The sequence below is a fragment of the Mesorhizobium sp. M8A.F.Ca.ET.218.01.1.1 genome, from assembly GCF_004791165.1.
Classification (GTDB): domain Bacteria; phylum Pseudomonadota; class Alphaproteobacteria; order Rhizobiales; family Rhizobiaceae; genus Mesorhizobium.
Genome location: NZ_SRUZ01000001.1, coordinates 499,976 through 556,807, shown reverse-complemented (window position 1 = coordinate 556,807; position 56,832 = coordinate 499,976). Strand labels below are relative to the sequence as shown.

General features: G+C 64.2%; 52 protein-coding genes, 1 tRNA gene and 1 pseudogene (2 of these 54 only partly in view). 19 read left to right on the top strand and 35 right to left on the bottom strand.

The window, feature by feature from the left end; all coding sequences use genetic code 11:
• Together pgi and EN861_RS02685 are read left to right on the top strand one after the other, a co-directional pair.
• A protein-coding gene (gene pgi, locus EN861_RS02690; protein ID WP_135862194.1) for a glucose-6-phosphate isomerase crosses the window boundary here: on the top strand, positions 1-1,634 show its 3' portion. The gene continues 10 nt to the left of window position 1, outside the view; only the last 1,634 of its 1,644 coding nucleotides appear in the window; the start codon falls outside the window, past its left edge; the stop codon is at positions 1,632-1,634.
• A gap of 5 nt (positions 1,635-1,639) precedes the next feature.
• Positions 1,640-2,362: an HAD family hydrolase gene (locus EN861_RS02685; protein WP_135862192.1), complete on the top strand. Its 723-nt coding sequence runs from the start codon at positions 1,640-1,642 to the stop codon at positions 2,360-2,362.
• A gap of 146 nt (positions 2,363-2,508) precedes the next feature.
• Here the strand turns inward: EN861_RS02685 and EN861_RS02680 are convergent, their stop codons facing one another.
• The 4 genes from EN861_RS02680 to EN861_RS02670 all read right to left on the bottom strand — a co-directional run bounded on the left by EN861_RS02680 (position 2,509) and on the right by EN861_RS02670 (position 5,643).
• Positions 2,509-3,678, bottom strand: coding sequence for an epoxide hydrolase family protein (locus EN861_RS02680; protein WP_135862190.1), 1,170 nt, complete (start codon positions 3,676-3,678; stop codon positions 2,509-2,511).
• Between the two features lie 127 nt (positions 3,679-3,805).
• Positions 3,806-4,621, bottom strand: a complete 816-nt coding sequence (locus EN861_RS02675) for an MFS transporter (RefSeq protein WP_245511982.1) — start codon at positions 4,619-4,621, stop codon at positions 3,806-3,808.
• Positions 4,621-4,842: a hypothetical protein gene (locus EN861_RS36035; RefSeq protein ID WP_245511981.1), complete on the bottom strand. Its 222-nt coding sequence runs from the start codon at positions 4,840-4,842 to the stop codon at positions 4,621-4,623. Before EN861_RS36035 ends, EN861_RS02675 begins: the two co-directional genes overlap by 1 nt.
• Positions 4,843-4,854: 12 nt before the next feature.
• Positions 4,855-5,643, bottom strand: coding sequence for an NAD(P)H-dependent oxidoreductase (locus EN861_RS02670; protein WP_135862187.1), 789 nt, complete (start codon positions 5,641-5,643; stop codon positions 4,855-4,857).
• Between the two features lie 630 nt (positions 5,644-6,273).
• On the opposite strand from EN861_RS02670, the gene EN861_RS02665 reads away from it, so the two are divergent.
• A complete protein-coding gene (locus EN861_RS02665; protein WP_135862185.1) occupies positions 6,274-7,239 on the top strand; it encodes a LysR family transcriptional regulator in 966 nt (321 codons plus the stop codon).
• Positions 7,240-7,462: 223 nt separating this feature from the next.
• Here EN861_RS02665 and EN861_RS02660 read toward each other — a convergent pair whose 3' ends face one another.
• Together EN861_RS02660 and EN861_RS02655 are read right to left on the bottom strand one after the other, a co-directional pair.
• Entirely contained in the window at positions 7,463-8,167 is a 705-nt protein-coding gene (locus EN861_RS02660) for a 50S ribosomal protein L11 methyltransferase (RefSeq protein WP_135862183.1), read from the bottom strand.
• The gene (locus EN861_RS02655) at positions 8,164-10,194 is read right to left on the bottom strand and encodes a long-chain fatty acid--CoA ligase (RefSeq protein ID WP_135862181.1); all 2,031 of its coding nucleotides are present in this window, start codon (positions 10,192-10,194) and stop codon (positions 8,164-8,166) included. The genes EN861_RS02660 and EN861_RS02655 overlap by 4 nt, the downstream gene beginning before the upstream one ends.
• 468 nt (positions 10,195-10,662) lie before the next feature.
• Between EN861_RS02655 and EN861_RS02650 the strand changes: the two genes are divergently transcribed.
• The 5 genes from EN861_RS02650 to EN861_RS02630 all read left to right on the top strand — a co-directional run bounded on the left by EN861_RS02650 (position 10,663) and on the right by EN861_RS02630 (position 15,925).
• Positions 10,663-12,255 carry an ABC transporter substrate-binding protein gene (locus EN861_RS02650; RefSeq protein ID WP_127870692.1) on the top strand — a complete coding sequence of 531 codons (1,593 nt, stop codon included), beginning with the start codon at positions 10,663-10,665 and terminating at the stop codon, positions 12,253-12,255.
• A 50-nt stretch (positions 12,256-12,305) separates the two neighbouring features.
• Positions 12,306-13,313, top strand: a complete 1,008-nt coding sequence (locus EN861_RS02645; RefSeq protein ID WP_127278115.1) for an ABC transporter permease subunit — start codon at positions 12,306-12,308, stop codon at positions 13,311-13,313.
• A gap of 70 nt (positions 13,314-13,383) precedes the next feature.
• Positions 13,384-14,238 carry an ABC transporter permease subunit gene (locus EN861_RS02640; protein WP_174361976.1) on the top strand — a complete coding sequence of 285 codons (855 nt, stop codon included), beginning with the start codon at positions 13,384-13,386 and terminating at the stop codon, positions 14,236-14,238.
• A 2-nt stretch (positions 14,239-14,240) separates the two neighbouring features.
• On the top strand, positions 14,241-15,098 hold the full coding sequence (locus EN861_RS02635; RefSeq protein WP_127278114.1) for an ABC transporter ATP-binding protein: 858 nt from the start codon (positions 14,241-14,243) through the stop codon (positions 15,096-15,098).
• A complete protein-coding gene (locus EN861_RS02630) occupies positions 15,095-15,925 on the top strand; it encodes a dipeptide ABC transporter ATP-binding protein (RefSeq protein WP_127278113.1) in 831 nt (276 codons plus the stop codon). The genes EN861_RS02635 and EN861_RS02630 overlap by 4 nt, the downstream gene beginning before the upstream one ends.
• A 26-nt stretch (positions 15,926-15,951) precedes the next feature.
• On the opposite strand, the gene EN861_RS02625 is transcribed toward EN861_RS02630, so the two are convergent.
• The 5 genes from EN861_RS02625 to EN861_RS02605 form a co-directional block, all read right to left on the bottom strand.
• Positions 15,952-17,214, bottom strand: coding sequence for a cysteine desulfurase-like protein (locus EN861_RS02625; protein WP_189343538.1), 1,263 nt, complete (start codon positions 17,212-17,214; stop codon positions 15,952-15,954).
• A gap of 38 nt (positions 17,215-17,252) precedes the next feature.
• The gene (locus EN861_RS02620) at positions 17,253-17,927 is read right to left on the bottom strand and encodes an amino acid ABC transporter permease (RefSeq protein ID WP_127870695.1); all 675 of its coding nucleotides are present in this window, start codon (positions 17,925-17,927) and stop codon (positions 17,253-17,255) included.
• Between the two features lie 165 nt (positions 17,928-18,092).
• Entirely contained in the window at positions 18,093-18,890 is a 798-nt protein-coding gene (locus EN861_RS02615; RefSeq protein ID WP_127870696.1) for an ABC transporter substrate-binding protein, read from the bottom strand.
• Positions 18,891-18,983: 93 nt separating this feature from the next.
• On the bottom strand, positions 18,984-19,148 hold the full coding sequence (locus EN861_RS02610; RefSeq protein ID WP_167531461.1) for a hypothetical protein: 165 nt from the start codon (positions 19,146-19,148) through the stop codon (positions 18,984-18,986).
• 163 nt (positions 19,149-19,311) lie between these two features.
• Positions 19,312-20,088 (bottom strand): HpcH/HpaI aldolase/citrate lyase family protein, encoded by a 777-nt coding sequence (locus EN861_RS02605; RefSeq protein WP_135862177.1) that lies wholly within the window; start codon positions 20,086-20,088, stop codon positions 19,312-19,314.
• 123 nt (positions 20,089-20,211) lie between these two features.
• Here EN861_RS02605 and EN861_RS02600 point away from each other — a divergent pair, with 123 nt between their 5' ends.
• Positions 20,212-21,303, top strand: coding sequence for an LLM class flavin-dependent oxidoreductase (locus EN861_RS02600; protein ID WP_135862174.1), 1,092 nt, complete (start codon positions 20,212-20,214; stop codon positions 21,301-21,303).
• A gap of 23 nt (positions 21,304-21,326) precedes the next feature.
• Here EN861_RS02600 and EN861_RS02595 read toward each other — a convergent pair whose 3' ends face one another.
• From EN861_RS02595 to EN861_RS02530, 13 genes are all read right to left on the bottom strand, one after another.
• A complete protein-coding gene (locus tag EN861_RS02595; protein ID WP_127275967.1) occupies positions 21,327-21,722 on the bottom strand; it encodes a RidA family protein in 396 nt (131 codons plus the stop codon).
• A gap of 75 nt (positions 21,723-21,797) precedes the next feature.
• Positions 21,798-22,946, bottom strand: coding sequence for an acyl-CoA dehydrogenase family protein (locus tag EN861_RS02590; RefSeq protein WP_135862960.1), 1,149 nt, complete (start codon positions 22,944-22,946; stop codon positions 21,798-21,800).
• A 231-nt stretch (positions 22,947-23,177) separates the two neighbouring features.
• Entirely contained in the window at positions 23,178-23,990 is an 813-nt protein-coding gene (locus EN861_RS02580; RefSeq protein ID WP_135862172.1) for an enoyl-CoA hydratase family protein, read from the bottom strand.
• Positions 23,987-24,457 (bottom strand): MarR family transcriptional regulator, encoded by a 471-nt coding sequence (locus tag EN861_RS02575; protein ID WP_127275964.1) that lies wholly within the window; start codon positions 24,455-24,457, stop codon positions 23,987-23,989. The genes EN861_RS02580 and EN861_RS02575 overlap by 4 nt, the downstream gene beginning before the upstream one ends.
• Positions 24,451-25,224, bottom strand: a complete 774-nt coding sequence (locus EN861_RS02570) for an SDR family NAD(P)-dependent oxidoreductase (RefSeq protein ID WP_135862170.1) — start codon at positions 25,222-25,224, stop codon at positions 24,451-24,453. The genes EN861_RS02575 and EN861_RS02570 overlap by 7 nt, the downstream gene beginning before the upstream one ends.
• The gene (locus EN861_RS02565) at positions 25,221-27,515 is read right to left on the bottom strand and encodes a bifunctional salicylyl-CoA 5-hydroxylase/oxidoreductase (RefSeq protein WP_135862168.1); all 2,295 of its coding nucleotides are present in this window, start codon (positions 27,513-27,515) and stop codon (positions 25,221-25,223) included. The genes EN861_RS02570 and EN861_RS02565 overlap by 4 nt, the downstream gene beginning before the upstream one ends.
• Before the next feature lie 143 nt (positions 27,516-27,658).
• Positions 27,659-28,258, bottom strand: coding sequence for a VOC family protein (locus EN861_RS02560; protein ID WP_135862166.1), 600 nt, complete (start codon positions 28,256-28,258; stop codon positions 27,659-27,661).
• Between the two features lie 77 nt (positions 28,259-28,335).
• Entirely contained in the window at positions 28,336-29,166 is an 831-nt protein-coding gene (locus EN861_RS02555) for an ATP-binding cassette domain-containing protein (protein WP_135862163.1), read from the bottom strand.
• A complete protein-coding gene (locus EN861_RS02550) occupies positions 29,159-30,037 on the bottom strand; it encodes an ABC transporter ATP-binding protein (protein ID WP_127275959.1) in 879 nt (292 codons plus the stop codon). Before EN861_RS02550 ends, EN861_RS02555 begins: the two co-directional genes overlap by 8 nt.
• Positions 30,034-30,882, bottom strand: a complete 849-nt coding sequence (locus EN861_RS02545) for an ABC transporter permease (protein WP_135862161.1) — start codon at positions 30,880-30,882, stop codon at positions 30,034-30,036. Before EN861_RS02545 ends, EN861_RS02550 begins: the two co-directional genes overlap by 4 nt.
• The gene (locus EN861_RS02540; protein ID WP_135862159.1) at positions 30,875-31,882 is read right to left on the bottom strand and encodes an ABC transporter permease; all 1,008 of its coding nucleotides are present in this window, start codon (positions 31,880-31,882) and stop codon (positions 30,875-30,877) included. Before EN861_RS02540 ends, EN861_RS02545 begins: the two co-directional genes overlap by 8 nt.
• 90 nt (positions 31,883-31,972) lie before the next feature.
• Positions 31,973-33,499 (bottom strand): ABC transporter substrate-binding protein, encoded by a 1,527-nt coding sequence (locus tag EN861_RS02535; protein ID WP_135862157.1) that lies wholly within the window; start codon positions 33,497-33,499, stop codon positions 31,973-31,975.
• 112 nt (positions 33,500-33,611) lie between these two features.
• Complete coding sequence (locus EN861_RS02530; RefSeq protein ID WP_135862155.1) at positions 33,612-35,186, bottom strand: NAD(P)/FAD-dependent oxidoreductase; 1,575 nt, start codon at positions 35,184-35,186, stop codon at positions 33,612-33,614.
• A 118-nt stretch (positions 35,187-35,304) separates the two neighbouring features.
• Here EN861_RS02530 and EN861_RS02525 point away from each other — a divergent pair, with 118 nt between their 5' ends.
• From EN861_RS02525 to EN861_RS02495, 6 genes are all read left to right on the top strand, one after another.
• The gene (locus EN861_RS02525; protein ID WP_127275955.1) at positions 35,305-36,096 is read left to right on the top strand and encodes a cyclase family protein; all 792 of its coding nucleotides are present in this window, start codon (positions 35,305-35,307) and stop codon (positions 36,094-36,096) included.
• 290 nt (positions 36,097-36,386) lie between these two features.
• Positions 36,387-37,958, top strand: a complete 1,572-nt coding sequence (locus EN861_RS02515; RefSeq protein WP_127870703.1) for an NAD(P)/FAD-dependent oxidoreductase — start codon at positions 36,387-36,389, stop codon at positions 37,956-37,958.
• The gene (locus tag EN861_RS02510) at positions 37,958-38,440 is read left to right on the top strand and encodes a MarR family transcriptional regulator (protein WP_135862152.1); all 483 of its coding nucleotides are present in this window, start codon (positions 37,958-37,960) and stop codon (positions 38,438-38,440) included. The genes EN861_RS02515 and EN861_RS02510 overlap by 1 nt, the downstream gene beginning before the upstream one ends.
• Positions 38,441-38,485: 45 nt before the next feature.
• Entirely contained in the window at positions 38,486-40,639 is a 2,154-nt protein-coding gene (locus EN861_RS02505; protein WP_127275952.1) for an indolepyruvate ferredoxin oxidoreductase subunit alpha, read from the top strand.
• Complete coding sequence (locus tag EN861_RS02500) at positions 40,632-42,212, top strand: indolepyruvate oxidoreductase subunit beta family protein (RefSeq protein ID WP_135862150.1); 1,581 nt, start codon at positions 40,632-40,634, stop codon at positions 42,210-42,212. Before EN861_RS02505 ends, EN861_RS02500 begins: the two co-directional genes overlap by 8 nt.
• Positions 42,213-42,598: 386 nt before the next feature.
• The gene (locus EN861_RS02495) at positions 42,599-46,009 is read left to right on the top strand and encodes an acyl-[ACP]--phospholipid O-acyltransferase (RefSeq protein WP_127280444.1); all 3,411 of its coding nucleotides are present in this window, start codon (positions 42,599-42,601) and stop codon (positions 46,007-46,009) included.
• 252 nt (positions 46,010-46,261) lie between these two features.
• On the opposite strand, the gene EN861_RS02490 is transcribed toward EN861_RS02495, so the two are convergent.
• From EN861_RS02490 to EN861_RS02455, 8 genes are all read right to left on the bottom strand, one after another.
• Positions 46,262-46,543, bottom strand: coding sequence for a hypothetical protein (locus tag EN861_RS02490; RefSeq protein WP_127275152.1), 282 nt, complete (start codon positions 46,541-46,543; stop codon positions 46,262-46,264).
• A 109-nt stretch (positions 46,544-46,652) separates the two neighbouring features.
• The gene (locus EN861_RS02485) at positions 46,653-47,108 is read right to left on the bottom strand and encodes a periplasmic heavy metal sensor (RefSeq protein WP_127275153.1); all 456 of its coding nucleotides are present in this window, start codon (positions 47,106-47,108) and stop codon (positions 46,653-46,655) included.
• Complete coding sequence (locus tag EN861_RS02480) at positions 47,105-47,557, bottom strand: hypothetical protein (RefSeq protein ID WP_127275154.1); 453 nt, start codon at positions 47,555-47,557, stop codon at positions 47,105-47,107. The genes EN861_RS02485 and EN861_RS02480 overlap by 4 nt, the downstream gene beginning before the upstream one ends.
• 113 nt (positions 47,558-47,670) lie before the next feature.
• Positions 47,671-48,207: an RNA polymerase sigma factor gene (locus tag EN861_RS02475; protein ID WP_127275155.1), complete on the bottom strand. Its 537-nt coding sequence runs from the start codon at positions 48,205-48,207 to the stop codon at positions 47,671-47,673.
• Positions 48,208-48,252: 45 nt separating this feature from the next.
• Positions 48,253-48,705 carry an acid-shock protein gene (locus tag EN861_RS02470; RefSeq protein ID WP_127275156.1) on the bottom strand — a complete coding sequence of 151 codons (453 nt, stop codon included), beginning with the start codon at positions 48,703-48,705 and terminating at the stop codon, positions 48,253-48,255.
• A gap of 176 nt (positions 48,706-48,881) precedes the next feature.
• The gene (locus EN861_RS02465; RefSeq protein WP_127275157.1) at positions 48,882-49,070 is read right to left on the bottom strand and encodes a DUF2158 domain-containing protein; all 189 of its coding nucleotides are present in this window, start codon (positions 49,068-49,070) and stop codon (positions 48,882-48,884) included.
• Between the two features lie 148 nt (positions 49,071-49,218).
• Positions 49,219-49,428: a hypothetical protein gene (locus EN861_RS02460; RefSeq protein WP_127275158.1), complete on the bottom strand. Its 210-nt coding sequence runs from the start codon at positions 49,426-49,428 to the stop codon at positions 49,219-49,221.
• A 249-nt stretch (positions 49,429-49,677) separates the two neighbouring features.
• Positions 49,678-49,753 (bottom strand) — tRNA-Thr (locus EN861_RS02455).
• A 288-nt stretch (positions 49,754-50,041) separates the two neighbouring features.
• Here EN861_RS02455 and EN861_RS02450 point away from each other — a divergent pair.
• Positions 50,042-51,196 (top strand): hypothetical protein, encoded by a 1,155-nt coding sequence (locus EN861_RS02450; RefSeq protein ID WP_127275788.1) that lies wholly within the window; start codon positions 50,042-50,044, stop codon positions 51,194-51,196.
• Positions 51,197-51,232: 36 nt separating this feature from the next.
• Here the strand turns inward: EN861_RS02450 and EN861_RS02445 are convergent, their stop codons facing one another.
• Positions 51,233-52,831, bottom strand: a complete 1,599-nt coding sequence (locus EN861_RS02445; protein WP_135862148.1) for a cisplatin damage response ATP-dependent DNA ligase — start codon at positions 52,829-52,831, stop codon at positions 51,233-51,235.
• Between the two features lie 241 nt (positions 52,832-53,072).
• Positions 53,073-54,083: a ligase-associated DNA damage response exonuclease gene (locus EN861_RS02435; protein ID WP_127281133.1), complete on the bottom strand. Its 1,011-nt coding sequence runs from the start codon at positions 54,081-54,083 to the stop codon at positions 53,073-53,075.
• A 152-nt stretch (positions 54,084-54,235) separates the two neighbouring features.
• On the opposite strand from EN861_RS02435, the gene EN861_RS02430 reads away from it, so the two are divergent.
• From EN861_RS02430 to EN861_RS02420, 3 genes and pseudogenes are all read left to right on the top strand, one after another.
• Positions 54,236-55,153 (top strand): methyltransferase domain-containing protein, encoded by a 918-nt coding sequence (locus EN861_RS02430; protein ID WP_127870711.1) that lies wholly within the window; start codon positions 54,236-54,238, stop codon positions 55,151-55,153.
• A gap of 100 nt (positions 55,154-55,253) precedes the next feature.
• The gene (locus tag EN861_RS02425; protein ID WP_127278432.1) at positions 55,254-55,613 is read left to right on the top strand and encodes a hypothetical protein; all 360 of its coding nucleotides are present in this window, start codon (positions 55,254-55,256) and stop codon (positions 55,611-55,613) included.
• 33 nt (positions 55,614-55,646) lie between these two features.
• Positions 55,647-56,180: pseudogene (locus EN861_RS02420) on the top strand (AAA family ATPase).
• 7 nt (positions 56,181-56,187) lie between these two features.
• Here the strand turns inward: EN861_RS02420 and EN861_RS02415 are convergent.
• Positions 56,188-56,832, bottom strand: partial view of a glyoxylate/hydroxypyruvate reductase A gene (locus tag EN861_RS02415; RefSeq protein WP_127278434.1) — the 3' portion only. Its footprint extends 297 nt past the window's final position; 645 of the gene's 942 nt are visible here — the last part of the coding sequence; the start codon falls outside the window, past its right edge; it ends in the stop codon at positions 56,188-56,190.

The following is a 56,832-nucleotide window of genomic DNA, read 5'->3' as shown; positions in this document are numbered from 1 at the left end:
CAGCCTTCCAGAAACAGCTTGCCGCCCTGCGCGATCATCGCGCCGCGGCGCCTGGCGACATGCGCCAGGTCTTCGCCGCCGATCCGCAGCGCTTCAACACATTTTCCGCCACCGATGATGACCTGTTGCTCGACTGGTCGAAATGCGCCGTCGACGCGCCGACCATGGATTTGCTGGAAAAACTGGCCGCCGCCGCCGATCTCGAAGGACGCCGCGCCGCCATGTTCGCCGGCAAGAAGATCAACGTCACCGAAGACCGCGCCGTGCTGCATACGGCGCTGCGCAACCTCAGCGGCAAGGGGGCCACGGTCGACGGCCAGGACGTCAAGGCGGATGTCATTGCCGTGCTCGACGCGATGGGCGCCTTCGCCGATGCGATCCGCTCGGGCAAGGCAACAGGCGCCACCGGCAAGAAGATCACCGACATCGTCAACATCGGCATCGGCGGCTCTGACCTTGGTCCGGCCATGGCGACGCTGGCGCTCGCTCCCTATCATGACGGTCCGCGCGCGCATTATGTCTCCAACATTGACGGCGCCCATATCCACGACACGCTGAAGGGGCTGTCCGCCGAAACCACGCTGTTCATCATTGCCTCCAAGACCTTCACCACGGTCGAGACGATGACCAATGGGCAGACGGCGCGCGACTGGGTGCAGAAAGCGCTCGGCAAGGAAGCCGTAGGCAAGCATTTCGCCGCCGTCTCGACCGCGCTCGACCTGGTGGCCAAGTTCGGCATCGCGCCGGATCGCGTCTTCGGCTTCTGGGACTGGGTCGGCGGCCGCTATTCGTTGTGGGGCGCGATCGGCCTGCCGGTCATGATCGCCATCGGCCCGAGGAATTTCCGCGCCTTCCTCGACGGCGCGCACGAGATGGACGAGCATTTCCGCACCGCGCCGCTCCAGAAGAACCTGCCGGCGCTCCTGGGGCTGGTCGGCTGGTGGCACCGCGTGATCTGCGGCTATCCGGCCCGCGCGGTCATCCCCTACGACCAGCGGTTGTCACGGCTGCCGGCCTATCTGCAGCAGCTCGACATGGAATCGAACGGCAAGAGCGTCACCCTTGACGGCACGCCGGTGACGACGCCGACCGGGCCGCTGGTCTGGGGCGAGCCCGGCACCAACGGCCAGCACGCCTTCTTCCAGCTGCTGCATCAGGGCACCGATCTGATCCCGGTCGAGTTCCTCGCCGCCGCGGTCGGCCACGAGCCCGATCTCAAGCACCAGCACGACCTGCTGCTCGCCAACTGCCTGGCGCAGTCGGAAGCCTTGATGAAGGGCCGCACGCTGGAGGAGGCGCGCTCGCAGATGCTGGCCAAGGGCATGAAGCCGGCCGATGTCGACCGCATCGCGCCGCATCGTGTCTTCTCCGGCAACCGGCCCTCGGTGACCATCCTCTACCGCAAGCTCGACCCGCGCACCTTCGGCCGGCTGATCGCGCTCTACGAGCACCGCGTCTTCGTCGAGGGAACGCTGTTCAACATCAACTCCTTCGACCAGTGGGGCGTAGAGCTCGGCAAGGAACTGGCGACCGGCCTCCTGCCTGTCGTGGAAGGCAAGGAAAGTGCCGCCAAGCGCGACGCGTCGACCGCTGGCCTTGTGGGATACATCCGCCAATTGCGTGGTTCGGAGTGAAAAGTTTGGCAGACATCAAGGGAATATTGTTCGACAAGGACGGGACACTTGTCGATTTCAACGCGACCTGGCTCGGCGTTGCCGATTTCATGGCCATGGATGCAGCCGACGGCGATCGCTGGAAGGCCGACAGGCTGCTCGCGGCCGCCGGTTTCGATTTCGCCAACCGGCGCTTCAAGCCCGACTCCATCTTTGCCTCCGGCACCAATCTCGACGTCGTCGAACTGTGGTTTCCGCGCCTGTCCAACGAGGATCAGATGCTGGCCGTCGCCCGCTTCAACGAGATTACCTCGGTGCAGGGCTCGGCGATGGCGGTGGCGCTGCCTGATGTCGTCGACACGCTGGCCCTGCTGCACAAGCGATCCTACCGGCTTGGCGTCGCCACCAACGATTCGACCAGCGGCGCCGAAAAAACGCTGGTCACGCTCGGCGTCGCACAACTGTTCGATGCCGCTTACGGATATGACGCCGTCGCCAATCCCAAGCCGGCCCCGGACACCATCCAGGCCTTTTGCGACCTCACCGGCCTGAAGCCAAGCGAGATCGCCATGGTCGGCGACAACAGGCACGATCTCGAAATGGCGCGCGCCGGCGGCTGCGGCCTTGCGATCGGCGTGCTCTCCGGCACCGGCACCCGCGAATCGCTGGCCGAGATCGCCGACGTCATCCTGGATTCGGTTGCCGACCTGCCGGATTTTCTGGCCGCACGGGTCAAGGAGACGGCGTGATCCGGAGAAGGGGTGGGAAGGTGGTTTGACTTCGATGGCCGAGATGGGGCCGTGAGCGGACAGTCAGCTTTCGGGTCTTGGCGATTGGATAACTGCCGTGCGCGGCGGGCACTTCCGAATGGCAGGAAGCTTCCAATTGGAGACGTTTAGGCAGTCAATCCATGGTCCCGAAAGCAGCCAAAGCGCGCTCCCGACACCGTCGCGATAAAGGCGCGCAGGTCGGCCAGCATCAGTTCCGGCTCTTCCAGCGCGGCGAAATGCCCGCCCCGCGGCATGTCGGTCCAATGCACGATGTTGTAGGTCTTCTCCGCGAACGAGCGCGGCGGCGGCAAGAACACTGGATCGGGGAAGGCCGCAACGCCGGTCGGCACCTGGATGCGGGTGCCGGCCGGAAGCATCCGCGACTCCTCAAGCCGGCTGCCGTAGTAGATCCAGGTTGCCGTCACGAACGATGCCGGCGCGATGTAGAGCATGATGTTGGTGAGGAGTTCCTCCTCGGAAAATTTGCTCCAGATGTCGGGGTCGCCATCGGCGGTTGTCGGAAGATCGGCCCACTTGCCGAACTTCTCGAGTATCCAGCCCGCCGCTCCGACCGGGCTGTCGGCCATCGCGACGCCGAGCGTCTGCGGACGGGTTTCCTGCTCGTGAAAGTAGGCGCTCTCCCGATCGGCAATCGCGGCACGCTTGGCGGCGAAGGACTTCTCCTCGTCGGTCGTCGGAGCGGCATCCTCCGCACGCACGGTCATCATGTTGATATGAATGCCGAGCAGAGCGTCCGGTCGATCATGCGCTGCCCAGGCCGCGATGCCGTGGCCCCAATCGCCCCCTTGAACGAAATACCGCGCGTCGCCGAAAAGTTGTATCATCAGCCCATGCACGAGTGCAGCAGCCCGCCGCGGGCCGATCGGGCGCGTGATCGGGTTGGAGAACGCGAAGCCAGGAAGCGAGGGGACGACAACGTCGTGCCCGTCCGCTGCGAGCGGCTGCAACAGCCGCTCGAACTCGAGATACGAGCCCGGCCAGCCGTGGAGAAGCAGTACGGGCGGCTTGGAGCCGTCGCCCTTCACATGAACGAAGTGGAGGTGCTCGCCTTCCACGTCGGCCGTGAAGTTGGGCAGCGCGTTGAGGCGCCGTTCGACCGCACGCCAGTCGTAGCTGTACCGCCAATACGCGGCGAGTCGCTTGAGGTCATCAACCCCGACCCCCGCTGACCAGCCCCCCGCATTCGGCAGCTGGCTCCAGTCATAAGCCTCGACCTTGGCTCTGATCGTGGCGAGCCGTTCGTCAGGAATGTTTATTATGTAGGGTGAAATCATGATGTTCTCCGCTTAAACGGCTGACGACGTTGACCGCCGAAGGGTAATACCGACTGAACTGAAAGCTGCGCACAACGTTTCCTGAAACGCCATCCTTTTTGCGAACGGCGCCACGGCAAAACGTCTGCTATGCAGGTCGGCGTTGCCGTAGGCGCAATGTCCGCTTTCCACCCGAAGCAGTCGCGACCGCGTCGGGCGCGACCTCTTCCGCGGCCGCGACCACGCCAGACTGAACGATCGGGCCAAGACAGAAGCAGCAGGCAGACCAGAGGAGCAGGTTGGCGAACATTGTCAGGACGTGCGGGGCCGAAAAGGGCAGCGTCGCAAGGGCCAGGACCAGACCGACCAGCGCTGCCATCAGGCTGCGCCGCGTGCCGAGTGCATCGCTAAGCCGGCCCCCACCAAAATTCCCGACCACCGCAGCTGCGCCGAATGCCATGAACGCCAAGCTGACTGCGGCAGGAGACACGTGGGTTACCTCCGTCAGCAGCGGTGCGAGAAAGGTGAAAACCACGAATGATCCGCCGAACCCGTTCATGGCGATGAAATAGAGCGCCAGGAGGCGGGGCTTCGCCAATACGGCGAACTGCGACCTTAAACCGGCGGTCGGAGCGTGGGGAATTTCCCGCGGCAACAAAAGTCGCAATAGCGCTGCCGTGAGGGAGCCGAGCACAGCCACCGCCAGCAGCGGTGCACGCCACCCAAGGCTCTGTCCGACGATTGTGCCGAACGGGACACCGATGACCATTGCAAGGGTGAGCCCTGCGAACATCGTCGCCACCGCCCGCGCGCCGCGCTCACGATCCGCCAGGCTCATCGCAATCGGCGCGCCGACGGCGAAGACCACGCCGTGCGCCACTCCTGTCACGATCCGACCGGCCAGCAGCACTTCATCAGTTGGTGCAGCGCCGCCAAGCAGATTACCGAGCGTGAACAGGCTCATCAGTCCACCACAAGCCCGCGGCGGGGAAGCCTTCCAGTAAGGGCCGTGACCGTCGGCGCCCCAACGGTCGCGGCCAGGGCATAGCCAGTCACAAGCAGACCGGCTTGGGGTATCGTTACCGTAAGATCGCGCGCGACATCCGGGACAAGCCCGATCATGACGAACTCCGTCGTGCCGATGGCGAAGGCCGCCACGGCAAGCGCGAACAATGCAGGCGACATCGGTGTTGCTCTTTATGCGTCGATCAGATCGGCAAAGTGCGCGGCGAGGCCGGTTTGGCCCGGCGCAACGTGGTCGGCCATGGTGTGGCGATCGGGGAAGTCGCCGCCGTTTTGCGAACGGAAGGGAATCGGCTTGTCGGTGAATAGCCCGGCGAGACGTACACGCCATGCTGCCTTGATCGCGTCCACTTGCTCCGCCGTCGAAACGTGACCCGCGCCATAGACCGCGTGCGTCGGGAGCACGTCCATGCCGGGATAGAACAGCGCGCCATGAGTCAGCGGGAACAACAGTTGCTCTATCGGCCCGTTGATACCCCGCGGGCCATAATCGGCCACTGGGCCGCCTGCCTGCACGTTGACCAGCGCTCGCTTGCCCTTGAGGATGCCGTCGCCAAAGCGAAACTCGTTGGAGCCATTCTGATAGCCGTAGGCAAAACCGAAGGCATAGACTCGCTCTATCCAGCCCTTCAAGATCGCGGGCACGCCGTACCACCACAGCGGGAATTGCAGGACCACAGCATCGGCCGCGAGCAGCTTCTGCTGCTCGGCGATCACGTCGGGCGTCTGATGCCCGCTTGCGTAAGCTTGGCCCGATTCCATGATGAACGACAGTCGCTCAGGGTTGTTGCGCATCGGAAAGTCATCGGCGTCGTACCCCGCCTTCCACTTCATGCCGTAGAGGTCCGAATGGACCACGGTGTGCCCCGCCGCCGACAACATCTCAGCGGTTACGTCGACCAGCTGCCGTGTCAGCGAAGTGGGCTCAGGGTGTGCGTAAACGATGAGAATATTTCTTTTCACGAGATGGTCTCCGTAGTTGTTGAGAGCTGTGTCTGATGTTCCCGATCGGTATCAATTGCGCGCCAGGGCTTGCGCGTTGGTGACACAGACGTTTTCGGGGATTTTGCGTGCCCCCCCCGGGCGCGCTCGGCTCGATGATGCCGACATCGATTTCGATACTTACACTGTTGACGGCGCGGCGAGGCTCCTCGATCACCAGCAGAATGCTTGTTTCGTTGCAGCAGTTCGCGCCAAAGCGCGCGCTAAGCTAGTCGGGTATGGGATGCTGACTGAGATCACTCGATGCCTCCGGCTCGGGATTGGAAGCCCGGCTGGCCTCAACATGAGTATCTGACTAAGATTTGTGAAATCGATTATCTTGACCCGTGCTATCCAGATAGCGGATATCTAACCGCTGATCGCCACGTTGGCACTTTCACGCGGGCGTTCGATTGGCCCGTCGGTGCCGCACGGCTCCCTCCGCTCCAGTTTGGCGGCTCTCTACCAATCGTAAGAACAGCAGCGATCGCTTTCGCGCCAGCGGCCCGACGCCAACACAGACAGCTTCCCATTAGGCGGCCAAGCCGTTGACGGGCAGCGCCGCGATGATCATATATAGAAATGATTAAACGGCGACTAGGAATAGACACGGTGAATGACAGTCGCATCGACCTCAATCTCTTGGCGACGCTCGAAGTGCTGCTTGCCGAACAAAACGTAACGAAAGCGGCAGATCAACTGCACCTCAGTCAGCCGGCTGTAAGCGCGCAACTAGCACGGCTTCGGGATTTGTTTGACGACCCGCTTCTGCTCCCGACTCGTCGAGGCATGATCCCGACCGCCAAGGCAATCGAACTTGCACCGCAACTGAGAGACGCGCTGGATCACGTGCGCAACGCGTTACATTCTCATCAGGACTTTGATCCCGGCAAGGCCGAGCTTACCGTATCGATCGGCTGTTCTGACTATATCCAGGCAGCAGTGGTGATGCCGTTCGTCTTGGCTCTCCGGCAGACGGCGCCGGGAGTACGGGTGGCCGTACGGCATCTGGTGCCCGAGCTGGTGGAGCAGCAATTGGGGAATAGAGAAGTCGATCTTGTTATCGCTACTCCCGAGCGGTCGGCCCCGCACCTACGGACGTGTCACTTATTCGACGAAACTTATGTCCTCATAGGAAGACACGGTCATCCACGGCTGAAATCGGGTATGACAATAGACGAATATGTCGAATTGGAACACGTTGTGGTGTCACCGCGGGGCGGCGACTTCGAAACGCCAGTGGACAGTGCTTTGGCGACACTTGGTTACCGACGCAACGTCGTCGTGTCAGCGGCCTCCTTTTTGCTCCTGCCGGAGATCGTCTTAGATAGTGATTTGGTTGCACTCGTGCCAAGGCGCCTATTTATTAGGCAATCAGAAAAACTCATGATGGTTGACCTGCCCTGGCTAGGTGAACAATTCAATGTCAGTCTGATTTGGCACGAGAGATGTCATAGGCATGCTGGCCACCGCTGGGTCCGAAACCTGATCGGAAGCCTGGTTGGGGACCACGATAAAGGCGGGTCTAGGGTCGCGGAGCCTGAATCAGATCACGCGCCTCACATCAATGGCTCCTGACCTAGCGGGTCTGCTGCGCTTTGCCGATCAGCATGCAAACGAGTTAAGTGACACCGCAATTTGCCAATGGTCTGAGTGCCCATCTTCGCTATGCCGGGCGCGCCATTCCACAGGAATCGGTGGATGAACGACCGGAATTAGGCGCTAACCAGACGTTCATTCGACCTAAGCAAGCACTGGCTCGAACCCCGGCCGTTCCAGCTATCGGCCTGCGCCCAGCGCCCTACCGCTCTTCCGCCTTAAACCAAAACACCCCGCTCGGTCTGCTCGCAATCCCCTTTGCATCCCCAAAATCCGGCACCTCATATTCAGCGATCAATCGCAGCCGGGTGAGCGGCAAATCGTTGCGGCGGGGGTCGCCGACCAGTACCTCGATGCCTGATGCCAGGCAGCGGTCGAGGAACGGCATAACCCGCAAGGCAACCTCACGGCAGTAGAACACGTCGCCCGCCAGCACGAGGTCGGCGGCCGGTGGCGGGCCTGTGGTGAGATCCTTGTCGAGGATGGTGATCTCGACGGCGTTGGCCGCGGCATTGAGGCGGATCGCGGCGACGCCGTTGCGGTCGATCTCGGCGGCGATCACTTCCGCTGCGCCGGCTTTCGCGGCGGCGATGGCGACAAGGCCCGAGCCGGCGCCGAGGTCGAGCACGCGGCGGCCCGTCACGATCTCCGGATGGTCGAGAATATGGCGCGCCAGCACCGCGCCGCCGGCCCAGGCATAGGCCCAATAGGGTGGCTGCGGCTCGGACTCGTCCAGGTCGTCGCCGGACCCGACGAGCCGCCTCAGCCCGCTGCCCGGGTGAGCGGTGTAAAGCTGGATTTCAGGAAGCGCCCGCACTGGGGCAAGGCGCAAATTCGTCCTGATGAATTCTGCCGGATCAAGGCGTCGGCCGGGCGCATCGAAGTCGGCGGGATCGTCGGCCACTATTCGCGCAACGCCCGCCGCAGGATCTTGCCGACCGGCGTCTTTGGCAATTCGGTCCTGAACTCGATGTATCTGGGCCGCTTGTAGCCGGTCAGGTTCTCACGGCAAAAAGCAGTGATGGCCTCTGCGGTCAGGGCCGGGTCCTTCTTGACGATGAACAGTTTCGGCACTTCGCCCGAATGCTCGTCCGGCACGCCAATCGCCGCCACTTCGAGCACGCCCGGATGCGCCGCCACCACCTCCTCGAGTTCCGTCGGATAGACGTTGAAGCCGGAGACGAGGATCATGTCCTTCTTGCGGTCGACGATCTTGGTGTAGCCGCGTTCGTCCATGAAACCCATGTCGCCCGATTTGAAGAAGCCGTCCGCGGTCATCACCTTGGCGGTCTCGTCCGGCCGGTTCCAGTAGCCGGCCATCACCTGCGGTCCCCTGATGCAGATCTCGCCGACCTCGCCCAGCGGCACGTTGTTGCCGTCGTCGTCGCGGATGGCGATTTCGGTCGAGGGCAGCGGCAGGCCGATGGTGCCGGTGAACTCGCCGGAGCTGAACTTGTTGGCCGTCGCCACCGGCGAGGTCTCCGAAAGGCCATAGCCTTCGCTGATGGGGCAACCGGTCAGCGCTTTCCAGCGCTCGGCGACGCCCTTCTGTACCGCCATGCCGCCGCCCAAGGTCAGAAGCAGGGGCTTGAAGTCCAGCTTGCGGAAGTCCTCATTGTTGAGCAGCGCGTTGAACAGCGTGTTGAGGCCCGGAAAGATATGGATCGGGTATTTGCCCATTTCCTTGACGAAGCCTGGAATGTCGCGCGGATTGGGAATCAGTATGTTCTGGCCGCCCATCTGCATGCCCATCAGCGCATTCACCGTCAGCGCGAAGATATGGTAGAGCGGCAGTGCGCAGACGAGGTTGAGATGCGCCGGCTTTGGCTTGACGGTGTAGGCGTCCTGCAGCCACAGCGCATTCTGCGCGACATTGGCCAGCACATTGCTGTGCGAGAGGGTCGCGCCTTTGGAGATTCCGGTGGTGCCGCCGGTATATTGCAGGAAGGCGACGTCGTTGGCGGCTACCGTGGCCGGCTTGAAAGCCATGCCGCGTCCGGCCTTCAGCGCCGCATTGAACTTGACATGGCCGGGCAATGACCAGGCCGGCACCATTTTCTTGACGCGGCGCACCACCAGATTGACGATCGAACCCTTCAGGCCGCCGAGCAGGTCGCCCATGGCCGCGACGACGATGTGCTTGACCGAGGTCCTGGCGACGACCGCCTGCAAGGTGTTGGCGAAGTTTTCGAGAATGACGATGGCCTGTGCCCCGGAATCCTTGAGCTGATGCTCCAGTTCGCGCGGCGTGTAGAGCGGATTGACGTTCACCACCGTGAAGCCGGCGCGGGCGACCGCCATCATCGCCACGGGATACTGCAGCACGTTCGGCATCATCAGGGCGACGCGCGCGCCCTTCTGCAATCCGGTGGACTGCAGATAGGCACCGAAGGCCGCCGAAAGCTGTTCGAGTTCCGCGTAGGTGATGGACTTGCCCATGCAGGTGAAGGCCGGCTGACCGGCGAACTGCTTGCAGGCGCCCACCAGGAAGTCGCCGATGGAACCGTAGGGCAGGGCGCCGATCTCGGCAGGCATGTTCTTGGGATAGCTGTTGAGCCATGGCTTTTGCGGCAGGCCGGCGGCGAGTTCGGTAAGCGCCTTCGGCAGCCGCTGGCTGGTCGCCGTCGCCGGCTTCGAGGCCGGTGCGGTCTTCGCTGGTGGCGAGTTCTTCGTCGTCGTGGCCTTGCCCGGTCCGGCCTTGCCCGATCCCGTCCTCGCCGCGGGCGCCTTTGCCGGCGCGGCTTTCGCAGCCGGCTTCGTGGCGGTGCTGGCTGTGGCCGCGGCTTTCGCCGGGGGGGCATTCCTGGCGGGTTTGGGCGCCGCCTTCGCGGTCGCTGCCTTGCCCGCGGCCTTGCCTTGCCCGTCTCCACCGGCGGCTGGTTTCGAGGCCGCCTTGGCCGGCGCTTTCACTGGGCTCTTCGACGCTTTTGCCACCCGTTCCTCCTCGACAACCCTGGTCGCCTGTTTCTCGTTGGCCTGTGCCGCACCGCCCCCGGATTGATGGAGACGCCCTCCGCTGCCGCCAGTTGTCCATCTATGTATTGCCTCTATCGGCGGCGGTGCAAGTCTTGCCCCAGCGGCAGGACGCCGAAAGATTTGCCGCCGTAAATCTTTCCCGCCGGCCACAGCTGGAACCGGCATCTTCGCGCATCCGCGGCCGATGAAGACAGGGGCGCGGCACCCCTGTCGCCGGACGTCGGATCAATAAAAAAATGCGGTCGTTAATAATCTCGTGAATAGAAAGAACTGCTAATTTTTTCTGCCATTTAGCAAAATGGCGGATTTTTTTCCTGCTTCCCGCGGGGTAAGCAAACGGGGTGTTCCAAACCCGGAAAAACGGTGCTTATATGCGCGCTTCGCGAGCCTGATAGAGGGGCTTGGAAGAACATCAGGGAGTGCTCAATGAAGAAGAAATTGACTTTTGCAGCCGCGTTGCTGGCTGCAAGCGTCCTGGGCGGCGTGGCCAACGCGAAAACTCTGGTCTACTGCGCGGAGGCGTCGCCAGAAGGTTTCGATCCGGCGCCGTACACCGCGGGACAGACGTTCGATGCGTCCTCGCGTACCGTCTTCAACCGCCTCGTCGAATTCGATCACGGCAAGACCTCGGTCTCGCCCGGCCTGGCGGATAGCTGGACCATTTCCGACGACGGCAAGGAATATACTTTCAAGTTGCGCAAGGGCGTCAAGTTCGCGCCCACCGACTACTTCACCCCGACCCGCGACCTGAACGCCGACGACGTGGTGTTCTCGTTCCAGCGCCAGGTCGATAAGAACGGCCCCTGGTTCCAGTACATACCGGGCATCGCCTATCAGTATTACAATGATCAGTTCGGCGACAACATCACCAAGGTCGAGAAGGTTGACGACCTGACGGTGAAGTTCACCCTCAAGGAACCGGCGATCACCTTCATTCCGACGCTGGGCATGGATTTCGCCTCGATCGTCTCGAAGGAATATGCCGACAAGCTGCAGGCCGACAAGACGCCTGAACTGTTCAACCAGAAGCCGGTCGGCACCGGCCCGTTCATCTTCGTCGACTACCAGACCGACGCCGCCATCCGCTACAAGGCCAACCCGGACTATTGGGGCGGCAAGCAGAAGATCGACGATCTGGTGTTCGCCATCACCACCGATCCGGCGGTTCGCGCGCAGAAGCTGAAGGCCGGCGAATGCAACATCATGTCGTATCCGGCACCGGCCGACATCGCCGGCCTGCAGGCTGATGCGAACCTGACGGTCGCGGAGCAGGAAGGCCTGAACGTCGGCGCGCTGATGTACAACACCCAGCAGAAGCCGTTCGACGACGTGCGCGTCCGCAAGGCGCTCAACATGGCCATCAACAAGAAGGCCATTATCGACGCCGTGTTCCAGGGCGCCGGCCAGGTGGCGATCAACCCGATCCCGCCGACCATGTGGTCCTACAACAAGGACGTGAAGGACGATCCGTACGATCCGGACGCGGCCAAGAAGATGCTTGAAGAGGCCGGTGTCAAGGACCTCAAGATGAACGTCTGGGCCATGCCCGTGTCGCGCCCGTACATGCCGAACGCGCGCCGCACCGCCGAACTGATCCAGGCCGACTTCGCCAAGGTTGGCGTCACCGTCAACATCGTCAGCTACGATTGGGGTGAATACCTCAAGCGCGCTTCGGCGGTCGATCACGACGGCGCCGTCATCGTCGGCTGGACCGGCGACAATGGCGATCCGGACAACTTCCTCGGCGTGCTCCTGAGCTGCGCGTCCGTCGGTTCGAACAACCGCGCGGAATGGTGCAACAAGGACTTCGATGCGCTCATCAACAAGGCCAAGACGGTTTCCGATCAGGCCGAGCGCACCAAGCTCTACGAACAGGCGCAGGTCATCTTCAAGGAGCAGGCACCGTGGGCGACGCTCGCCCACTCCAAGGTGTTCATGCCGATGCAGAAGACCGTCTCCGGCTTTGCGATGGATCCGCTCGGCATCCATCGCTTTGACGGCGTCGATATCGCCGAATAAGGTTCGCGAAACGGGGCGGCGCCACAGGGCGCCGCCCCACCTCGCCCGCCATGCTGCGTTACATCCTCGGCAAGCTCGCCCTCATCATCCCGACCTTTATCGGGATAACCATCCTCGCTTTCGGCTTCGTGCGCATCCTGCCCGGTGATCCGGTGCTGGTGCTTGCGGGCGAACGTGGCCTGTCGCCCGAACGCCACACGGCGCTGATGCATCAGTTCGGTTTCGACCTGCCGATCTGGCAACAGTATCTGACCTACCTGACCAACATCCTCAGCGGCGATTTCGGCACCTCGTTTTCGACCAAGACACCGGTGCTGAAGGATTTCCTGGTGCGGTTCCCGGCCACGGTCGAACTCGCCATCTTCGCCATGATCTTCGCCGTCATCTTCGGTGTCGCCTTCGGCATTTTCGCTGCCATCCGCCGTGGCTCCTGGTTCGACCAGCTGACCATGGGCACCGCGCTCGCCGGCTATTCCATGCCGATCTTCTGGTGGGGGCTGCTGCTGATCATCGTGTTTTCCGGTACGCTGCACTGGACGCCGGTCTCCGGCCGCATCGACCTTCTCTATTTCTTCAAGCCGGTGACCGGCTTCATGACCATCGATTCCCTGATCTCGGGGCAGAAGGGCGCCTTCCGCTCGGCGGTGTCGCACCTCATACTGCCCACCATCGTGCTTGGCACCATTCCGCTGGCGGTCATCGCCAGGCAGACGCGATCGGCTATGCTCGAAGTGCTGGGTGAGGACTATGTTCGCACCGCGCGCGCCAAGGGCCTGGCGCCGCGCCGTGTCATCGGCCTGCATGCCTTCCGCAATGCGCTGATCCCGGTCGTCACCACCATCGGCCTGCAGGTCGGCACGCTGCTCACCGGCGCCATCCTGACCGAGAGCATCTTTTCGTGGCCGGGCATCGGCAAATGGATGATCGACGCCATCTCCAAGCGCGACTATTTCACCGTGCAGGGCGGGTTGCTTTTGATCGCGCTGATCGTCATGTCGGTGAACCTTATCGTCGACGTGCTCTACGCCGTCATCAACCCGCGTATCCGGGCGAATTGACATGACCAATGAAGGCCCAGCCACCATCGAAGCCGCGACCGTCGTCAAGCCGCAGGATGCCCGGCTGCAGATGTTCGCCGAGTTCTGGCACTATTTCTCGATCAACAAGGGCGCGGTGATCGGCCTCTTCGTCTTCGCCCTGCTGATCCTGATCGCCATCTTCGCGCCGCTGCTCGCACCGCATTCGCCTGACGATCAGTTCCGCGACTTCTTCCTGACGCCGCCGGCCTGGCAGGCGGGCGGCAACGCGCAGTTCCTGCTCGGCACCGACGCCGTCGGCCGCGATATGCTGTCGCGCCTGATCTATGGCTCGCGCTTTTCGCTCGCCATCGGTTTCGTCGTCGTCACCACGGCGCTGATCTCCGGCGTCATCCTCGGCCTGCTCGCCGGCTACTGCCGTGGCTGGGTCGACACGCTGATCATGCGCATCATGGACATCATCCTGGCCTTCCCATCGCTGCTGTTGGCGCTGGTGCTGGTCGCGGTGCTCGGCCCCGGCCTCGTCAACGCCATGATCGCCATCGCCTTCGTGCTGCAGCCGCATTTCGCCCGGCTCACCCGCGCCGCGGTGATGGCGGAAAAGACCCGCGAATATGTGGTCTCGGCCAAGGTCGCCGGCGCCAGCCATCTCAGGCTGATGCTGGTCACCATCCTGCCCAACTGCATCGCCCCGCTGATCGTGCAGGCGACACTGTCCTTCTCCAACGCCATCCTCGAGGCCGCCGCCCTTGGCTTCCTCGGCATGGGCGCCCAGCCGCCGACACCCGAATGGGGCACGATGCTCGCCGAAGCGCGCGAATTCATCCTGCGCGCCTGGTGGGTGGTGACCTTCCCAGGCCTCGCCATCCTGATCACTGTCTTTGCCATCAACCTGATCGGCGACGGCCTGCGCGACGCCCTCGACCCCAAGCTGAAGAGGTCGTGAGCATGTCCCTGCTCGAGATCAAGAACCTCACCGTTTCCTTCGACACCGCCGCCGGGCCGTTCATGGCCGTGCAAGGCATCGACCTTTCGATCGAGCCGCGCGAAGTGCTGGCGATCGTCGGCGAGTCCGGCTCCGGCAAGTCGGTGTCGATGCTGGCGGTCATGGGGCTGTTGCCCAACACCGCGACTGTCAAGGCCGACCGCATGGCCTTCGACGGCGTCGACCTGTTGAAGCTCAGCCCGTCCGAACGCCGCAAGATCGTCGGCAAGGACATCTCGATGATCTTCCAGGAGCCGATCGCCAGCCTCAACCCGTGCTTCACCGTCGGTTTCCAGATCGAGGAGGTGCTGCGCTTCCACATGGGCATGGACCGTGCCCAGCGCCGGGCCCGCGCCATCGAGCTGATGAAGCTGGTCGGCATTGCCGATCCGGAAGAACGGCTGAGCTCGTTTCCGCACCAGATGTCGGGCGGCCAGTGCCAGCGCGTCATGATCGCGATCGCGATTGCCTGCAATCCGAAGCTTTTGATCGCCGACGAGCCGACGACCGCGCTCGACGTCACCATCCAGAAGCAGATCCTCGATCTGCTCGTCTCGCTGCAGGCCAAATACGGCATGGGCCTGATCATGATCACCCACAATATGGGCGTGGTGGCCGAGACCGCCGACCGCGTCATCGTCCAGTACAAGGGCCGCAAGATGGAAGAGGCCGACGTGCTGTCGCTGTTTGAATCGCCCAAGAGCAATTACACGCGCGCGCTGCTCTCGGCGTTGCCGGAAAATGCCGTCGGCGACCGGCTGCCGACCGTTTCCGACATGCTGTTCGAGCCTGCCCCCTCGGTAGCGGGAGCCTCCGCATGAGCACCACGGTCCTCGAAGGCAAGAACATCGTTCGCGACTATCATATCGGCGGTGGCCTGTTCACCGGGCCGCGCACCGTGCATGCGGTCAAGGGCGTCTCCTTCACCGTGGACAAGGGCAAGACGCTCGCCATCGTCGGCGAAAGCGGCTGCGGCAAGTCCACGCTCGCCCGCATCATCACCTTGATCGATCCCGCGACGTCGGGCGAGCTGTTCATCGACGGCAACAAGGTCGATATCGCCAAAGGCGGATTGACCAAGGAAATGCGCCGCAAGGTGCAGATCGTCTTCCAGAATCCCTACGGATCGCTCAATCCGCGCCAGAAGATCGGCGACGTGCTGGGCGAGCCGCTGCTCATCAACACCGACAAGCCAGCGGCCGAACGGCGCGACCTCGCCATGAAGATGCTGAAGAAGGTCGGCCTCGGCCACGAACACTACAACCGCTATCCGCACATGTTCTCGGGCGGTCAGCGCCAACGCATCGCCATCGCCCGCGCGCTGATGCTGAACCCCAGCCTGCTGGTGCTGGACGAGCCGGTTTCGGCGCTCGACCTCTCGGTTCAGGCGCAGGTGCTCAACCTGCTCGCCGACCTGCAGGACGAATTCCAGCTGACCTATGTCTTCATCAGCCACGACCTGTCGGTGGTGCGCTACATCGCCGACGATGTGATGGTGATGTATTTCGGCGAGGCCGTCGAATACGGCTCGCGCGACGAGGTCTTTTCGGACCCCAAGCACAGCTACACCAGGACGCTGTTTGCCGCCACGCCGCGCGCCGACGTGGCAAGCATCAAGGCGAGGCTGGCGAAGAAGAAGGCGGCCTGACCGGAGGTCAGGCACGGCGCATCCGGCTACGACAGCTTGGCGATGATAGCGCGCAGCGCCTCGCCGAATTTGTGGATCTCCTCGACCGTGTTGTAATGCACCAGCGAGGCGCGGATGGCGCCGCTGTCCATCGACAGGTTGAGGCGTTTCATCAGGCGGGGCGCATACATATGGCCGTCGCGGATGCCGATCTGCATATCGGCCATTTCCTCGACGATGCGCTGCGGCGACAGCTTGCCGATGTTGAAGCAGAAGGTCGGCACGCGCTCGTTGAGGCGGGCCTCGTCGGCGACACCGTAGATGGTCGCGCCGCAGGCCTTCAGCACGCCCATCATCTCGCGCGCCAGCAGCAACTCATAGTCGCGGATGGCGCCCATGCCGGCGACGATGTTGTCGCGCCGCGAGCGGTTGTTGGAGGGGGCGAGATTGCGGCCGATCAGTTCAAGATACTGCACGGCGGCATCCATGCCCGACACGTTCTCGTAGATGAATGTGCCGGCCTCGACCTTGTAGGGCGGCTCGTCCGGGATGAAATCCTCGCGGAAGGTCGGCAGGCGTTTCAGCGTCTCGAAGCGGCCCCAGAGGAAACCCATATGCGGCGAGAAGTTCTTGTAGCCGGAACAAACGAGATAATCGCAATCCCAGGCCTGCACGTCGATCAGCCCGTGCGGTCCGTAATGCACGCAATCGAGGAACACTTCGGCGCCAACCCTATGCGCGATGTCAGCGACCGAGGCGACATCGACGATCGAGCCGATCGAGTGCGCGGTGACCGTGCAGGCGACGAGGCGAGTGCGGTCCGAAACCAGCGGCTTGAGATCGTTGACATGCAGATTGCCATCCTCGCGCATGCGCCACCATTTGAACTTGGCGCCGGCGGATTCCAGCGCCAGCCAGGTGGCGATGTTGGCATCATGGTCCATGTCGGTGACGACGATCTCATCACGCTCGGAAAGCATCTGGCCGATGCCGAGGCTGACCAGGCGGATGAAGGAGGTGGCGTTCATGCCGAAGCAGATTTCCGCCGGGCTGTAGGCATTGATCAGCAGGGCGACGCTTGTCCGAGCATCGGCGACCGACTGATCGACGGTGACGCTGCGGCCATAGCGGCCGCCGCGCTGCACATTGTGCGAGACCAGGTGGTTGGTCACCGCGTCGAGCACGCTCTGCGGAATCTGTGCCCCGGCGGCATTGTCCATGAAGATGAAATCGCCGGCTCGCTGCAGGGCGGGGAACATGGCGCGGATGGTGTCGACGGGGAAGCCGCCAGTGGCCTGGGGATTGCTCAATTGTATCTCCTGCGAAGTGCTTGCGGGGTGGTAGGTGGCTAGCGGGCCTTCTCGTCCTTGAAGCGGGCTTCAAGCAGGCTGACGAGACGAACCATCGGCCAAAGGAAGATGAGATAGACCAGTGCGGCGCCGATCAGCGGCGAGGGGTTGGCGTAGAGCGACTGTGCGTTGGTCGCTTCCTTGAGCAGTTCCGGCAGGGCCACGGTGGAGGCCAGCGAAGTGTCCTTGAACATCGAGACGCAGTTGCTGGTCATCGGCGGGATGACGACGCGCACCGCCTGCGGCAGCACCACCTTGCGCAAGGTCAAAAGGAACGGCAGGCCAAGCGCCTGCGAGGCCTCGAACTGGCCGCGCGGAATGCTCTCTATGCCGGAGCGAAACACTTCGGCCGAATAGGCCGACATGATGATGGCGAACGCGGTCACTGCCGACGCCCAGGACGACAGGCGTATGCCGAGGAACGGCAGCGCGTAGTAGATCAGGATCAGCACGACCAGCACCGGCAAGGCGCGAAAGATGTCGGTGTAGCCGACCGCCAGCCAGCGCAGCGGCTTCGGCGCATAGAGCCGCAACAGGCTGATCACCAGGCCGATGGGAATGCCGATACCGATGCTGAGCAGGCCAAGCAGCAGCGTGTTCAGGAAGCCGCGCAGCAGCGCCGGCAGGCTCGACGCGATGACGTCGGCGTTGAAGAAAGTGTCGATCAGCGACATCAGAGCATTCCCGAACGGTGTTGCGTCATCTGACGCCAGAGCCCGACCCGGAATATCAAGATCGGCTTTGCCGAACGGATGCTGGTCCCGGGAAGGTTATGCGTGAAAACGGCACGTGCCGACCCTTTTTGGAGCCGGCACGCCTTCCGTCCTGTCGGCCGCAGCTCAGGCCTTGGGCAGCGGCATTTCCTTGACGGTCGAGGAATCGGCCGGGGCGTCGCTGCCGAACCACTTCTTGTGGATCGCGGCCAGCGTGCCGTCCTTCTTCATCGCCGTCAGCGCGTCGTTGAGCTTGCCGAGCAGCGGATGGTCCTTGGTCATCATCAGGCCGTACTGCTCGCCGGTCTTGATGCGCTGCTTGACCTTCAGGTCCTTCATCTTGGTGAAGGAATATTCCATGCCGGGAATGTCGCTGACGGCGGCGTCGATGCGGCCGGCGCTGAGGTCGAGCAGCAGGTTCTGCTGCGTGTCATAGCCCTTCACGTCGCTGAAGCCGTCGGCTTCCTGGTGCGCCTTGACCCAGGTCTCGCCGGTCGAGCCGGAGAGCACGCCAACGATCTTGCCCTTGAGGTCGGCCTCGGCGTTGACCGCGCTGTCGGTCTTGGTGGCGATGCCCATGTCGGAATCATAATAGGGCTGGGTGAAGGACTGCGACTTCAGCCGCTCCGGCGTGATCGTGATCGACGAGATGGCGACGTCGATACGCTTCGAGGTGGTCGCGGCGAACAGTGCCTGGAAGCCGAGATCGGCGATGTCGGTTGTCATGCCGACGCGCTTGGCCGCCTCGTTGACGATGTCGACCTCAAAACCTTCGAAGGTGCCGCTCTCGTTCTTGTATTCGAAGGGCGGATTGGTCGGGTAGGCGCCGACATTGAGCACATCGGCGGCGAAGGCGGTTGCCGGTCCAGCGGCGATGCCGATTGCCGCGGCGAAAAGGATGAGATTGCGACGGTTGAGCTTCATTGGTGGTCCCTCTGGGGTGTTCCCTCTGGTTGTTGATCGAGCGGGCTGCCCCGCACGGTTTCTTGCCGTCCCGCCTCCCAGCGGGGCGTCAATTCATGTGGCGACCATGCGCTCGGCCGTGGCCGCGATCTGGTCGCGGTCGCCTTCACGCGCAGGCACGGCAAGGTTGGTCTCGGTATGCAGGTCGCGGATCCGGGCGCGGACGCGATCGAAGGCACAGCGCGCGCTGGACGATGACTGGGGCAGCACAAACGACAAAGGACTGAAACCCCTCCCACCCGGAGCACCCGCGATGAGCTGCCCGGAAACCCTCCAGCCCGACAGTCTCCATCGATCTTGAATGCTTATCCAAAGTGCGGCGCTTTTCAAGGTAAAAGTTTTAAGCTTAAAAAAGTTTCCCGGCTTGCTGCTCGACTGGGCGCTAGCGCGGGTCTTTCCGCGCCAGTTCCGCCCGGGCGGCGGCATAATTGGCCGCGCCGCCCGCACCGAGAAACATCGTGTCGCTGGCCAGGACGAAAAAGCTGGCGCCGACGGCTGCCCATTGGCCGACGGTTTGCGGGCTGGCGCAAAATATGCCGGAGGCCTTGCCGTGCGCGATCGTCACGCCGATGATCCTGCGGATCGCAGCCGCGAGCTTGTCGGCGCCCTTCGGTCCGATCGCATCGATCGACACGGAGAGATCGCCGGGGCCGACGAAGATCACGTCGACGCCGTCGACATCGGCGATCGCCTCGATGTTGGCCAACCCCTCAGCGGTTTCGACCTGGACCGCCACGACGATCCTGTCATTGGCGCCGGCCAGATATTCGGGAATGCGATAGCCATAACCGGCAGCGCGGCCGGGTCCGACGCCGCGTTCGCCCAGCGGCGGATAACGCGATGCCGTCACCGCCATCGCAGCTTGGGCCGGTGTCGAGACGCGTGGCACCAGCACGCCTTGCGCGCCGCTGTCCAATGCCGCCTGGATGGCTTCGGGCGCATGGCCGGGAACGCGCACCATCGCCGGCACACGGTGGACATCGGCTGCGCGTATCATCGTTTCGACGATGTCGCGCGAGATCTGCGCGTGCTCCCAGTCGATGCAGAGGAAGTCGAGGCCGGACAGCGCCATCACCTCGACCGCGACGGGATGCGGAATGGCGCAGAAGGACCCGACGAGGCTGGTCTTGCCGATGCATTTCTGGCGGAACTCGTTCATGCCGATCCCTTCTCTCATCCCGCCAAGTTCATATCGGCAAACTAGTGCGACGCGAAGCTATTTCAGGCTTGAAATATTTTCGCGCGGGCCTAGCCTACGGCCTCCCGCCCGCGAGTTCCCGAGATGATCAAAGCACATCCGTTGCACGGCTCCAACAAACTCAAGCTTGGCGTCTTCTCGACCAACGCCGATGGCGGTCTTGCCATATCGGATGTGCCGGAGCGCTGGACGGCGAGCTGGCAGGACAATCTGACGGCCGCCCAGATCGCCGACCGCGCAGGGCTGGAGTTCATGTTGCCGATCGCACGCTGGCGTGGCTTTGGCGGCCGCAACAAGGTGCGTGAATCGTCGTTCGAGACCTTCACCTGGGCGGCGGCGCTCAGCGTGGCCACCGACCGCATCGGCCTGTTCATGACCGTGCACGTGCCGCTTGTGCACCCGCTCTATGCCGCCAAGGCGCTGGCGACCGTCGACCACATCAGCCAGGGCCGTGCCGGTTTGAACATCGTCTGCGGCTGGAACCCGAAGGAATTCGGCATGTTCGGCACACCGCTGGTCGAGAAGGGTTACGACCAGGCGGCCGAATGGATCGAAATTCTGGAGAAGCTCTACGCGTCGGCGGAGCCGCTCGAGTATCAAGGCACCTATTATCACCTCAAGGAGGCGGTCAGCCGGCCGGCCAGCCTGCAGCTTCCGCGCCCGGTGACCATGAACGCCGCTTTCGGCGGCCCGGGCCGCGATTTCGCCGCCGCCAGATGCGATTATCTGTTTACGACCTTCTCCGAAATGGCCGACGCCGGCAAGCATGTCGCCGACATCAGCGAGCGGGCCGACAAGGTTGGCCGGGAGGTCGGCGTCTACACCGTGGCACATGTCGTCTGCCGCCCGACCATGGAAGAGGCGCAGGCCTATTACAGGCGCTATGCCGTCGATCTGGCGGATCACGAGGCGGTCGATGCGCATATGGCCGGCAAGAAGGAATTCTCGCAATCCCATGACCCGCATGCCTATGACGCATACCGGCAGCGTTTTGCCGGCGGCGCAGGCACCTATCCGCTGGTTGGAACGCCGCAAACGATTGCCGCCGACATGGCCGCCATTGCCGCGCACGGCTATCAGGGCATCGCCCTGTCCTTCGTCAACTACACTCAGGAGCTGCCTTACTTCTGCGACCACGTGCTGCCGCTGCTCAGGCAAGCCGGCCTTCGCGAATAAGATATTCCGGGGATGCGAATTCTTTATTCCGGAATAACGGCGGTGGCCTGGATCTCCACCTTGGCGCGGTCCTCCACCAGCGCCACCACCTGCATGGCGGCCATTGCCGGAAAATGCCGGCCGATCACTTCGCGATAGGCCTCGCCAATCCCCTTGAGATTGCCGAGATATTCGGCCTTGTCGGTGAAATACCAGGTCATCGAGGTGATGTGCCGTGGCTCCGCGCCGGCCTCGGCCAGCACCGCGACGATGTTCTGGAGGGTCTGCCGCACCTGGCCGGCGAAATCGTCGGTCTCGAACTGGCATTGCCCGTTCCAGCCGACCTGGCCGCCGACGAAGACGAGCTTGCCGCGCGCCGCCACGCCGTTGGCGTAGCCGACGGGTTTTGCCCAGCCTTCCGGCTGCAGGATCTCGTGCATGTCGTCTCTCCGCTATCCAATATCGGGTCCGCAATATCCGTGTCGAAAACAATTCAGTCCGTGGTCACGACCCGTTCAGGCCGCGCCCATCACTTGCCGCGCGATCACCACCTTCTGCACGTCCGAAGCGCCCTCATAGATGCGCAGCGCGCGGATTTCGCGATACAGGCTCTCGACGATGTGGCCTTTGCGGACACCGTCGCCGCCATGCAGTTGCACCGCTTTGTCGATCACCTCCTGCGCCTTGTCTGTGGCGAACAGCTTGGCCATCGCCGCCTCTCGGGTGACGCGGGCGGCGCCCATGTCCTTGGTCCAGGCGGCGCGGTAGACCAGCAGCGCCGCCGCATCGACGTCGAGGGCCATGTCGGCGATATGGCCCTGCACCATCTGCAACTCGGCCATCGGCGCGCCGAACAGCTTGCGCTCGGCCGCTCTGTTGATGCTTTCATCGAGCGCCCGGCGGGCAAAGCCGAGCGCTGCCGCACCGACCGTCGAGCGGAACACGTCGAGCACCGACATGGCGATGCGAAAGCCGTCGCCCGGCCTGCCGATCAGCGCCGAGGTGGGAACACGAACCTCGTCGAACGACAAACGCGCCAGCGGATGCGGCGCAATCACTTCCAGCCGCTCGGCAATGTCGAGGCCCTTGGCATCGCCCGGCACGATGAAGGCCGAGAGGCCCTTGGCGCCCGGCGCTTCGCCAGTGCGGGCAAAGACGACATAGAGATCGGCGATGCCACCATTCGAAATCCAGGTTTTTTCGCCGGTGAGAACATAGCTGTCGCCATGGCGGGTCGCCGTCATTTCCGTGTTGGCGACATCGGATCCGGAGCGCGGTTCCGACAGGGCGAAGGCGGAGATCGCCTTGCCGGCGCGCGTCTTAGCCAGCCATTGCCGCTGTTCCGGCGTGCCGAACAGGCTAAGCGCACCAGTGCCGAGCCCCTGCATGGCGAAAGCGAAATCGGCCAGCCCGTCATGGCGCGCCAGCGTCTCGCGCGTGATGCACAAGGAACGCACGTCGAGCGGGCCCGGATTGTCAGTGTCGACAGCCGTCGGCTTCAGCCAGCCATCGCGGCCAAGCATGGCCACCAGCTTGCGGCAGGCAGCGTCGATGTCACGATGATCGACGGGGAGGTTCTTGGCGCACCAGGCGTCGAGGTGTTCTGCGAGCTCGCGATGGCGGTCTTCGAAGAACGGCCAGGCGAGGAAGGAGCGGTCAGGCATGGTTGCCTCCGCAGCTCTGCGAGGTTTGCGCTCTACGGCGCCCCCCTCTGTCCTGCCGGACATCTCCCCCACAAGGGGGGAGATTGGCGGTTTCGACGCCCCGCTCGTCCTTGCGACGTTGAAAATTGGCGAAAGCGGTGATGACAGCCAATCTCCCCCCAAGTGGGGGAGATGTCCGGCAGGACAGAGGGGGGCGCTGTCCCGCCAACGTCTCTAATAATCCACCCATCCTCAATTCCCCTCGAACACCGGCTTTTCCTTGGCCACAAAAGCCCGATACGCCCGCTCGAAATCGCGGGTCTGCATGCAGATCGCCTGCGCCTGCGCTTCCGCCTCGATCGCCTGGTCGAGGCCCATCGACCATTCCTGGTTGAGCTGCGTCTTGGTGATGCCGTGGGCGAAGGTCGGGCCCGAGACGATGCGGGCCGCCATCTCCAGCGCGTCGGCCTCGAGCGCCGCCGCATCGACCAGCCTGTTGTAGAAGCCCCAGCGCTCGCCTTCGGCCGCCGTCATCGTGCGCCCGGTGTACAGCAGTTCGGCGGCGCGGCCCTGGCCGATGATGCGCGGCAGGATCGCGCAGGCGCCCATGTCGCAGCCGGCAAGGCCCACCCGTGTGAACAGAAATGCGGTCTTGGCCTCCTGCGTCGCGATGCGGATGTCGGAGCTCATGGCGATGATGGCGCCGGCGCCGACCGCCACGCCGTCAACCGCCGCGATGATCGGCTTGCCGCAATTGAGCATCGCCTTGACGAAATCGCCGGTCATGCGGGTGAAGGCTAGGAGCTGCTTCATGTCCATCTTGACCAGCGGGCCGATGATGTCGTGGACATCGCCGCCGGAGCAGAAATTGCCGCCATTGGACAGGAACACCACGGCGTCGACATCGTCGGCATAGACAAGATCGCGGAACGTGTCGCGCAACTCGGCATAGCTGTCGAAGGTCAGCGGGTTCTTGCGCTCAGGCCGGTCGAGCCGGACCTTGGCGATCCGGCCCTCGACCTCCCACAGGAAATGCTTCGGCTTGCGGCCGGCCATTGCAGTCATTCGCGTCCCTCCCAGTTGCTGCGGAACGAGGTCAGCATGCCGGTCAGCCGGCGGGCATCCTCCTCGCTGACCTTGCCCAGCAATTCACCGATCCAGCCCTCATGCGCGGCGGCGATGGTGGCAAAGGACTTGGTGCCCTCCTCGGTCAACCGCACCATCGAGGTGCGGCGGTCGCCATTGCGGCGCGCACGGGCCACCAGTCCTTCGGAAACCAGACGGTCGACGATGCCGGTGACATTGCCGTTGGAGACCAGCAGGAAGCGCGAGAGGTCGCTCATCAGCATGCCTTCCGGCGCCCGGTAGAGTGCTGCCATGACGTCGAAGCGCGGCAGCGTCGTATCGAATTCCTTCTTCAGCCGCTCGCGCAACTCGGCCTCGATCGTGCGCGAGGCGCGCAGCAGCCTGATCCAAAGACGCAGCCGGTCCTTGCCGGGTCCCGATGGCACGGGCAGGGGGCCGGCTACCATGTTTCACCTCCCGAGATCGAAATCGCCTGTCCGGTGATCGACGCCGCAGCATTGCCGCACAGCCAGAGCACGGCGGCGGCAATTTCTTGCGGCTGGATGAAGCGGCCCTGCGGATTGGTCGAGGCCAGGCTCGCCCGTGCCTCGTCAGCCGAGCGTCCGGTCTTTTCGACGATGCGCTGGATGGACTCCTCCAGCATGTCGGTCTCGACGAAGCCAGGACACACCGCATTGACGGTGACGCCGGATTTCGCCGTCTCGGCGGCAAGCGCCCGCATCAGGCCGACGACGCCGTGCTTGGCCGCCACATAGGGCGCGACATAGGCGTAGCCTTTCAGACCGGCGGTCGAGGCGATGAAGACGATGCGGCCTGCCTTGCGCGCGGCCATGCCGGCCAGCGCCGGCTTCACCGTCAGGAAGGCTCCGGTCAAATTGACGTCGAGCGTCCGCTGCCAGTCGGCAAGCGTCGTCTTGTGCGCCGGCGTGCTGCCGGCCATGCCGGCATTGGCGACGACGATGTCGAACGGTCCGCGCGCGGCCCCCGCCTGCGTGTAGAGCCCGGCCATCGCCGCCTCATTGGTGACGTCGGCGGCAATGCCATGGATGCGGTCGTTTTCGCTGGCAACCTTCGCGAGTTCAGCTTCGCGACGCCCACATATGGTCACGTCGACACCAGCCTCGGCTAACGCCAGCGCGATGGCCCGGCCGACGCCGGATCCGCCGCCGGTGACCAGCGCGTGCTTGCCGGGAATCGTCGTCGCGGCCGTCATACTTTCAGCCCCGCCGCCGCATCGCGCTCGGCCAGCCGGTAGATTTGGTCGCGTCCGGGCAGATAGGGATCCGGCCATTTGACGCCACGGTCGCCGAGCGTCACCGCCGCATGCAGCGTCCAATAGGGATCCGCGAGATGCGGCCGTGCCAGCGCGACCAGATCGGCGCGGCCGGCCATCAGGATCGAATTGACATGGTCTGGCTCGTAGATGTTGCCGACAGCCATCGTCGCCATGCCGACTTCGTTGCGGATGCGGTCCGAAAACGGTGTCTGGAACATGCGTCCGTAGACCGGCTTTGCCAGGGCCGAGGTCTGGCCGGCCGAGACGTCGCAGATGTCGACGCCGGCCTCGTGCAGCCGCCGCGCGATCTCGACGGCATCTGCCGGCGTCACGCCTTCGATCCCGACCCAGTCATTGGCCGAAATGCGCACCGAGATCGGTTTTCCCGCCGGCCAGGCGGCGCGCACCGCACGGAAGATTTCCAGGGGATAGCGCATGCGGTTTTCCAGCGAACCGCCATAGGCGTCCGTGCGCCGGTTGGTGACCGGCGTGATGAAAGACGACAGGAGGTAGCCGTGCGCGGCGTGGATTTCGAGCATGTCGAAGCCGCAGCGATCGGCCATTTCGGCCGAGGCGACGAATTCGTCGCGCACTCTGTCCATGTCGGCGCGATCCATGGCCTTCGGAACCTGGTTCTGCGGCGACCAGGCAATCGCCGAGGCCGCCATGACAGGCCAATTGCCGGAGGCGAGCGGCACGTCGGTGCCTTCCCAGCCGACACGGGTCGAGCCCTTGGCGCCGGAATGGCCGATCTGGGCGCAGATCTTTGCTTCCGTCTCGGCATGGACGAAGTCGACCAGCCGCTTCCAAGCCACCTCATGGTCGGGCGCGTAGAAGCCGGGGCAGCCGGGCGTGATGCGGCCCTCCGGGCTGACGCAGGTCATCTCGATATAGACAAGCCCGGCGCCGCCCTTGGCGCGCTCGGCGTAGTGGGTGAAATGCCAGTCGGTCGGGCAGCCGTCGACGGCCTTGTACTGCGCCATCGGCGAAACCACGACGCGGTTGTTGAGGACCATGTCGCGCAGCTTGAAGGGCGCGAACATCGGCGCCCGGCGCAGCCTGTTGCCGCCGGCACCGGCCTGGCGCTGAAACCACTCTTCCGCGCCGCCCAGCCATTCGGCATCGCGCAGCCGCAAATTCTCGTGGCTGATGCGTTGCGAACGGGTCAAGAGCGAATAGTTGAACTGCACCGGATCGAGGCCGAGATAGCGCTCGACCTCCTCGAACCATTCCAGAGAATTGCGCGCCGCCGATTGCAGCTTCAGCACCTCGGTGCGGCGAGCGTCCTCATACTTGCGGAACGCGGCCTCGAGGTCCGGTTCGGTCTCGACATAGTCGGCCAGCGCCACCGCGCTTTCCAGGGCGAGTTTGGTGCCGGAGCCGATCGAGAAATGCGCCGAGGCCGCGGCGTCGCCCATCAGCGCCAGATTCTTGTAGGACCAGCGCTCGCACAGCACGCGCGGGAAATTGATCCAGGCCGAGCCCCTGATGTGGTTGGCGTTGGTCATCAGCGCATGGCCGCCAAGATGTTTGGCGAAGATGCGCTCGCAGACCGCGATGGACTCCTGCTGCGACATCGCGCCGAAGCCGAAGGCGGCCCAGGTCTGTTCGCTGCACTCGACGATGAAGGTCGCGGTCTCGCTGTCGAACTGGTAGGCGTGCGCCCACACCCAGCCATGCTCGGTCTTTTCGAAGATGAAGGTGAAGGCGTCGTCGAATTTCTGGTTGGTGCCGAGCCAGACGAACTTGCATTTGCGCGTGTCGATGTCGGGTTTGAAGATGTCGACGAAGGTGTTGCGCGCTCTGGAGTTCAGCCCGTCGGCGGCGACGACCAGATCATGCGTGTCCATATAGGGTTTTGGGTCGGCAATGTCGGTTTCGAACATCAGCTTGACGCCGAGTTCGCGCGCGCGCCGCTGCAAGAGCACCAGCAGGCGCTTGCGGCCGATGCCGCAGAAGCCGTGGCCCGACGAGACCGTGCGCACGCCGTCATGGATGACGGCGATGTCGTCCCAATAGGCGAAATGCTTCTTGATCCAGACGGCGCTGACGGGATCATTCTCAGCAAGATTATCGAGCGTCTCGGCCGACAGCACGACGCCCCAGCCGAACGTATCGTCGGCGCGGTTGCGCTCGAAAACCGTCACGTCGTGTGCGGCGTCCCTCAGTTTCATCGAAATGGCAAAGTAGAGGCCGGCTGGTCCGCCGCCGAGAACCGCAACCTTCATCTGTGCGATCTCCTCTTCGCTTGCTATGCCTCAGTATCGCGCCGGAGGTCAGATATTTCAAGCTTAAAGTTTTATGTCGAAATGATTAGGCGGGGATTGCGTGGCGCGCTTGCGTGACGTCCCTGCAAGCGCGCCGCGGGAGATCATTTCTCCGGGTTCTTCGGGCTCCACAGCACGGTCTCGGCACCCTTCTCATAGGCCATGCCAGAGGGATAGCTGATGGCTTCCAGTTGCAAGCCCCAGGGCGCCTGGAAATAGAGGATGGTCTGGCCGGCGGCGGGCCCTTCCTTGACCGGCAGCGGCCCCATCCTGGTCTTGACGCCCTTGGCGTCGAGATAGGTTTTCGCGGCGGCGACGTCATCGACATAGAAGGCGATGTGGAAGCCGCCTATATCGCTGTTCTTCGGCGTCAGATCCTTCTGGTCCGGCGCCGTGTATTTGAACAGCTCGATGTTCGATCCGCTGCCGCAACGCACCATCGTGATCTGCTCGATCACCGCCTTCGGGTCGACACCCAGCACATCCTGCATGAAGGTGCCCTTGTCGTCGGCGAACGGTCCGAACGACATCGCCTTCTTGCAGCCCACGACTTCGGTGAAGAAGTCGACCGCCTGCTTCATGTCGGGAACCGTGATGCCGGTGTGGTCGTGGCCGCGCATGCCAGGGATCGTATCCGCCGCCGCAGCTCCCATCGAGCCGAGCAGGATCGCGGCGAGCATCGTGCCGCGGGTTGCGTAGTTCATGTTACCCTCCGTTCGCGGGCTGATTTCGCCCCCATGCACGTCCGAGGCCCGCTCTTCGGCGTGCGGGATGAAAAGTCTTATGCCGGCGCCTTCGCGGGCGGCCGCAGCCAGTCCGCGTCGATCTCGGGAAGCGGAATGGCTGCAAGCAGGTCTCGCGTGTAAGTCTCCTTGGGATTGTCGAACAGCGCATCCGTGGCGCTCGCCTCGACGATGCTGCCTTCGCGCATGACGATCACCTGTTGGCACAGCCGCCGGATCACCGACAGATCGTGGCTGATGAAGGCGACCGTCAGGCCCATCTCCGCCGCGAGCTTCTCCAGCAAGGTGAGGATCTGCGCCTGCGTCGAGACGTCGAGCCCGGAGACGATCTCGTCGGCCAGCACGAATTTCGGCGACAGCGCCAGCGCGCGCGCAATGCCGACGCGCTGGCGCTGGCCGCCCGACAGCTGGTGCCGGTAGCGGCTGGCGAAGCTTTGCGGCAGGCCGACGCGTTGCAGTGCCTCGGCGACGCGGGATTTCAGATTGTCGCCAAGCCCATTCTGTTTCAGCGGCGCGGCAATGATGCTGGCAATGGTGCGGCGCGGGTTGAGCGATGACATCGGATCCTGGAAGATCATCTGCAGGTCGCGGCGCAGCGGCCGCAGCGCCGCCTCCGGCAGGTGGATGATGTCACGCCCCTCGAAACGGATGCTGCCGGCGCTCGGCTCCAGCAGCCGGACCAAAGCGCGACCAAGCGTCGATTTTCCGGATCCGGATTCACCGACGATGCCGGTGACAGAGCCCTTGGGCAGGTCGAAATCCAGGCCTTTTAGGATCTCGACCAGCGGCGCGCGGCCGATAAGCGGCTTGCGCGTCATGTCGGGCAGCGCGACCTTCAGCCCGCGCACGGAAAACAGCGGCTCAGCCATGCGGGCGCCTCCAGGCCTGGTCGGCTGCCGCGATCTCGGCCGCAAGTCCGGCCAGCACCGTCTCGTCCACTGGTTTCAGCGAAGCGAACGGATCGGTATAGCGTGGCGTCGCAGCCATCAGCGCCCGGGTGTACGGATGCCGAGGTGCAGCGAAGAGATCAGCGGTTTCCGCCTCTTCCACCACCTTGCCGGCATAGAGCACCGACACTTTCTGGCTGATCTTGGCGACGACGCCGAGGTCATGGGTGACGAACAGGATCGCGGTGCCGTGCTCGCGCTGCAACGCGGCGATCAGCCGAAGGATCTGCTTCTGCACGGTGACATCGAGCGCCGTGGTCGGCTCGTCGGCGACGATCAGCCGTGGCTCGGCGGCAAAGGCGGCGGCAATCAGCACGCGTTGGCGCATGCCGCCGGACAGTTCGTGCGGATAGCTCTTCAGCACCCGGTCCGGGTCGCGGATCTGTACCTCGTCCAGCAATTGCCTGACACGCTTGTCCGCCTTGTCGCCGCTCCAACCCAGGATGCGCACCAGCCGGTCGGTCATCTGCGGACCGATGCGGCGCGAGGGGTTGAGCGCGGTCAGCGGGTCCTGCGGGATCAGCGCCGTGCGTGCGCCGATCAGCGTGCGCCGCGCCTTGGGCTGGAGTTTGCCGAGGTCTTCGCCCTCGAGCCTCATGTCGCCTTCGACGATGCGCACGCTCGACGGCAGGACGCCCAGCACCGCCTTGCCGATCATCGTCTTGCCGGCGCCGCTTTCGCCGACCAGCGCGCGCACCTCGCCGGGTTGCACGGTGAGCGAAACAGAGCGCAGCACGCGCTGGCCGTTGGCCAGCACCGCGCTCAGATTGGCGATATCGAGACAGGCACTCATCGCAGCACCGGATCGAAACGCGTCTTCAGTGCTTCGCCGAACTGGCTGAACGACAGCACAGTGAGGATCAGCGTGATCAGCGGAAACACCAGCACCCACCAGGCTTGATGGATCGACAGCCGGCCTTCGGCGATGATGCCGCCCCAGGTCGGGTCGTCGGTCGCGATCGACAGATTGACGAAGGACAGGATCGCCTCGACGATGACGGCGATGCCCATTTCCAGCGACAGCAGCGCAACGATCGACGGCACCACGTTGGGCAGCACCTCGCGCAGCATGATGCCGATGCGGCCATAGCCGGCGATGCGGGCATTCTCGACATAGTCCATGCGCGACTGGCCCATGGCTTCGGCGCGGATGACCCGGCAGAAGCGCGTCCAGTCGATGATGGCGATGGCGAGAATGACGGAGCTCAAGCCGGTACCGAGCACGGCGACCAGCAGAATGGCGAAAAGCACCGGCGGGAACGCCATCCAGATGTCAACGATGCGCGAGATGATGCGATCCGCCCAGCCGCCGAAATAGCCCGCGATCAGTCCCAGCACCGAGCCGACGAGGCAGGCGGCGATGGCCGCCGCGAAAGCAACGATGAAGGCGATGCGGCCCCCGAAAATCAGGCGCGAGAGCAGATCGCGGCCGAGGCTGTCGGTGCCAAGCCAATAGCCGGGCTCGGCGCCATCGAGCCAGAACGGCGGCAGGCGCTCCAGCATCAAATCCTGCGCCAGCGGATCCTGCGGCGCCACCAGCGGCGCGAAGATCGCGGCCAGCAGTGCCAGCAGCAGCCAGCCGCCGGCAAGCCACAGCCTCGGGCTCAGTCCGCGTCGCGAGATGCGTGCCTCATCCATGGCGCAACCTCGGATTGAGCAGCGCATACATCATGTCGACGACGAGGTTGATCAGCACGAACAGCAGCGCGAACACCAGCACGATGCCCTGGATCAGCGGCAGGTCGCGGTTGATGACGGCATCGATCGCCATGTTGCCGAGCCCCTCATAGGAGAACAGCCGCTCGACGATGACCGTGCCGCCGATGAGGAAGGTGAATTGCACGCCGATCAGGGTCAGCGTCGGCAGCGCGGCGTTCTTCAGCGCCTCGCGCAGGATGACCTGCGTTTCCGAAAAGCCCTTGACCCGTGCCAGCACGACATAGTCGAGGTCGAGCACTTCCTTCAGCGACTGTTTGAGAAGCTGCGAGATGATCGCCGCCAGCGGCAGCGCCAAAGCCACGGCCGGCATCAGCATGTGCTTCAAGAGATCCCAGGTCAGGTCGAAGCGCAGTCGCAGCAGGCTCTCGAAGAAATAGAACTGCGTCACGAAGGGCAGGTCGAGTTGCGGCGACACGCGGCCCGAAATGTCGAAGATCGGCACCAGCACGCCGAACAGCAGGATCAGCACCAGGCCCCAGAGGAAGTCGGGGATGGAAAGGGCGGCGCCGCTCGCAATATCGATGCCGGCCTCGACCGCCGTGCCGCGTTCGCGCGCGCCGAGTATCGCCGTCGTGCCGCCGATCGCCACCGCCATGACGAGAGCGACGATGGCAAGTTCCAGCGTGGCCGGCAGCCGGTTGAAGACGAGGCCGAGCACGTCTTGCCGCAGCGAGATCGAGGTTCCGAAATCGCCCCTGGCGACACCGGACAGCCAGATGAAGAACTGCTGTACGATCGTCTTGTCGAGCCCGTACAGCGCGCGCAGTCGGGCGATGTCGTCATTGGTGGCGCCGGGCGGCAGCATCATGGCGATCGGATCGCCGGGCGCGACGCGGATGACGACAAAGACGACGACTGCCACGCCGAACAGCGTGATCAACATCGTCAGCAGACGAATCAGGAATCGTTGCAGGAGCATGTAAATCTTTGCAGGAGCCCGTGGGCTCGTATGCCCGATGGAAAATGCGCGCCGTCATTGGCGACGGCGCGCGGCAATTCCAGGCCGATATCAGGCCGGGGTCATCAAGGCCGGCAGCAGCGCGCCTGAGATGTGCTGGACGACTTTGACGCCCTTGGCATGCACGATCGGCTGCGCGTACTGCATCAGCGGCAGTACATAGGCCTGATCGGCGATGTATTTGTCGACCGCCTTCCAGCCGGCGATGCGCTTGGCCTCGTCTTTTTCTCCCCACAGCGGGTTGATCATGTCGATCAGGTCCTGGCTGTCCCAGACCGAATGCGGGCTCGGCCCATACATGGCAAAGCCGGTCGAGGTGGTCGGATCGCCAATGGCGTTGCCCCAATTGTAGAAGGCCGCGGGCGCGAGCTTGTCGGCGGCGCGCAGCTCGTAGTGCTTGGCGATCTCATAGACCTCGATCGTCGCCTCGATGCCGACCTTGCGCCACATGCCGACGATCGCTTGGATCATCTCATAGTCCTTGGGCTTGAAGCCCTTGGTCGTCTGGATGGTGAACTTGACCGGCTTTTCCGGCGAATAGCCTGAGGCGGCCAGCAGTTCCTTGGCCTTCTCAGGATTGTGCTCCACCTTGATCGAGGCATCGAAGGCCGCGTATTCCGGCGTTTCGAGCGTGGCGATCGGCTGGCCATAGCCGCGCAGCAGCCGCTTGACCAGAAGCTCCTTGTCCACCGCCATGACGGCTGCCTGGCGCACGTTCTTGTCCAGCATCGCTTCGATGTCGTTGAAGAAGATCATGCCGATGTCGGAAACATTCTTGATCGAGCCGGCAAGCCCGTCCTTGGCGATCAGCCGGTCATACTCCTCATAGGGGATTTCGAGCGTCACCTGCGAGGAACCGGATTCGATCTCGGCCACCCGGCTTGCCGCATCGGTGACGAACTTGATCGTCACATTCTCGAAGGCCGGCTTGCCGCCCCAATAGTCGGGATTGGCCTTCAGCCGCAGGAAAGCGTTGCGCTCGAATTTTTCCACCATGTAAGGGCCGGTGCCGATCGGCGCCTTCTCGAAGCCTTCGGCGCCGACCTTCTCGTAATAGGCCTTGGGCATGATGTAGCCGGTCAGGAACGACATCCACTTGAAATAGACTGGATCGAACTGCACGACGTCGCCAGTGATCTTGTTGCCGTCGATCTTGAAATTGTTGACGTTCTTCCAGACGAACTGGATCGGGTTGCCGGTCTTTTCGTCGCCCGCACGCTGCAGCGACCAGACGACGTCTTCCGGTGTGAAGGGCGAGCCGTCATGCCATTTCACGCCTTCGCGCACCGTCATCATGATCTTGGTGCGGTCGTCGTTCCAGCCCCATTCGGTCAGCAGGCCAGGCGCGAAGGACAGGTCCGGCTTCTGCGGGATGAATTGGTCGAACACCGATTGGTAGAGGCCCTGGATGGTCGGGTTGACGGCCGACGGTCCGGTGGTCGGATCCCAGGACGGCAGGTTGACATTGTAGGCGATGGTCAGTTCGCCGGCGGCCTGGGCAATCTTTGGCAGGCCGACGGCGGCCACGCCAAGTGCCGCGGCACTGTATCCCAGTAATTCGCGTCTGTTGATTGTCATGGTCGTTCCCCTTGTTGGTTTATTTGTCTTCGCGCAGCGTCTTCAGTTCATTGGTTCGGGTTTCGTCGGCAGCAGCGCCTTGCCTCTCGTCGCCTCCATAAAATCGTCTGGCCTACCTCCCGCCAAGCTGTTGCGCGAGCATGAAGCCCGAGGCGGCACCGGTGCCGGCGCCCGGCCATGTCGCGGCGCCGGTGAGATGCAGGTTGGCGACCGGCGTGTTCCAGCCGGCATAGCCGCGCGCCGGGCGGAACAGGAAATTCTGCGCCAGATGGTGGCTGCCGCAGACCTGGTCACCGCCGACGAGGTTCGGGTTCTCACGCTCGAGATCGATCGGCGAGAACACCGCGCGGCCAAGGATCTTTGCGTGCAGGCCGGGCGCGTAGGTCTCGATAATGTCGAGCACGCGCTCGGCATAGGCTTCCTTGACCTGGTCCCAATGTGCTGGCGCGATCTTGGCCGCGGCGTCGCCCGCGATTTCGGCGGGCAGCATGCGCACCTGTATCCACAGAACATGCTTGCCCTGCGGCGCCCGCGATGGGTCGATGGCGGTCGGCTGGCCGACGACCAGCACGGGTTCGTCCGGCAGCATGCCTGCCATCGCCTGCTGATAGGTGCGCGACATCTGGTCGAGCGAGGGGGACAGATGAACATAGGCGAACTGGCGCAACTCTGCCCCGGCGCGCCAGTCCGGCAGATCGTCCAGCGCCAGGTGGATCATCATCGTGCCCGGCGCGTGCCGGAATTTCTGCATCGCCGTGTCGAAGCCGGCGTTGCCGGAACCGCCAGGCAGCAGCTTGTCGGTCAGCGCCTTGGGCGCCACACCGGCAATGACCGCCTTGGCCGCCGTATGCGTCTCGCCGGAAGCGAGCCGCACGCCCGTCGCCTTGCCGCCGGAGACAGTGATCTCGGCGACATCGGCGCCGGTAATGATCCTGCCGCCGGCGGATGTCACCATGCCGGCCAGGGCCCGGATGATCGTATCGGCGCCGCCCTTGCCCAGCACCATGCCGAAACTCTGGTTGGCCATCGATTCCAGATAGGGAAACACGGCGCCGCCGGCGATGTCGGGCGCGAAGTCGAGATGCATGCCCCAGGTGGCGAGAGTCGCCCTGATATGTGGTGACTCGAAAGTCTCCTCCAGCCAGGCGCGTGGCGAGGACAACAGCAGTCGGCCGGTATCGAGCGCGCCGGAAACACCTTTCTTGCGCCACAGGTTCCAGGCGGTGCCCGCAAGCGCCCGGGCGCTCATCGGCGAGCCCAGCAGCTTGAACAAATGCCCGGCTTCGGCCGGGAAGGCGGCTACCAGCCTGCGCCATGTCGCGGCATCGGCGGCTGAAAAGGCCGCAACGCGGCTGGCGGTCTTTTCCAGATCGTTGCTGACCCCGAACCAGCGCCCATCCGGAAAGGCGCTGGCGAAACAATCGGCGGCCGGCGCGAATTCCAGCCCCTGCGCTTTCAATTCATTTGCATATTTCCGGTGGAAGGCGGAGCCGGCGAACAGGCTCAGATTCATCGCGCCGAAATCATGACGGAAGCCCGGAAGCGTGAATTCGCGGGTTTGCACCGCGCCGCCGATCGTTGCGCTGCGCTCGAAAACCCCGGTTTTCCAGCCCTTGAGCGCCAGATGCGCGGCGCATGCCAGACTGTTGTGGCCCGCCCCGACAAAGATGGCGTCGAACTCGCTCACGCCCCGTTCCCATTTCCTTTATGCTTAAAGATAATTGCAGATGCATATGTTTTCGTCTAGTAGGATATTAAGGGCCGAGACGAGCCTTGATCATGTCAGACAAGAGGGAACAGAGACCATGGACACCCAAAAACTTCTCGGCGAAGTCGCCGGCCAACTCCTTTCCGGCGCCATCAAGGTGGTCGACCTGACGGCGCCGCTCGGGCCGGACACACCGCTGATCAAGCTGCCGCCGGAACTTGCCGTCGATACGCCGAAGGTCGAGATCCACTCGATCTCCCGCTATGACAAGAACGGCCCATGGTGGGCGTGGAACTGGCTGAAGCTCGGTGAGCATTCCGGCACGCATTTCGACGCCCCGCAGCATTGGATCAGCGGCAAGGATTATCCGGACGGCGCCACCGACACCATTCCGGCGCAGAACTTCATCGGCCCGGTCAATGTCATCGACTGTTCGAAGGAGGCCGCCGCCGACCATGATTTCCTGCTCACCGTCGACCACATCAAGGCATGGGAAGCCAAGCATGGCGCGATCAACGCCGGCGAGTGGGTGGTGATGCGCACCGACTGGTACAAGCGCAACGGCTCGGAAGCCGAGTTCCTTAACGCCAACGAGACCGGCCCGCACACGCCCGGCCCGACGGCCGAAGCCATCCAGTTCCTGATCAGCAAGGACATCAAGGGCTGGGGCTCGGAGACGATAGGCACCGATGCCGGCAAGGCGGGCGGCATGGAGCCGCCATTCCCGGCGCACACGCTGATGCACAAGGCCAACCGCTACGGCCTGGCCAGCCTCTGCAACCTCGACCAGTTGCCGCCGAAAGGCGCGATCCTGATCGCGGCACCGCTCAAGATCGAGCACGGCACCGGCAGTCCGATCCGCGCACTGGCGCTGGTGGTTGGAAAATAGAGCGAGGTGGGTCTTCGGGAGAAGATCATGCAGCTTGGTGAGGCGATAGGGAGGCAGGATGGCGGCGTTAGCGCTCTACGGCGCCCCCCTCTGCCCTGCCGGGCATCTCCCCCACTTGGGGGGAGATCGGCAGCTTCCGCGACGGCTCCCTTCTTGCGACGTAGAAAATTGGCGAAAGCCGGGATGACATCCGATCTCCCCCCTTGTGGGGGAGATGTCCGGCAGGACAGTGGGGGGCGCCGTAGGACGCTGACCCGGCAAGCCTACCCGCTGCCCACGAGCAACCCCCAATGAAAGCGCCCGACCACATCATTGTCGGCAGCGGCATCAACGCGCTGGTTTGCGCGGCGATGCTTGGCGGCAAGGGCGCCAAGGTGCTCGTGCTGGAGCGCAACGACCGCATTGGCGGCTGCATGCGCACCGAGGAGATCACCGCGCCTGGCTTCATCCATGATGTGATGGCAACGACCTTCGTGCTGTTCATCACCTCGCCGGCCTTCGCCGCACTTGGCGCCGACCTCGCCCGGCACGGGCTGGAATTCTGCCATACCGGCACGCCGACCGGCGTGCTTCGCCCGGACGGCAGCCATGCGGTGCTCAGCACCGACCGCGCCGCCAACATCGCCGCGCTCAACGCGATCGCGGCCGGCGACGGTGACCGCCACGCGGAAGATGTCGGCGGCATCGAAGGCAATGCCGGCCTGCTGTTCGGCCTGCTCGGCGGCAGCCTGTGGTCTTATCCGACCGCGAAGCTGCTGGCGGGCGACGCCTGGCGGCGGAGCCCGCGTGGTCTTGCCGCCTTCCTTGGCGATGCGCTGGTGCCGGCGCGCGGCTGGCTGGAAAGCGGCTACCAGTCCGAGACCGTCCGCGCGCTCTGGGCGCCGTGGGTGCTGCATGCCGGGCTTGGCCCGGAAGACGCCTTTTCCGGCCAGATCGCCAAGGTGATCGCCTTCGCGCTGGAGGCGGCCGGCGCGCCGATCGTCAAGGGCGGGGCGCAGAACCTGCTGTCTGCTTTCGAGGCGCTCATCAAGGAGCGCGGCGGCGTCATCTCCACCGAAGCGGACGTTGCCTCCATCCTCCTGGCCGGCGGCCGCGCCACCGGCGTGCGCCTGGCTTCGGGCGAGACCGTCCACGCGAAGAAGAGCGTTATCTGCTCGGTTACGCCGACACAGCTCTATGGCCGCCTGCTCGGCACGGATGCTCCCAAAGCCGATGCCGAGGCGACGAAGAAATACCGCTACGGCAAAGGCAATTTCCAGATCCACTACGCCCTCGACAAGCCGCCGTCCTGGCGCGGCGAAGGCCTGGACAAGGTGGCGCTGCTGCATCTGACGCCCGGACTGGATGGTGTCTCGAAAGCCTGCAACGAGGCGGCGCGCGGCATGCTCCCCGAGGTGCCGACCATCTGTGTCGGCCAGCCGCATGCGCTCGACCCGTCACGCTGCCCGGAAGGCAAGGCGATCCTGTGGCTGCAACTGCCCGAGGCGCCCCGCCACATCAAGGGCGACGCCGCCGGCAAGCTGCAGGCGCCCGCTGACGGGCAATGGACCGATGCCCTGCGCGAGGCCTATGCCGATCGCGCCGAAGCGGTCCTCGCCAGCCATATCGACGGCTTCAAGGACAGCGTGATCGCGCGCCGCGCCTATTCTCCGGCCGATCTCGAAGCGATAAACATCAATCTGGTCGGCGGCGACCCTTATGGCGGTTCCTCGACCATAGACCAAGCCTTCCTGTGGCGGCCGTTCAAGACCAGCCGCAACCACCAGACCGGCATCAAGGGCCTCTATCATATCGGCGCTTCGACCCATCCCGGTGCTGGCCTCGGCGGCGGCTCCGGTTTCCTGCTGGCGGGGAAGCTGTGATGGAACAGAAAGTCGCCGAAAAACGCCAGCGCATTTCGACCCTCGGCCAGATCGGCCTGCAGCAATTCGCGCCCTATCTGATGAACCGCATCATGGGCCGCTACAACGCCACCTTGCGTGACGATTTTCGCAAGCAGGGCTTGACCATTTCGCAGGTGCGCACGTTGGCCGTGCTGTCGGTCACCGACGGCGTCACTGTCAACGACCTCTCGGTCTATACCGTCATCGAACAGTCGACCTTGAGCCGCACGCTGGACACGCTGGAGGGGCAAGGGTTCGTGCGGCGTGAGCAGGGCGTGAGCGACAGCCGGATCCGCCACGTGTTCCTGACAAACGAAGGCCGCGCCGAGTTCACCCGCGCCTGGCCGGCCATGCATGACGCCTTCGAGGCGATGTTCGACGATGTCGACGATGCCGAATATGCCGCCCTCATCGCGACGCTGCAGAAGATGCTGAAGAACATTCGCAAGCACGACATCTAGATGTACGCGCCGCCGATGCCGGGCGGCAATGGAAGGAGGCCAAAGATGGCCGAACGGTCTTTTGCCAAGGAAGTCGAGAAACTCAGGCTCGGTGCCGGCGAGGAATTCGCAGGAGAGGGCATCCTCGCCATCACCAAGGCACTGCTGCAATGCGGTGTCGGCTATGTCGGCGGCTACCAGGGCGCGCCGATCAGCCACCTGATGGATGTGCTGGCCGACGCGCAGGACATTCTGGGCGAACTCGGCGTGCATTTCGAGGCCAGCGCCTCGGAAGCCACCGCCACCGCCATGCTCGCCGCTTCGGTGCATTATCCGATCCGCGGCGCGGCGACCTTCAAGTCGACCGTCGGCACCAACGTCGCTTCCGATGCGTTGGCCAATCTCGCGTCCGGCGGCGTCACCGGCGGCGCGTTGATCATCGTCGGCGAGGATTATGGCGAGGGCTCCTCGATCATGCAGGAGCGCAGCCATGCCTTCGCCATGAAGAGCCAGGTCTGGCTGCTCGACCCGCGTCCGAACCTGCCGTCGATCGTCAAGGCGGTTGAGGATGGTTTCGAGCTGTCGGAAGTCTCCAACACGCCGGTCATGCTGCAGGTGCGCATCCGCTGCTGCCACGTGCATGGCCATTTCATCGCCAAGGACAACAAGCGCCCGCCGATGACTGTCGCCGATGCGCTGGACGCACCGCGCCGCGACACCGGCCGCATCGTGCTGCCGCCCGCCTCCTTTCTGCACGAGAAGGAGAAGGTGGCAAAGCGCTGGCCGGCGGCCGTCGACTTCATCACCAAGAACAGGATCAACGAGTTCTTCGGCTCGGACCACGGCTCGGTCGGCATCGTCATGCAGGGCGGCATGTACAATTCGGTCATCCGTGCGCTGCAGCGGCTTGGCCTTGCCGACACCTATGGCGACACGGATGTCCCGCTCTACGTGCTCAACGCCGTCTATCCGCTGATCGACGACGAGTTCCTCGCCTTCTGCGAGGGCAAGCAGGCGGTGCTGATGGTCGAGGAAGGCCAGCCCAACTATATCGAACAGGCCTTTGCCGCCATGCTGCACAAGGCCGGGCGCGGCACGCGCCTGGTCGGCAAGGAACATCTGCCGATGGCCGGCGAATATACCGGCCAGGTCATGCTTGATGGTATCGGCGCCTTCCTGCGCGCCGAGGCGCCGCATCTTTTGCCGGGCGAGGTGCGCGCGCCCAACAAGGTCGGCGACGGCGTCGACACGGCTGACCTGATCAACGTCGTGCCGGGCCGCCCGCCCGGCTTCTGCATCGGCTGCCCGGAACGGCCGATCTTTGCCGCGACCAAGCTGGTCGAACAGGAACTCGGCAAGCACCACATCGCCTCCGACATCGGCTGCCATCTGTTTTCGATCATGCCGCCTTTCGAGCTCGGCGCCACCACGATGGGCTATGGGCTGGGGCCAGCCTCGGCCTCGGCGTTCAATTCGCCCGACGCCAAGCGCCGCTCGATCTCCTTCGTCGGCGACGGCGGCTTCTGGCACAACGGCCTGACCTCCTCGATCGGCAACGCGGTGTTCAACAAGAATGACGGCGTCATCGTCATCGTCGATAATTTCTACTCGGCCGCGACTGGCGGGCAGGACATCCTGTCGTCGCGTGCGGGCAACAAGACCAAGTCGACCAAGCATCCGATCACCGAGGCGGTGAAAGGCATGGGCGTGAAATGGCTGCGCCATGTCGACCGCACCTACGATGTCGGCAAGATGCAGAACACGTTGCGCGAGGCGCTGACGACGGACGAGAAGGGCCCGAAAGTCATCGTCGCTTCGTCGGAGTGCATGCTCAATCGCCAGCGCCGCGAAAAGCCGCTGGTCGACAAGGCCATCAAGGGCGGCGAGCGTGTCGTCAAACCGAAGTTCGGCGTCGACGAGGACATCTGCACCGGGGACCATGCCTGCATGCGGCTTTCCGGCTGTCCGTCGCTGTCGGTGAAATCGCTTGACGACCCGCTGCGCGACGATCCGGTCGCGTCGATCGACCAGAACTGCGTCGGCTGCGGCAATTGCGGCGAGGTGGCGGACGCCGCGGTGCTGTGCCCTTCCTTCTATCGCGCCGATGTCGTGCACAACCCGAGCCGCTGGGACCGGTTCCTGGAAGCGGCGCGCCGCACGACGATCGGCTTCCTGCAGAGGCATCGCGAAAACCGGCGCCTGATATTCGCCGATGCTTGAGCCCGTCCCCTCCTTGCACCCCAGATCCGGTGCCGCCGATGAGCCGGTGATCAAGCTCGCCGTGCTGGCCGTCGGCGGCCAGGGCGGCGGCGTGTTGGCCGACTGGATCACCGATGTCGCCGAACGCAATGGTTACGTTGCACAGTCGACTTCGGTCGCCGGCGTCGCCCAGCGCACCGGCGCGACCATCTATTATATCGAGATGGCCCGCGACACCGGCCGCCTGCCGGTCTTCGCCCTGTCACCCTCGCAGGGCGATGTCGACATCCTGATCGCCGCCGAATTGATGGAGGCCGGCCGCGCCATCATCAGGGGCTTCGTCACCCCCAACCGCACGACGCTGATCGCCTCCTCGCATCGCATCGCCGCCGTCTCGGAAAAGATCGAACCGGGCGACGGCCGCGCCTCGTCGTCCAAGGTCCACGCGACGGCTGAGGCCGCGTCGAAGCGCTTCATCGCTTTCGACATGGAAAAGATCGCCGCCGACAACGGCTCGATGATCTCGGCCAGCCTGCTTGGCGCGCTGGCCGGCTCCGACGCACTGCCGTTCACGCGCGAGAGCTACGAACAGGCGATTGGTGCCGGCGGGCGGGGCGTGAAGGCCAGCCTTGCCGCCTTCGGCGCGGCCTTCGACCGCGCACGCGGCACGGCGGCAGCACCTTCGTCAAAACCGGCGGAGCCAGCCATTGTCGAATCCGCTTTGGGTGCCGGGCGTGTGAGCGGCCCGCAAAATCTGCTGCGGGGATGGCATGCCCAGGCCGCCCGCATCGACCTGATGCCCGTAGCCGTGCGCGACATGGCGCTTCGCGGCCTGAGAAAGGTCGTCGACTATCAGGACATCGCCTATGGGCGCGACTATCTCGACCGGCTGGACAACGCCGTTGCGCTGGACAGCGCCGGCCACGCTTATGCGCTGTCCATCGCCGCCGCCAAGCATCTGGCCAATGCCATGTGCTACGACGACATGATCCGCGTCGCCGATCTGAAAACGCGCTCGACCCGCGACAGGCGGGTGCGCAAGGAGGTTGGCGTCAAGGACGGTTCGGTCCTGCAGGTGACCGAATATTTCCACCCGCGCATCGAGGAGTTCTGCGGCACGCTGCCGGCGGGGCTGGGCAGCTACATCGAAAGCCGGCCGAAACTGGCCGCCTTTCTCGATCGCCGCATCAACCATGGCCGCCGCATCCGCACCGACAGCTTCGCCGGCTTCGCCGCTCTGTGGTTCATCGGCGGCCTGCGCCGCTGGCGCCGCAGCCTGCTGCGCCACAAGGTCGAGGCCGCGCATCTCGAACGCTGGTACGCTCTGGCGCTTGGCTACGTGCCGGCAGATTACGCGCTTGCGGTCGAAATCCTCAACTGTCGCCGGCTGATCAAGGGCTACAGCGACACGCATGTGCGCGCCCAGTCGAAATTCGACCGCGTGCTGTCGGCGCTCGATCTGCTCAAGGGGAGGGACGACGCCGCCGACTGGATCCGCCGCCTGCGCGAGGCGGCGCTCAAGGACGAGAAGGGCGACATGCTGGACGGCGCGCTGAAGACCGTGGCGACACTGAACGAAGGCGCTCCTCGCTAGCCGGGGATCAAGCGCGTCGGTGCAGCTTGTAGATTCCCATTGGACAGGGGCTGGCCGCGAACGATAGCCAGGCCCTGGCGATTGACTCGTTAACCTCTCCTCACTTTTGTGAACATCGTTCATTTTTGCCCTTGAACATCGTTCAAGTTATGCTACATTGGCGCCATGAACATTGTTCATAAGGAGGCGTAGATGTCGGAACCGCTTGACACGGGCGCGCACAGGCCAGCTTCACCAGCGCCGGAACGAACCAGCGACCACCGGCGATTTCCGACCCAGTAAAGAACCTTAACCAGCTCACGGCTATCACAACGATCGGAACAGCGCATGAACCCGCGGGGATCACCGGAGCATCGCCGCGTGGTTCCGCCAAATGGGACAACGCCATGAACACGCATCTCATGCTTTCGCGGCGCTTCGCGCCGCTCTTCTGGACGCAGTTCCTGTCCGCTTTCAACGACAATTTCCTCAAGAACACGCTGGTGTTCCTGATCCTCTTCACACTGGCTGCCGATCAGGCCGCCTCGCTGGTCACGCTGGCCGGCGCCGTGTTCATGGCGCCGTTCCTGTTCCTGTCGGCGCTGGGCGGCGAGATCGCCGACCGCTTCGACAAGGCGCTCATTGCCCGCCGGCTGAAATTCGCCGAGATCGGCGCCGCTGCCGTCGCGGTCGTCGGCATCGCGCTGTCCTCCATTCCTGTGCTGATGACCGCGCTGTTGATATTCGGCGTCATCTCGGCACTGTTTGGGCCGATCAAATACGGCATCCTGCCCGATCATCTCGAGCGCAAGGAATTGCCCCGCGCCAACGCCTGGATCGAGTCGGCGACCTTCGCCGCCATCCTTGGCGGCACGATCGTGGGCGGTGTCGTCTCCGCTGACGGCATCGGTGTCGCCGTTTTCGGCCCGATGATGATGATCCTTGCGGTCGGCTGCTGGTTCGTCAGCCGCTCCATCCCCTCGACCGGCTCAGCCGCGCCGAACCTTGTCATCGACTGGAACATCTTCCACTCGACATGGCGCCAGGTCAGCGAATTGCGCACCGACACGCGCATCTGGCGCGCCGGATTGATGACCTCGTGGTTCTGGCTGATCGGCGCCATCGTGCTTTCGATCCTGCCCACGCTGATCAAGGACCAGCTCGGCGGCAACGAGATCGCGGTCACCGCCTATCTCGCGGTGTTCGCCGTCTCCATTGCCATCGGCTCGGCGATCGCCGCCTGGATGTCGCAGGGCCGCATGGTGCTGCTTCCCGCGCCGGTCGGCACCGCGCTTCTGGCGCTGTTCGGCTTGCACCTTGCCTGGACGATCTGGAGCATGCAGCCTTCGCCCAAGGCTGAAACCCTTGGCCTCTTCTTCGCCGGGCCGAACACCATCCGCGTTGCCATCGACCTTGCCGGCATGGCCATTTCCAGTGCCTTCCTGGTCGTGCCGACCTTCGCTGCCGTGCAGGCCTGGTCGCCCGAGGCGCGCCGCGCCCGCGTCGTCGCCGCTGTCAGCATCGTCAACGCCGGCTTCATGACGCTGGGCGGCATCCTCGTCGCCGCCGTCCAGGCCGCTGGCGTCTCTATTGCCAGCTTGTTGTTCGGGCTTGCCGCCTTCAATGCGGTGGCCGCCTGGCTGATGCTGAAATATCTGCCGACCAACGCCTTCCGCGACTTCGTCTCCATCCTCTTTCGCGCCTTCCATCGGCTGGAAGTGGAGGGTCTGGAAAACCTCAAGGCCGCAGGCCCGGCGCCGATTCTGGCGCTCAACCATGTCAGCTTTCTCGACGGTCCGTTGGCGCTGACGCTGACCGATGAAGAGCCGGTCTTCGCCATCGACTACACCATCGCGCAGGCCTGGTGGATGAAGCCGTTCCTCAAACTGACCCGCGCCTTGCCGCTCAATCCGGCCAAGCCGATGTCGACGCGCACGCTGATCAAGATCGTGCAGAATGGCGATCCGCTGGTCATCTTTCCCGAGGGCCGCATCACCGTCACCGGCGGGCTGATGAAGGTCTATGACGGCGCCGCCATGGTGGCCGACAAGACCGGCTCGATGGTCGTGCCGATCCGTATCGAGGGGCTGGAGAAAAGCCCCTTCTCGCGGCTGACGGCGCAGCACGTGCGCCGTCGCCTGTTCCCGAAGGTCAAGGTGACCATACTGCCGCCGGTCAGGCTCAAGGTCGCCGACGAACTGAAGGGCCGCAAGCGCAGAGCCGCCGCCGGTGCCGCACTCTACCAGGTGATGTCCGACCTCGTCTTCCGCACCCAGCATATCGACAAGACCGTGCTCGAAAGGGTCATCGAAACGGCGACCGAGCGCGGCATGAAGCAACTCGCCGTGCAGGATCCGGTCGCCGGTTCGCTGGGCTATGGCAAGCTGCTCACGGGTGTCGCCGTGCTCGGCGAGAAGTTCGAAGCGCTCTATGCCGGACAGGACACGCTCGGCATCATGCTGCCCAATGCCAATGGCGCTTGTGCCGCGCTGCTTGGCGTCATGTCCGCCGGCAAGGTCCCGGCGATGATCAACTTCACCGCCGGTGCCGCCAACATCCTGTCCGCCTGCAAGGCGGCGCGGGTCACCACAATTTTGACCTCTCGGGCCTTTGTCGAGCAGGCCAAGCTCGGCGCGACGGTCGAGGAAGTCGGCCGGTCGGTGAACATCGTCTGGCTCGACGATCTGCGCGCAACCATCAGCCTCAAGGACAAGCTGCTTGGCATGCTGCGCAAGGCCACGCCACGGGTTGCCCGCAATGCCACCGATCCGGCCGTGATCCTGTTCACCTCTGGCTCCGAAGGCACGCCCAAGGGCGTGGTGCTTACCCATCGCAACATCCTGGCCAATGCCGCGCAGGCCGCCTCGCGCATCGATTTCCACTCGGGCGACAAGGTGTTCAACGTGCTGCCGATCTTCCATTCCTTCGGGTTGACGGCGGGCACGGTGCTGCCGCTGGTGTCGGGCGTTCCGGTCTATTTCTACCCTTCGCCGCTGCACTACCGCATCGTTCCCGAACTGGTCTATGCCTCGAACGCGACGATCATCTTCGGCACCGACACCTTCCTCAGCGGCTATGCGCGCACCGCACACCCCTATGATTTCCGCTCGGTGCGCTACTGCTTTTCCGGCGCCGAGCCGGTCAAGGCCTCGACCCGCGAAACCTATATGGAGAAGTTCGGCCTGCGCATTCTCGAAGGCTACGGCGTCACCGAGACGGCGCCGGTGATTTCCATCAACACGCCGATGTACAACAGATCGGGCACGGTGGGAAAAATCATGCCCGGCATGGAATACCGCCTGGATCCGGTGATCGGCGTCCAGGGCGGCGGGCGGCTGTTCGTGCGCGGCCCCAACGTCATGGCGGGCTATCTCAGGGCGGAAAAGCCTGGTGTGCTCGAACCGCTGCAGGACGGTTGGCATGACACCGGCGATATCGTCAGCATCGACGATGCCGGCTTCGTCAGCATTCGCGGCCGCGCCAAGCGCTTCGCCAAGATTGGCGGCGAGATGATTTCGCTGGCTGCCGTGGAAGCGTTGGCGGGCGAGCTGTGGAAAGGTTCGCTCTCGGCGGTCGCGACGGTGCCTGATCCGCGCAAGGGCGAAAAGCTGGTGCTCATCACCGAAGCCGAAAACGCGACGCGCGCCGAATTTCTGGCCTTCGCCAAGGCGAACGGCGCCATGGACCTGATGGTGCCGGCCGAAGTGCGCGTCGTGGCGCACGTGCCGGTGCTTGGCTCGGGCAAGATCGACTTCGTCGGCGTGACCAGGCTGGTGCGCGGCGAGGCCTCTGAGGCCGCCAAGGTCGAGGCCGCCTGATAGCTGCGTGGGTCGTTCGCCAGCCTGTCGCGGTCATCGGGCCGGGCCCCGAGCCCGAAGCGGTTGAAGGCGATCAGGGCGGGATTCGGCAGGGCGGGACCTGGCGCCATGGGCCTTTTGGTCGCGACGGCCATGTCAGCGCTCCATGATTGGATCTCACGCGAGGCGCGCGACGCCCGATTGGGCTGTTCCCCGGCTCAAACCGGGGACAGGCGACCGGGCGGGCGGGTGCCGCCCGGCCCTCCCGCACGCTTACCAGCGATGCCAGCGGTGCCAGTGGCGGTGCGGATGCCAGCCGTAATAGGCCGGGCCGTGCCAATAGCGGTAGCGCGGATACACCACGACACGGTTGGGAACGCAGCGCCCCCAGGGATTGGGATGCCAGCCGGGTCCGCAACCCCAGGCCACATGCTCGATCAGCGCCGGCGCGGCCGGTTGCGCCACCATCGGCATGGCGGCGGAGGTCGCGACGGTTGCCGCGGTTCCGGTCAAGGCGAGGACGGCTGCTGCCGCATACTGTGTCAGACGGTTCATGACGTTACTCCGAATGTTGTCCGAGAATGAAAACCTGTTCGTACCGATGGGGCCGGCAGGTCTGCCCTTCTCCCGGTTAAACGGCCCTGCGGGCGCTTTCCGTCGGCCGTCACGGTGATTTTTTTGGCTCCGCCTTCGGCTGCGGCCCGGCGCGCCTGGCCAGCCCGTCCGCCAGCACGGCGCGCGCCTCGGCGGAGCCTGCAGCCGCGAACTCGGTGATGCGCTGCTCCAGCCGCGTGCGCAGGGTGATGTCGGCATTGCGGGCCCGTTCAAGGGCCGCCGACAGCGCCGCCGTGTCGAGGACGGGCTGCCGCAACAGATCCGCCGCCTCGCGCCTGGCCTGCTGGCCGTCGAGGATGATGTCGCGCGACTCGCGGCGAACCTCGCGCAATGCCTTGCGGAACAGCATGCGCTGCTGGTCGGGAAGACGGCCGCCGGCCGCCTCCAGCGAATAGCCCTGGCCCTGCTTGCCGCTTCTTACCCAGACGGCCCCGCCGGCAAGCGCCCCGGCCAGGAAGACATTCAGCGCCACCGACGCGATGATGAGCTTACGGCCCGTGCTCATAGGTCCTCCCCGACTGTTTCGCCGTCGGGCCCGGCATCGCCGAACGCCGTCGCATTGGCATCGAGCACATAATGGTCGGACGGAACCTCTGGAGTAACGATGGTCACCAGGGCCAACCCGGCCACCGCGCCCGCCAGGCCAATGCCGGCAAGGCCCAAACCCAGCCACCAGACCAGTTGGCGCCGGCGCTTGACAAGGTGCCGCTCGGCGGTGCGCAGGATGCTGCCGTGCAGCGCCGCGCCGGGCGCCTTGACGGCATAGCTGTCGAGCAAGGCGTCGAGTTTCCCGGCGTGGCCCAATATGACCGCGCCCATCTCGCTCGCGGCGAACATCGCTCCGGCCCTGCGATCGGCCTGCGGCCACCGCCGCAGATCGCCGCCATAGGCCGCCGCCAGAGCCGCAAAGCGCTCGGCATCCATTGCGGGTTCGTTCCTCGACCCATCAGACATCAGTCCATCCTTTGCCGATTGGCGCCGCGTGTCCGGGCGGTTGGATTCCCGGGACCTGGCCACCGGACGCTCGCGAGGTACGGTGAATTCTTCGCATCATGATCGCGCCTTTCTCAGTCATGGGCACCATCCCTGGCCAGGATCGTATGCAGCGCCCGCCGGCCGCGCGACAGCAGGCTCTCCAAGGCATCGACACTGATCTCCAGGGTCGCGGCCGCCTCTATGTTGGACATCTCCTGATAGTAGACCAGGATGATCGCCTCGCGCTGGCGTGGTGCGATTGCCTGCAAGGCCTGCTCGACCCGATGCGGCTCTTCGCGGGCATCGGGAAGCGGGGCGGGATCGACAATGTCCGGCACCGCGTCGGTCACCCATTCGCGGCGCCGGCGCAGCCGGTCGTAGCAGAGGTTGAGCGTGACGCGGTGGATCCAACTGTCGAAGCGTGCATTGCCGCGCCGCCAGCCCGATGCATGACGCCAGATGCGCATGAAGGTTTCCTGCGCGACATCCTCGGCCTCCGCCGCGTCGCCCAGCATGCGCACGGCCAGCGAAAGGATGCGCGGCAGCTTGCGCGCGACCAGCAACCGCACCGCCTCCGGCTCGCCGGTACCGACGCGGCGAACCAACTCCTCGTCCGGGTCGGCGCTCATCGGCTGGCGCACTCCCGATGTCCATCACGCGTCATAGCCTCTTGGTCATTGCTCCGGCTTGGGAGCGGATTTGTGGCCCGGCCTCTCGTCGGCCGTTAGAATGCCGTCGCCATTCTTGTCCAGCCTGGCGAAGCGCTTGGCGAACAACGCATCGAGCTCGGCCCGGTCGATGAAGCCGTCATGATTGGAATCGATGCGCGCGAAGGATTTGGCGGGATCGCCCTTGACGTTGCGTTTGGCCCGGAAGGCCTCCCACTCCAAGAGGCTGATCTTGCCGTCGCCGTCCGTGTCGGCGGCCATGATCGCCTTCTCCCGCCGCTTCTGGAACTTGGCCAGCGTGATGTCGGACTTGGCGGTGCGGGATGGGGCAGTAGGGGATGTGGCCGCGGGGGATGTGGCCGCGGGTGGCGTGGCGGCCGGTGGTTCTGTCGCTGTCTGGGCCAGAGCCGCGGTGGTCAGCAGGCTCAAGGCAGCGGCAAGGATCGAACGGCGTATCATGCTTCACGTCTCCGGTTGGCGCATGCCATGGCCCAATGCCAGGGTCACGCTTCAACCGTTAAACGCAGCGATCGGAGAAATCCGTCGGTCGCCGATGCCGATCACGCGCTTGCCGCAATGCCGGGCCTTGGCGGCGGCAGGAGAAGTGGCAAAGCACTTCGTCCGGCGCGTCTGGATTACGCCGAGTGATCGTCGGCTACCAGCTGATCCGATTTGAAGCCGGCATGCTGAGGGGTCCACACATCGCCCTCTTTATTGAACCAGTGGCACAGATACATGCCGGAAGCGGCGCCATCGCTGACCGTCATCTTCGGGCCTCCCGACTTCAGCTTGACGACGTCTCCGGTCTTGAAAGTGTTGGGCATTTGGACCTCCCATGCTGACACCTGACATTTCATACCAAAACCGGTGTCCCGACAATGGCATACGGGTCTTTTGGGCCACTGTCTCATGCGGCAACGCGGGGGGCATCGCGGACGGCGCCCTCGGGGCGAAGCGGGCGGCCTCCGCGGATCAGTCCGCCTCGATCACACGCCGGGCCGGCTTCCTGACCGGCTCCCGTTGGCGCGCAGGCGGAGGCTTGTCCGCCAAGGCCTCCTGCTGCAGTCTCTGCTCCCTCAGGCGGGCTGTCTTGGCGTCCCTGGCGTGGCGCTCGGCATCCAGCACCAGCCTCGCCTCACGGTCCGCTCTTGCCAGCTTTTCCTTGTCGACACGCCTTGGCAATTTAAAACCTCCTGTCCGTGGAACCATCGGCAGGAAATGTGCGACCCAAGCGTCTGTTCCAAAAAACAGGCGCCTGTTTCAAAAAAATAGAAATGCGATATCCATCATTTGTTGTTGAGATTTGAAAATGCCGGACCGCGCGGTTGTCAGCGCGTTTCTGGGCGTTGGACCGACCGGCAAAAGGCAAAAGGCCGGAATTCGGGCCAACTTCCGCGCACCCAAGCCGCTTCGACCATTGGTTTGAAAAACTGGTGCCGCTTAGGTGACTCGAACACCTGACCCCATCATTACGAATGATGTGCTCTACCAACTGAGCTAAAGCGGCCCGGGAGGCCAAGGCCTCCAAGATGGGCAGGGTGATAGACTCAACCGGCCGCGAATTCAAGATGCGACTTGGCAAATCATGCAAGCGTCCCGCCGCGATCGAAACCGGGGCTCCAGCGCCCTTGCATGCCGGAATCGCCGACATATTCCGATTTTGTTTGCCGGAACATCGCGAAGATGGACTTTGGACGGCCCGTCAAGGCAGAATGCGGCTGCCCGCCCGTTGATTGATTGGTCGCCTGCCGCTAACCATCATGAAAGCTTGTCGCAATTAGCAGAGGGATCTCGCTTGGACGCGATCGAAAAAGCGATCCGGAACGCCTTGGAAAAGGGCAACGCCGAGGACCGCGCGTTCCGCGAGAGGGTCTATCGCTCGGCCTTCGCCGCGCTCGACCGTGCGCTCCAGGCAAATCCCGGCGTGACCGTGGAAGTCGCCATCAAGCGCCGCAAGGCTATCCAGGCGAAAATCACCGAAATCGAATCCGAGTACCTGCCGGCGGTGCCTGGCGTTGCCCCGCAGATCGACGCGATCGACGCGCCGGCGGGCGAGGCCGAGGTTGGTGCGGCGCCTGCGGTCGAGGCCGGCCCGAGGGTGCCGTCGCCCGCAGTCTCCGTCGACGCCCCCGTGCAGCCCGCTTCCGATGCACCGCGCTCGCGCGTGCTGCCGGTCGTTCCCGACATCATGCCGGATGCGACCCTGCCCGGTGCGCCGACCATCGACATGTGGGCTCCCGCCGCGCCGGGAGCCCCGACGGAAGTGGCGCCAGACCGCGATGAGCGGCGCATTCGCGGACGTCGCCTGCCGCTGACCGCCATTTTCTTCACCGTGACGCTGCTCGCGGCGGTTGGCATCGGCCTGTTTTTCGCCATGCAGACCGGTGTGTTCAAGTCGGCGGCCGAGCTTAATACCGCGCCGCCGGAAGCGCCGCCGACCGTCGAGGACGACGATTTCACCCCGGCCGACGGCGCCAACGCCCCGGCAAAGCCCGGTGCCGCGGATCAGTCGCACGACTGGATCAATGTGTTTTCGCCGACCGACCCGAGCCATGTCGCCGCGCCGTCGGACGCCAAGGCCGAGGTGATGAAGGACGACAGCGGGCCGTTCCTGCGCATCCGGTCCGGCGCCTCCGGCTCGGCGATCGCCTTCGACGTCGGGCAGGGCGTGCTGGAAAAGCTCGCCGGCAAGCACGCCGTGTTCGACATCATTGCCCGGGCCGAGGACGGCAAGGACACGCAGATCTCCGTCGACTGCAATTTCGGCGAACTCGGCGACTGCGGCCGCAAGCGTTACGCCGTCGGCCAGCAGAAAAACGAATATCTGTTCGACGTGAAGTTCCCCGACAAGCATCCAGGTTCGGCCGGAACCATTGCCGTCAATTCCGATTTCGACAAGCAGGGCAAGGCGGTCAACGTCTACGAGATTCGCGTCTCGATCGAGCCTTGAATTGAATCGTTGCGACCGACATACCGGCGGTGCCTATCAGTCGAGCAGCGCCTGCAGGGTTTCTATGCGGTCGGCCTCGTTGGCCGGCTTGTCCCAGCGCAGCCGTGAAATTCTGGGGAAACGCATGGCCACACCCGATTTGTGCCGAGTCGAGCGGTTGAGCCCCTCGAAGGCGACTTCCAGCACCAGGCCATTGTCACGGTCGGCGCGCACCGAGCGCACCGGTCCGAAGCGCTCGACCGTGTTGTCGCGGACATATTTGTCGATCTGCTTCAGCTCTTCGTCGGTGAAGCCGAAATAGGCCTTGCCGACCGGCACCAGCTCCTCCGCGCCCTCGGTCCCGGACCAGACGCCGAACGTGTAGTCCGAATAGAAACTCGAACGCTTGCCGTGGCCACGCTGGGCATACATCAGCACGGCGTCCACCGTGTGCGGGTCGCGCTTCCATTTGAACCACGGCCCCTTCGGCCGGCCGGCGAGATAGGGCGAATCCCAGCGCTTCAGCATCACCCCTTCGATGATCGGATGCGGCGGCGCACGGCGCAGGTCCTCGAGCGCCTGCCAGTCCGCGAAGTCGACGAAGGGGGAGAGATCGAAGCGGCTGGGGTCGAGCGTCCCGATGAAGGCTTCCAGGCGGCCGCGCCGCTCGCGGAAGGACAGTGGGCGCAGATCCTCTTCACCAATCTGCAGCAGGTCGTAGCAGCGCATGAAGGCCGGATATTGCTGCTGCATCCTCAGTGTCACCGTCTTGCGGTTCAGCCGCTGCTGCAAGTCGGAGAAGGTTCCCGTCGCCTCGCGTGGATCGCCGACAAGCAATTCGCCGTCGAGTGCGGCGGAAAAGTGCATGGCGTCGGCGAGGTCTGGAAAGGCGCCCGAGACATCGTCGCCGGTGCGCGAATAGAGCCGGCGGATGCCGCCTTCGGCCACCGCCTGGACACGGATCCCGTCCCATTTCCATTCCGCCGCATAGTCGGCGGGATCGAGCTTTTCGAGATCGCAGTCGCCCACCGGGTTCGACAGCATGACCGGGCGAAACAGCGCCAGCGCCGTGTTGCGTGGTTTTTCGGCCTTGCCTTCCAGCCAGGCGAACAGTGCCGTGTAGGGCTGCGACAGCCCATGCCAGAGCTCCTCGATCTCGGCGACGTCGACCTTGCCGAAATCGGCCAGCGCCTGTTTGGCCAACCGCGCCGAGACGCCGATGCGCAGGCCGCCGGTGACCAGCTTGATGATGGCGAAGCGCGCCGAGATGCCGGCGCTGTCGAGCAGCCCCGTCAGCACCTTCGGCCCGTCGGAGCGGCTTGCCGCCTGCAGCTTCGCCACCACCTCGCCAAGCGTCGGCTCGCGGTTGGCGATCCTGCCAGGCGGTTGCGGCCAGACCAGCGACACCGTCTCGGCGAGGTCGCCGACATAGTCGTAGGAATAGCCGAACAACACCGGGTCCATGCGTTCGGTGACCAGCGTGCGCAGCATGGCCGGCTTGACGGCGGCAATTTTGAGATCGCCGGTGATCGCGGCCAGCGCCAGACCACGGTCGGGATCCTCGACGCTGCGGAAATAGTCGGTCAAAAGCGTCAGCTTGCCGTTGCGCGACGGCGTCAGCACCAGGCGGTCGAGAAGTTCGGCAAAGCGGTTCATGGGGAGGGAAACCTCGCCAATCGGCAGGCGTCGCGTCCCGTCGCGCTCCCCTCTGTCCTGCCGGACATCTCCCCCACGAGGGGGGAGATTGGCAGCTGCGATGCCGGCTCATCTCCCCCAACATCAGCGATTGGCGAAAGCCGGCGTAACATCTGATCTCCCCACAAGTGGGGGAGATGGCCGGCAGGCCAGAGGGGGGCGCCGTAGGGCTCGTCAGGGACAATTGGCGAACTGTATTGCATCAATCGCCCTCGTCCTCGTAGCCCACCAGATGCAGTGGCCTGGCCGCTATCCCTTCCAGCTCGCACCAGCGCACCAGGGCTTCCTCGCGGCCGTGCGTGACCCAGATTTCCTCGGCGCCGGTCTCCTTGATGGTGGCGGTGAGTTCGTCCCAGTCGGCATGGTCCGAGATGATCAGCGGCAGCTCGACGCCGCCTTGCTTGGCGCGCTGGCGGATGCGCATCCAGCCCGACGCGAAGCATGAGATCGGGTCGGGAAAGCGCCGCGCCCAGCGGTCGGCGAAGGCCGATGGCGGGCCGACCACGATGGCGCCGGCGAAATCCTGCTTGCCGCCGCTCTCCACCGTCGCCGGCTCGAGGTCGCCGAGGTCGATGCCCTGGCTCTGGTAATATTCGCTGAGCCTGGCCAGCGCGCCATGGATGTAGAGCGGCTTGTCGTAACCGGCGTCGCGCAACAGCCGCATCACCCGTTGTGCCTTGCCGAGCGCGTAGGCTCCGACCAGATGCGAGCGTTCGGGAAACTGCGCGGCCGATTTCAGCAGCCGGGCGACCTCTTCCGTATCGGGCGGATGGCGAAACACCGGCAGACCGAAGGTCGCCTCGGTGATGAAGACGTCGCAGCGAATCGGCTCGAACGGTGCGCAGGTCGCATCCTTCTGCCGCTTGTAGTCGCCGGAGGCGACGATGCGCCTGCCCTGGTGCTCGACCGCTATCTGCGCCGACCCCAGCACATGGCCGGCCGGATGGAAGCTGACGCTGACGCCGTCGAGGGCAATCGTTTCGCCGAGCATGGCTGCCTGCGTCGTCCCGGCAAAATCCTCGCCGTAGCGCAGTGCCATGATGTCGAGCGTCTGCTGTGTCGCGAGCACCGAGCCGTGGCCGGAACGCGCATGGTCGGAATGGCCGTGCGTGATCAGCGCCCGGTTCACCGGCCGTACCGGGTCGATGAAGAAATCGCCCGGCGGGCAGTAGAGGCCCTCGGGCCGGGGATGAAGCAGGTCGCTGGCGCGCATGACCCTCAAGATAGGATATAATTCCGCCGCGGGAAGCCGGTTGCCCGAGACTGCTGACTCGCCGGGCAAAGCCTGCTCAATTCGGTTCAGCTTCGGCGTGCTTTGCTCTACACAGATGGGCGGCCGGCTACCCTGCCGGTGGAACCATCATCATGAAACCGCTTCAGACCTCGTCGGGCGACCCGAACGCCGATCGCCGTGCAGACTATGCCGAAATGCTCTTTGTCTCCGGCGATCACACTGCGGCGGCCGAGTTGCTGCTCGGCGCGCTGGAACTGGCGCCGCAATGGGCAATGGGCTGGTTTCGCCTCGGCGAGATGCAGGAGGCATCAGGCAGGCTCGACCTTGCGGCGCAGGCCTGGACGACGTCGCTGAAACTCGATCCGGCCGATCGCCAGGGCGCGGTGCTCAAACTGCAGCTGATCGGCAAAGGTCCGGCCTCCACCGCGCCGCCCAGCGCCTTTGTCGAGACGTTGTTCGACCACTATGCCGAGACATTCGAGGAGACGCTGGTCGGCAAGCTCGACTACCGGCTGCCCGAGGTGCTCGACGCTGCCATCCGCAAGGCAAGGCCGGGCCGCTTCCGCCTGGCGCTCGACCTGGGTTGCGGCACCGGACTGATGGGCGAGAGGCTGAGGCCGATCGTCGACCGGCTGGAGGGGGTCGATATCTCGGCAAGGATGCTGAGGAAGGCGCGGGCAAAAAATATCTATGACGCGCTGACAAAAGCGGATTTGCAGGATTTTTCCTATTCGGGCGGCAAGGCCGATCTGGTGACGTCAGCCGACGTGCTGATTTACATCGGTGGGCTCGAAGGTTTGGTGGCAGCGGTCGCCGGCCTGCTCGCCGAGGGCGGCCTGTTTGCCTTTTCCGTCGAGAGCCTCGTGGATGGCGGCGACTTCGCGCTGCAGCCGTCGCGGCGCTACGCCCATTCGGATGGCTATGTCGGACGGACCCTCGAGGCCAACGGTCTCTCGATCGTCGCGCTGGAACCGACAACCATCCGCTGGGATCGCCGAGAGCCTGTCAAAGGCCTGGCCGTCGTGGCACGGAAAGCTCAGGCCGTGTGAGGCCAGCTCGTTGCACTGCTGCGAAAAAGTCCGATTTGCGTGCGCGACTGATATTTGCGATCTGGTCGCATCAGGGCGGGATACCAGGAGGAGCACTTCGATGCGCTGGAACATGATGATCTTGGCGTCTTGCCTGGCAACCACCGGCTGCGTCGGCAATTCAGCGTCCGAGCGGCAGGATGCCAACATCGAATCCTCGCTGCAATATGACAGCGTGCCATGCGATCAGTTGCTGGCGCAGCGCAACGGATTGGCGCAGCAATACAATCTCCCGACGACCGCCAAGCCGACCTTCTCCAATCCCGCCATGGGCTTCGGTCCGTTCACGCCCGACATGCGCTCCAAGGCCCAGCGCGACAGCGACAAGGCGTCGGGCGAGATCGATGCCATGAACCGGTCCATCGACCGCCGCGACTGCGGCAAGCCGGACAAGCAGAAGAAGTTCGCTCTGCCTGGCTGATAATCCAACCGTCCATTAGCAAGGCTCCGTCCGGTGAACCTCTCGGACCTCGGCGACCGCATCTGTATCCTTGGGCCGTCCAACAGCGGCAAGTCGACGCTCGCCGACGCGATCGCGCGCAAGCGTGGCCTGACACCCATTCATCTCGATCTGCTCTTTCACCTGCCCCACACGGATTGGGTGCAGCGTCCGAGGGACGAGTTAATTGCCTTGCATGAGGCCGCGATCGCTGGCGAGCGGTGGGTGATGGACGGAAACTACTCGGTTTGCATGCCGCAACGCTTCCAGCGGGCGACGGGATTGATCCTGCTGGACATCTCCACCTCCGCAAGCCTGTTGCGCTATTTCAGGCGAACCCTGTTCGAGAGGGAGAGGCGCGGGGGCTTGGAAGGCGGGCGCGACAGCATCAAATGGGATATGATCCACCACATCGCCGTGACCACGCCGAAAAATCGCCGGAGATAACGGACAATGTTCGAGCAGATCGATCTGCCGAAGCTGCAACTGTCGTCGGTCCGGGCAATCAAGGAATGCTTCCGGGAGTGGGACTTGCCCAGAGGAGGGTAACGCCCTGCTAATATCCCGCCTTGCGGTCCACCAGATTGTCGAGCTTTTCGCCGCGCTCGAAAGCATCCATCTGGCGCAGCATGGTCGGCGCCAGGTGCACGGGATCGGAGGTCGCCGCGGCATGGGGTGTCACGAACACTTTCGGATGGGTCCACAGCGGGCTGGTCTTCGGCAGCGGTTCGACCTCGAACACGTCGAGGCTCGCTTCCTTCAGCGTACCGTCGTCCAATGCCCGTATGATGTCGGCGTCCTTCTGCAGGCGCCCACGCCCGGCATTGATCAGCACCGAGCCGCCAAGGCCGTTGCGCTTGCGCAACTCCTTCAGCACGCCGTAATTGATGATGCCTTGCGTGTCTGGAGTAAGCGGCAGAAGCACCACCAGAATGTCGGTGGCATTGAGGAATGGGATAAGGCCTGCTTCGCCGGAATAGGTCGCCACGCCCTTCATCGGCCGGTCGCTGCGCGACCAGCCATTGACCGCGAAGCCGAGCGACAGAAGCACCGAGGCCGCGGCCCGGCCGAGGCTGCCGAGACCCATGATGCCGACGGAAATGTCGCCGGCCGGCCGCTGCAGCGGCTCGTGCCAGGTCTTCTTCAGCTGCTGCGACCGGTAGAGCAGGCCCTGGCGGTGATGGTCGAGAACCCGCCAGAC

What these genes read in the sequence shown, in the direction of transcription:
- EN861_RS02680 (WP_135862190.1), bottom strand. Translation starts at nt 3,678, where the DNA reads ATGATTTCACCCTACATAATAAACATTCCTGACGAACGGCTCGCCACG.
- EN861_RS02675 (WP_245511982.1), bottom strand. Translation starts at nt 4,621, where the DNA reads ATGAGCCTGTTCACGCTCGGTAATCTGCTTGGCGGCGCTGCACCAACT.
- EN861_RS36035 (WP_245511981.1), bottom strand. Translation starts at nt 4,842, where the DNA reads ATGTCGCCTGCATTGTTCGCGCTTGCCGTGGCGGCCTTCGCCATCGGC.
- EN861_RS02650 (WP_127870692.1), top strand. Translation starts at nt 10,663, where the DNA reads ATGAAGAAGAAATTGACTTTTGCAGCCGCGTTGCTGGCTGCAAGCGTC.
- EN861_RS02645 (WP_127278115.1), top strand. Translation starts at nt 12,306, where the DNA reads ATGCTGCGTTACATCCTCGGCAAGCTCGCCCTCATCATCCCGACCTTT.
- EN861_RS02640 (WP_174361976.1), top strand. Translation starts at nt 13,384, where the DNA reads ATGTTCGCCGAGTTCTGGCACTATTTCTCGATCAACAAGGGCGCGGTG.
- EN861_RS02635 (WP_127278114.1), top strand. Translation starts at nt 14,241, where the DNA reads ATGTCCCTGCTCGAGATCAAGAACCTCACCGTTTCCTTCGACACCGCC.
- EN861_RS02630 (WP_127278113.1), top strand. Translation starts at nt 15,095, where the DNA reads ATGAGCACCACGGTCCTCGAAGGCAAGAACATCGTTCGCGACTATCAT.
- EN861_RS02620 (WP_127870695.1), bottom strand. Translation starts at nt 17,927, where the DNA reads ATGTCGCTGATCGACACTTTCTTCAACGCCGACGTCATCGCGTCGAGC.
- EN861_RS02615 (WP_127870696.1), bottom strand. Translation starts at nt 18,890, where the DNA reads ATGAAGCTCAACCGTCGCAATCTCATCCTTTTCGCCGCGGCAATCGGC.
- EN861_RS02605 (WP_135862177.1), bottom strand. Translation starts at nt 20,088, where the DNA reads ATGAACGAGTTCCGCCAGAAATGCATCGGCAAGACCAGCCTCGTCGGG.
- EN861_RS02600 (WP_135862174.1), top strand. Translation starts at nt 20,212, where the DNA reads ATGATCAAAGCACATCCGTTGCACGGCTCCAACAAACTCAAGCTTGGC.
- EN861_RS02595 (WP_127275967.1), bottom strand. Translation starts at nt 21,722, where the DNA reads ATGCACGAGATCCTGCAGCCGGAAGGCTGGGCAAAACCCGTCGGCTAC.
- EN861_RS02590 (WP_135862960.1), bottom strand. Translation starts at nt 22,946, where the DNA reads ATGCCTGACCGCTCCTTCCTCGCCTGGCCGTTCTTCGAAGACCGCCAT.
- EN861_RS02580 (WP_135862172.1), bottom strand. Translation starts at nt 23,990, where the DNA reads ATGACTGCAATGGCCGGCCGCAAGCCGAAGCATTTCCTGTGGGAGGTC.
- EN861_RS02575 (WP_127275964.1), bottom strand. Translation starts at nt 24,457, where the DNA reads ATGGTAGCCGGCCCCCTGCCCGTGCCATCGGGACCCGGCAAGGACCGG.
- EN861_RS02570 (WP_135862170.1), bottom strand. Translation starts at nt 25,224, where the DNA reads ATGACGGCCGCGACGACGATTCCCGGCAAGCACGCGCTGGTCACCGGC.
- EN861_RS02565 (WP_135862168.1), bottom strand. Translation starts at nt 27,515, where the DNA reads ATGAAGGTTGCGGTTCTCGGCGGCGGACCAGCCGGCCTCTACTTTGCC.
- EN861_RS02560 (WP_135862166.1), bottom strand. Translation starts at nt 28,258, where the DNA reads ATGAACTACGCAACCCGCGGCACGATGCTCGCCGCGATCCTGCTCGGC.
- EN861_RS02555 (WP_135862163.1), bottom strand. Translation starts at nt 29,166, where the DNA reads ATGGCTGAGCCGCTGTTTTCCGTGCGCGGGCTGAAGGTCGCGCTGCCC.
- EN861_RS02550 (WP_127275959.1), bottom strand. Translation starts at nt 30,037, where the DNA reads ATGAGTGCCTGTCTCGATATCGCCAATCTGAGCGCGGTGCTGGCCAAC.
- EN861_RS02545 (WP_135862161.1), bottom strand. Translation starts at nt 30,882, where the DNA reads ATGGATGAGGCACGCATCTCGCGACGCGGACTGAGCCCGAGGCTGTGG.
- EN861_RS02540 (WP_135862159.1), bottom strand. Translation starts at nt 31,882, where the DNA reads ATGCTCCTGCAACGATTCCTGATTCGTCTGCTGACGATGTTGATCACG.
- EN861_RS02535 (WP_135862157.1), bottom strand. Translation starts at nt 33,499, where the DNA reads ATGACAATCAACAGACGCGAATTACTGGGATACAGTGCCGCGGCACTT.
- EN861_RS02525 (WP_127275955.1), top strand. Translation starts at nt 35,305, where the DNA reads ATGGACACCCAAAAACTTCTCGGCGAAGTCGCCGGCCAACTCCTTTCC.
- EN861_RS02515 (WP_127870703.1), top strand. Translation starts at nt 36,387, where the DNA reads ATGAAAGCGCCCGACCACATCATTGTCGGCAGCGGCATCAACGCGCTG.
- EN861_RS02510 (WP_135862152.1), top strand. Translation starts at nt 37,958, where the DNA reads ATGGAACAGAAAGTCGCCGAAAAACGCCAGCGCATTTCGACCCTCGGC.
- EN861_RS02505 (WP_127275952.1), top strand. Translation starts at nt 38,486, where the DNA reads ATGGCCGAACGGTCTTTTGCCAAGGAAGTCGAGAAACTCAGGCTCGGT.
- EN861_RS02500 (WP_135862150.1), top strand. Translation starts at nt 40,632, where the DNA reads ATGCTTGAGCCCGTCCCCTCCTTGCACCCCAGATCCGGTGCCGCCGAT.
- EN861_RS02495 (WP_127280444.1), top strand. Translation starts at nt 42,599, where the DNA reads ATGAACACGCATCTCATGCTTTCGCGGCGCTTCGCGCCGCTCTTCTGG.
- EN861_RS02490 (WP_127275152.1), bottom strand. Translation starts at nt 46,543, where the DNA reads ATGAACCGTCTGACACAGTATGCGGCAGCAGCCGTCCTCGCCTTGACC.
- EN861_RS02485 (WP_127275153.1), bottom strand. Translation starts at nt 47,108, where the DNA reads ATGAGCACGGGCCGTAAGCTCATCATCGCGTCGGTGGCGCTGAATGTC.
- EN861_RS02480 (WP_127275154.1), bottom strand. Translation starts at nt 47,557, where the DNA reads ATGTCTGATGGGTCGAGGAACGAACCCGCAATGGATGCCGAGCGCTTT.
- EN861_RS02475 (WP_127275155.1), bottom strand. Translation starts at nt 48,207, where the DNA reads ATGAGCGCCGACCCGGACGAGGAGTTGGTTCGCCGCGTCGGTACCGGC.
- EN861_RS02470 (WP_127275156.1), bottom strand. Translation starts at nt 48,705, where the DNA reads ATGATACGCCGTTCGATCCTTGCCGCTGCCTTGAGCCTGCTGACCACC.
- EN861_RS02465 (WP_127275157.1), bottom strand. Translation starts at nt 49,070, where the DNA reads ATGCCCAACACTTTCAAGACCGGAGACGTCGTCAAGCTGAAGTCGGGA.
- EN861_RS02445 (WP_135862148.1), bottom strand. Translation starts at nt 52,831, where the DNA reads ATGAACCGCTTTGCCGAACTTCTCGACCGCCTGGTGCTGACGCCGTCG.
- EN861_RS02435 (WP_127281133.1), bottom strand. Translation starts at nt 54,083, where the DNA reads ATGCGCGCCAGCGACCTGCTTCATCCCCGGCCCGAGGGCCTCTACTGC.
- EN861_RS02430 (WP_127870711.1), top strand. Translation starts at nt 54,236, where the DNA reads ATGAAACCGCTTCAGACCTCGTCGGGCGACCCGAACGCCGATCGCCGT.
- EN861_RS02425 (WP_127278432.1), top strand. Translation starts at nt 55,254, where the DNA reads ATGCGCTGGAACATGATGATCTTGGCGTCTTGCCTGGCAACCACCGGC.